The organism is Tolypothrix sp. VBCCA 56010, from assembly GCF_050875635.1.
In the GTDB taxonomy this organism is placed as follows: domain Bacteria; phylum Cyanobacteriota; class Cyanobacteriia; order Cyanobacteriales; family Nostocaceae; genus Hassallia.
This window is the reverse complement of the sequence record NZ_JBPAOH010000030.1, coordinates 1-56,188: the sequence shown is the minus strand read 5'-3', so window position 1 is coordinate 56,188 and position 56,188 is coordinate 1. Positions and strand designations below refer to the sequence as shown.

Genomic DNA, 56,188 nt, shown 5'->3' with positions numbered 1-56,188 from the left:
CCAAGCTTTGCTGCTTCAGCGGGAATAGAAGCATTACTTCCTGACTCGCCTGAATCGTTAGTTGAACTTGCAGTTGTGGTGCCAGGACTCGCAGTAGCGTCGGCATCGGGTGCTTCAGCTTTTTTACCACAGCTGGTGAGCATTAAAACGGCTAACAACGCCAAAGCGATAGTAGATTGACGAGGTTTGAGTAGATTGTTCATGTAGCAAAAATATTCTAGCCAACTGTAACTTGGTCAGTGTTGACATCGGTGGCACCGCTAACCCCGCTTGCGATCGCCACCATTTCATCCAAAATTTCTTGACTGGGGACTTGCCCTTTTAACACAACTGTGCTTCCGGTTTGAGCGACGTATAGCGAATCAATATTATCAAACTGCGAGTCTTCGTCAAAAGCAAGCGCAACTCGTTTTGCTAAACCACTTTGGTCATATTCTCCATTTAATCCCACTCGTTCTAGTGGAATATCTTCCCCAGAATCATCAGCAGCAACTGGTTCCGGATTGACTTGAGCATCATCCGGTTTTTCCATACCAAAAAGTCTTTGTAACCAACCCATAATTAAATGTTCCCCTTTTGATTTACACAGAAAATTATCGTTGAAAATTGGTAATTGGTAATAGGGCATTGGGCAATGGGCATTGGGGAAGAAATTCCCCCTTGTCCCCCTTGTCCCCTTGTCTCCTTGTCTCCTTGTCTCCTTGTCTCCTTGTCTCCCCACTCCCCATTACCTACAGACTTGTTGCAGGGTAGCAGTGAAGTCTGGATAGGAAATAGCGGCTGCTTCTGCGCGTTGAATGGTGGTGGTACCAGTGGCAACTAGAGAGGCGATCGCTAAACTCATAGCAATTCTATGATCTGTATGGCTATCTACATCAGTCCCCACTAAAGAAGTACCGCCTGTAATTTCCATACCATCGGGTAATTCGGTAACTTTTGCACCCATTTTAGATAGTTGCTGTGCCATTACTGCAATGCGATCGCTTTCTTTTACCCGTAACTCTTCAGCATTTTTAATTACTGTTGTACCCTCGGCAAATACTGCCGCCACCGCCAAAACCGGAATTTCATCAATCAATCTGGGTATGAGATCCCCTTCAATCGTACAGCTTCGCAAACGGCTGGAACGCACTCGTAAATCGGCTACTGGTTCCCCAGCAACTTCGCGCTGATTTTCCAGTTGGATATCGGCTCCCATCATCGCCAAAGCTTCTAAAATACCCGTGCGGGTAGGATTAACGCCGACATTTTCCACCACCAAATTAGAATCGGGTACAATTGCCCCAGCCACCAACCAAAAAGCAGCGGAACTGATATCCCCAGGTACAATTACTTTTTGTCCATACAGTTGAGCAGGACCGGTAACAGTAACGCTATTGGTGTCTGGGTCAACGCTAAGTTTTGCACCAAACGCTCTTAACATTCGTTCGCTGTGGTCGCGAGAAAGTGCTGGTTCGGTGACAGTAGTTTCTCCCTCGGTCATCAAACCTGCCAGGAGAACGCAGGATTTAACTTGGGCAGAAGCGATAGGTGATTGATAGTGAATTGGTTTGAGGGCAACTCCTGCAATTGCTAGAGGTGCTAAAGAATTATTTTTGCGTCCCCAAATTTGTGCCCCCATTTGTTGTAAAGGTTTGACAACACGAGACATCGGACGCGATCGCAAAGAATCATCACCGGTTACAGTAAAAAAGCCCCCCGGATGAGAAGCTAAAATTCCTAACATCAATCGCAGTGTCGTACCAGAGTTGCCGGCATTTAACACATCAACTGGTTCTCGCACTCTTCCTAAACCAATACCCTTAACCCGCACTAATTCTGTATTCAGTTCCGAAATTTCTGCACCCATAGCTTGAAAACAGCTAGCAGTGCTGCGGGGATCTTCTCCTAAAAGAAGTCCTTGAATCTCGGTTTCACCTTGAGATAGTGCCCCCAACATCAAAGCACGATGGGAAATAGATTTATCTCCCGGTACTCGGATGCGACCTTGTAAAGATAGTCCCACAGAAGGTCGCTGGATAATTAAGTTTTGAGAAGCGTTTTCTTTAGTTTCTACGGTTATAACTGAAGCCGACATTAGGATAAACTGGCTTTTAACTGCATCGGAAGTTGACAATTTGGCAAAGCTAATGCCGCCGCAGGTTACTTCCTTCTTAGTATCGTATCGCTTTCTGCTGTATGAAACTTACTGAAATCCCAATCAAGATGAATTCAGGAGTCAGAATGTAATTAGGTAGCTTTTTACACCGCTACCTCTGGTAAAGACCGTCTGAAGAAACGCAGGAGTGCAAAAACGCCGTTTATACAGTCCGCGCAGTTTACCACAGAATTTAATTCACAAATTCTGACTTTTGACTCGTAACTCCGCGCCTTTGCTTTCTTTGCTTATCCTAACTTTTAATGGCTATTACCTGAAAGTCTTTACAAGCAAAGCTTCCGTAGGAGCTTTCGCGTCTAAAAGCCTGATTTTTGCTTTTTAAATTGAAATTCTAGCTGTTTTTATCCTGATTTGTCTCAATCCCAAATCAGCAGATTCAGTTAATATTAAGCATGTTTTATTAAATTGCTTACCCTGAAGAAGCTACGCCTAGTATTGATTTCTTTTTGTTCAATAGCTGAAGTGCCCATAACGCTCCCATGCTCACCCATCATCGCAAGCCCGTGTGCTTATCACTCATTTCCACAGACCTCCCTGTTTGGTCTGTTGTTGAAACAGCCGGCACATTGTATCAAAAAGATAGTGACCGGTTCCATTTATTATTGACTGCACCACCCTTAATTAGTTGCGAAGTAACGACTCCCCCAAGTCCAGAAGATACCCCTCACCCAGGACAGCGCAAAGCTTATCCTCCCAGCAGTCCCAGGATCTTATGGATGGAAATTTCACCTTACCGGGTAATTATGACTATGCAAGGTAACGCTCAATTAAGTTACCGTCACTTCTGGGAACAAGGCGTTTATGGTATTACTCGTTATTGGTTGCCTACAGAGTCATTACATCCTCACGAACCCATTCGCTTACGCAATTTTACTCGCCGCCTGACTCTCACCGGACACCCTTTGCCAGAACATTTGCGGGTAGAATACGAATTGTGGGCAGATAAAATCCAACTGGGATGTTATATCCTCAATTTGGAAATTAAGCATTAATTTTGGTAATGGGTAATGGGTAATAGGTAATGGGTAATAAGTAATAGGTAACGTACTTTTCTGATTCTCAATCCCCAATTTCCAATTACCCAATTCCCCAATTCCCCAATTCCCAATTACCCAATTCCCAATTCCCAATTACCCATTCCCAAAATAATTCGGTTCGTTCCCAGGTATCCATTTAATATTGCAACCGATACTCGGTTTTTGTTCGCTGGCAACTGGTTTACCTGCTAACACTGCTTCAATTGCTGCGCGTAAATCTGTACCTGTTACGGGTTTATCATTACTTGGACGGCTATCGTCTAATTGTCCTCGATATACGAGTTTTCGCTCTGCATCAAATATAAAGAAATCAGGTGTGCAAGCTGCTGTATATGCTTTTGCAATTTCCTGGGTTTCGTCATAACATAAGGGAAAATTCAACTGAAGTTCTGTTGCCATTTCTTTGAGAAACTCAGGTGCATCAGCTGGATATTTATTAATATCGTTGGCGCTAATTGCCACAATTGCTAAATCAGTGGGAATGTAATCTTTTCCCAACTGCGCCAATTCTGCTTTTACATGCTTGACAAATGGGCAATGTTGACAAATAAACATTACCAAGAGCGCTTTTTTGTCTGCAAAGGTCGCAAGCGATATTGATTTGCCAGATACCACATCCGGTAGATGAAAATCTGGGGCTTGAGTGCCTAACGGCAACATGGTTGAAGCAGTTAAAGTCATAAATTATTGGATGTCTTTATCTGAAAAACTGCTTTGACTATCAGTTATTTTCAAACATACCATTAAATGGCGCTCTTTACTGGGAGCCAGTCGCGTGTAAAGGTGTCCTTTGCTCTGGCAACTAGCGTGACTGGGTACGATGTCAGAAAAATATTAAAATTTGTGAAGAAAAATAATCTGTTGAGGATGAAGTACCAGATAGAGATATGATAATGAACCGATCAAACGTTTAGGGGCGATCGCGCACTTTGTGTAGTAGGAAAAGAAATATTAAGCTGTTGCCCTGTACGCAGGCATAATTGGTGCAGCTAAACTTTTCTAAAATACTTGGCGCATATTAATTCGACTAGTACAGACTAACGTGGTATGTTAACCAAGCTAGTTTTTTTGACTTTATAGCCAACCAACCATGACATTAGCGGGTAAGGCAACCCAATTTGAGTATAAAGCACTGCACAAGCCTAATCAACTGATTTATGGTTTAGGTCAGACAGCAGTGATTACAGGGTGGACAGTAAAGCAGGCGATCGCTAAACACCTGGACAGTAGCGAGTATGCTGTTATCGGACAGCTATATTCACCCACAAGGGGGATAAACTTACTGATTCGCAATTTGCTTTATAATCCCCATGTTCGCTTTTTAGTTGTTCTCAACGCCACTAAGGAAGACAAAAATGCCGGTGCTGGAGAGTGCTTGCTGGACTTTTTCCGCAACGGCTTTGAAGAGGGTGTGTGTGACACCAATTCTTTGCCCTGCTGGGTAATTCGTTCAGCTATTCCTGGATATATTGATCTTGAAGTTGAAGCTACTGTATTACAACAACTACGAGAATCTGTCAAGTATTGCGAAGCCAAATCTATCACTGAAGCAGTTGATCGAGTTAAATTTTATGCCCAATCCGAAGCGCTTGAAGCGTGGGGTAACAAATTAGAATTTCCACTGTCCACTGTTAAACCGAATATTTTACCAGGACCGCGCTACGGACACCGAATAGAAGGTAAAACAATAGCTGAAACTTGGGTAAAAATAATCCATCGAATTAAAACCACAGGAACAATTAGACCAACTGGCTATGATGGACAATGGCAAGAATTAATTGATTTGATGGCAGTTGTGACTGATGAACCAGAAGACTTTTATTTTCCAGAACCGAATTATTTACCGGTTGACCGCAATTTTCTTGAAGAATACATTTCGCAGATTTTAGATGATGCACCATATCGGGAAGGGTTGAAATATACATACGGTCAACGTTTACGTTCTTGGTTTGGACGTGACCAAATTGAGCAAGTAATTCAAAAGTTGATTGGAGAAATTGATGCTGCTAGTGCAGTAATGAACCTTTGGGACGTGAAAGATCACGACAAAGGTGGAAGTCCATGTCTTAATCACATTTGGCTCAGAGTTGTAGATAATGAATTATCTTTAACTGCGACTCTCAGAAGTAATGATATGTTTGCTGCATGGGTAGCGAATGCAATGGGATTAAGAGCTTTACAACAGCATATTAGAAATGAAATGCAAGAGCGTTCTAAATATGACTTGAAAATGGGACCATTAATCACCATCAGTCAGTCAGCTCATATATATGACGATACTTGGAGTAATGCCGAACAGTTGATTCAAAAACAATATGCGGCTATTTGTCGGAAAATAGATTACAACGACGAGTGCGGAAACTTTTTAATAGAACTCGACCTTGGCAAGATAGTTGTTACACATACAACTCCAGGTAGCGGTGAGATTGTAGGTTGCTATTTTGGTAAAGATCCCTTGAAATTAATCAGAGAAATTTGCACTTATTGCCCTTCTATACGTCCAGATCATGCTGGATATTTGGGAATGGAATTAAACAAGGCAGCTGAGTGTTTGAAAACAAATAAGCAATACGTTCAGGATAGTAAATAATGGTTTCTGATGACCAAAGACCAACATGGGATGAATATTTTCTCATGTTGGCTAAACTTGCAGCTACTCGCTCAACTTGCCTTGCTTTTCCGGTGGGTGCTGTGATTGTTAAAAATAAGCAAGTTGTCGCAACCGGTTATAATGGCTCACCATCAGGTTCGGCTCATTGTACAACTCAAGGATACTGTTATCCGGGGTTAAGTAGTTGCGATGCTAGCAAAACCTTACCATCAAGAGCTGTACACGCTGAAGCGAATGCGATCGCCCAAGCAGCCAAACATGGTATCTCTACAGATGGTGCAAGTATTTACGTCACCTTAGAACCTTGTCTATCTTGCTTGAAGTTAATTATTTCCGCAGGAATTAAAGAAGTTTTTTACGAAACTCCCTTCAACGCTGGAGAAAAAGCTTTAGTAAGAGATTCTTTTGTTGATGAAGGCTTAGTTATTCTCAAGCAGGTAACAGTTTCTGAATCTACAGCAAAAAGAGCAGCCGATTTATTCCTGCTATTTTCTACATCTGTTGTCAGTTCTGACATGTTACAAATTCGATAAAATCAAAGATACCATTATTTTCGCTTTACTATAGCAGTCCTAAATCATTTGTGAAAAATAAGATTCCCGACTTCTTTAAGAAGTCGGGAATCTAGGTATGCGCGATTTTCATAACTCAGATAGGATTGCTATATGTTTAGTAAACTACCTACACCGAAGAATGTTTTGAAACAGTGGAGAAGACAGTAAATAAAATAATTCTTGCCAGCACTGTCTTCTTCCACTTAAGTTTTGAGCTATTCAATATACGGCTTTAATTAAGGTCGATGACTGCGACGAATCTCTGTGATTTGATCTGCTACATCTAGAAGAGATTTTGGCATCTCTGGCCCTGTAAGAATGATATCGACATTGGCAGGGCGTTTTGTCAGAAAGGCTAAAACTTCAATTTCGGGAATTAAGTTAAAGTTAATCGCCAAACTTAACTCATCTAAGACTACGAGAGAATACTTACCTTCAAAAACGACTTTTTGTGTATGTTGCCACAAATCTTGTAATGATTGGATTTCAGTCTCTTCTAAATGTGGTGTATCGATACAACGCGGCAAATCACAGCGAATCCAATCTAAGTTTTGTCCCAACTGTATGGGGTGCTGGTGTCCTTGATTAATACCACCTTTGAGGAATTGCACTACTAACACTGGTGTGCCTTGACCGGCAATTCTCAGGGCTTGAGCCATGACGCTTGTAAAAAAGTTACGATACGAGCTAGTGAAAACTTGTACTAGTCCTTCAACTGGATATGGTAAGTTTAGGGTCGAATTTACGTTTTTGGATTCTAACTGGGCAACCATGATGTGATGTTAAATAAAAGACAAACGATTAAAGCACTTTTGCGCTCGGTTTTTTCGGGAAAATCTGCTTGTACAATCAAGCTATTTTTAATAAAGTGTGGTGTATTTGCCAACTCGATTTATAGTCAATCACTACGTTTGCGCTGAAGTCAAGACTAGTTAAGATTTATATTATTGCTTGTTGTCTGAAAATCATTGTAAAAATGAGAACATATATCTGAAAGTTTAGAGCAATTAAAAAAGCTATAACTAAAGCTGAAAATTACTCAATGTTAGATTGCCTGTTTGTTTGGGCAAAACAGATGATTGTTGGTTGTTAATTTGACGATATGAGGAGTGAGTATTTGTGAGATTTGTGATTTTGGGAGGTTCAGGTTCGGGAAAAAGCACTCAAGCGCAAAGGCTTTGCAGACACTTTGATATTCCGTTGATTTCCACAGGCGAAATTTTCTCTGAGGCGATCGCTAATATAAGCAGTAATAATCGCCACGTGCAGCCATATCTGGAAAAAGGTGAGTTAGTCGCAGATGAAACGACGATCGAGTTTATCCGAACTTGGCTAAACAAAAATGATATCAACAGTGGTTGGGTGTTAGAAGGTTATCCCCGTACAGCTTTCCAAGCTGAAGAATTGGATTTTTTATTGGACGATTTACAGCAAAAGTTAGATTGGGCAATTTATTTACAAGTACCAGAAGCGGTTATGGTTACTCGCTCTAATGGGCGATCGCTTCCGGATGACCAACCCGAAATCGTTCAGCGCCGCGTTGAGTTATTCTACGATCGCACTATGAGCATTTTAGAATATTACGATCGCCGTCGTCGCCTATTAACTATCAACGGCGACCAGTTACCAGAGATGGTAGAGCAAAATATTCTCACTCTTGTGTCAGTTTCTTGAAAGCAACTGGGGAACGCGATAATTGGGAATTGGGCATGGGGCATGGGGCATTGGGCATTGGGCATGGAAAAAATCTCCCATTACCCATTACCCCATTACCCATTCCCCATTCCCCATTCCCCATTCCCCATTTTCAACGCAGGTCTACAGTATTCTAGATAAAAGTTCTGAGGCAACTTAAATGGCTTGGCAGCGTCCAGACGGTCGGCAACCTTACCAACTCCGTCCCATCAGCTTTGATGGCGGATTCACTCGCTTTGCACCCGGTTCGGTGCTGACAAAATGCGGTGACACTCAGGTACTTTGTACAGTTAGTGTGACTGAAGGAGTGCCGAAGTTTTTAAAAGGAACTGGCAAAGGTTGGCTGACTGCGGAGTATCGAATGCTGCCAGGAGCTACGCAGCAACGGCAAGAACGGGAATTAATGAAATTGTCTGGACGGACGCAAGAAATTCAACGTTTGATTGGACGCAGCTTAAGGGCAGCGGTGGATTTGTCGGTGTTGGGAGAACGAACCTTGACTATAGATGCTGATGTGTTGCAAGCAGACGCAGGAACTAGAACAACAGCGATTACAGGCTCATTTGTGGCGTTAGCTCATGCGATTTCTAAATTATTGCAGGAAGGAACGTTAGAGCGATCGCCTTTGGTAAAACAAGTAGCAGCAGTTTCTGTCGGGTTATTGCAAGGAGAGCCATTTTTGGATCTAAACTACCTCGAAGACGTAGCCGCTGATGTGGATTTCAACGTCGTGATGAATCAAGATATGGGGATAATCGAAATTCAGGGAACAGCGGAAGAAAACAGCTTTAGCCGCATCCAGTTAAATCAGCTGCTAGATTTCGCTGAAAAAGGAATTGAACAATTGTTAATCGCTCAACGAGAAGCGATCGCCGATCCAAGCTTGTTTGTTGGGCATTAGGGCATTGGGCACGGGGCATTGGGCACGGGGCATGGGGCATGGAAAGAATTTCTCCCGAATCCAATTTGCAATGCCCAATTCGCAATGCCCAATTCGCAATGCCCAATGCCCATTGCCCCGTCATGATGTTAAGAGTTTCAAAAGGTAAAAAGGAGGATTGTCAAAATTTCGCTATTGTATTGCACAGAAGCCGGCAACGTGAGGATGAAGTCATGAGCAAAAAAGTTGAAGTTTTATCGGATCAAGCGGCGTTAATAGCGCGATCGCTTGAATTGATTTTATCTAAGCTGGAAACTGCTATTCAAGAGCGGGGACGATTTACAATCGCTTTATCTGGGGGTAGCACACCTAAGCCGTTGTATGAAGCGATCGCTAATCAAAAGCTGACATGGGATAAAATTCATGTCTTTTGGGGAGATGAACGTTACGTTGCACCAGATCATCCCGATAGCAACGAATTAATGGCGCGTCGTGCGTGGTTAGATCGCGTTGATATCCCAGCTGCGAATATTCATGCTACGCCGACTTTTGATGGCGATCCAGCGGTGTCAGCAGCAAAGTATGAAAAGCATTTGCAAGAATTTTTTCGGACTTCGCCTGGAGAATTTCCTTCCTTAGATGTAATATTGCTAGGAATGGGTGATGATGGACATACCGCATCTTTGTTTCCGCACACAGAAGCGTTAAAAGTAAGCGATCGCTTGATTACTGTGGGCAACAAAGACGGAAACCCCCGCATAACCTTCACATACCCCTTCATCAATGCTGCTGAATGCGTGATGTTTGTTGTCGCTGGGGCTAATAAACGCCCAGCTTTAGCTCAAGTCTTTGCACCCAATGCTTCAGACTTTACTTATCCATCCCGCTTAATTCAACCCCAAAAAGAACTTTGGTGGCTGCTGGATGCAGCAGCGGCGCAGGAACTAAAACAACAATGAAGAATCACAATTAAGAGCGCAAAACAGAAAAGTAAGTAGGGATAATTCATGAATTAACACGCAGGAAAATTAAGGAACTGGTAAGTTTTTTGCGCTCATTCTTAAGAATAAAGGATGTTTGTGTAACGTCTCTGATAGGAGAAGGATGAAAAATGGCTTTAATTTTATACTTTCATCTTTGACACATCATCCCTCAAAAGCGTAATTGTTATTATCGTTAGCTAGAGTAGCTCCTTTCCCCAACTCGCGAGCGTATTTTTCTTTTGCTTGCTAACACTGTTTTACGATGATCTTGAACAAAGGCTTAAATCGATGATCGTCTGCCCTAACTGCAATCACCCCAACCCGGACGGCGCTGTCCAATGTGAAGCTTGTTATACTCCGTTACCAACGACAAGTAACTGTCCCAGCTGTGGAGCAACTGTACAAGCAGATGCCGCTTTCTGCGGTCAGTGCGGTTTTAACCTCCACCAAAGCGTAGCCGCAGCAGTTGCACCAACCGTCGCGCCAGAAATACCTTTGGAAGTACAGCCGTCAGCTACGCCTGACCCACTGTTAGAACTTTTACGACCAGATCCCTTAGGAGTCGGCGCAACTCCCAATTCTCAGCCTGCTCCCTCACCTTTACCACCAACAGCGGTGGCAACACCCCCAGAAAGCAGCACCCCACCAACACCACCCGAACCGATCGCACCACCACCAGAACCGATCGCACCACCAGAACCGATTACAGCTGCCTCCGAACCGGTCGCACCCGCACCCGAACCGATCGCACCACCACCCGAACCGGTCGCACCACCACCCGAACCGGTCGCACCACCCGCAACTGTTGCCAGAACCCAATTACAACAGGTAACAGCGCGGCTAGTCCACGTCCAAAGCGATAGACAAATTGAATTGCCGCAAAGTCTCTCCGTGATTCATATCGGCAAGCAAAATGACCGCATTCCCCCGGATGTAGATGTATCAGGTTTTGCAAATTCTGAAATAGTTTCACGGATTCATGCAGATATTCGCGTTGAGGGAGACGCTCACTATATCGAAGATGTAGGCAGTTCTAATGGCACTTATATTAACAATTTGCCATTGTTACCAGGAAATCGACACCGCCTGCGACCAGGCGATCGCATTAGCCTGGGTAAAGGAGACATGGTAACATTTTTGTTTCAAATATCTTAGGCTCGCTGATTAATAATATTGGGCACTCTTATACCAAGTCCGGTTAATCACTTATAATTACCGCATAATAGCAAAAATCACCAAAAGCCTCTTTCCCCCTGCTAGAGTGCCCCCTGCAAGAGTGCGGTCTTAATGATAAGTCTTTAGCCGAACATGATATTATACCAATTCTATGTGAGGTTGCACTTTATTTACCCTCAGGCTGGAAGCCTGGGGCTACACGAACAAAGCCCACCTGCGTGGGCTAATTAGACGCATCTTCATATAGAAACGGTATTAGTGCCTAATAAAGCCTTAGAACGCTTACTAAATATTGTGTAAACTGTAACTACGGAAAGAAAAGTACATACGTGAAGTTACTCCAAAACTTTAGGAAAGCTTGTTTAAAAAACAGTATTGCTTCGGAAACCGCTGTTTACAAAGTTGAGTTAGATTGGGCTGGCTATGACAACACTAGATTAAATAAAAAACATTTTATTAATTAGATATGTTTAGAAAGCTTACGTTGGGAACTATGCTGGCATTGTCTTTTGTGCTGCCAGCACACGCTCAGTCTACCAATTGGGTAAATATTGCCAATTCTAAAGACGGAAAAAGTTTTGATATTGATTTAAGTTCAGTTGAACGATTTGATTCCATAGTTGGATATCGTACCAGAATACGCTTGTCACGTCCCGACAGTAATGGTACTGTGCTATCTGCTTATCAACAAATTACAGATTGTGATTCAGGCACATCACAAACAGTAGGGATAGTATCCCTCAACCGACAAAACCGGATTATTTTTAATGAACAGTATGACAATGCTCCTATAGAGCAAATAAAACGAGGAACTCTAGGACACAAAGTCTACAGTTTTTTGTGTCAGGCACAAAATAATAGCGATATTGATTTTCAAAGAGACTTACTGCGAGCTTACACCGTGGACATTCCCAATTCAGTCACAGAACAGGTAAAAGCAGTTATGAACTCAAGGTTTTGATGGCTTTGTATTTATCGTGCTTTTTTCTAAGGCTGCAATTTCAGCGCCAATGTCGCTGATAATTTGCGCGATGCTCCGAAGCGGAGCCTTTACTCCTTGGATCTATATTGACTATTTGCTAGATTTAATTCAAGCAATCAAAAGAGCGATCGCCTGACTATCAATCATGTGATCGCTGTTCTGGGAAATCCTTTCTAGGAAATACCGACAAAATAAAAGCGTCGTGTTTGCAGCACGACGCTTTTTCAAGGTTTTGAATTGACTGTTACTCCACTTGCTGATTAACTCGTCTTTGCATTTCTGCATCCGCTTCTTCATCTGTTGTGCAAAGCACACCAGGACGAGAGCGAATAATGCTTAGATAGTACTGAAAAGCATCTTCATCTTGAGGATTGCATCTTACGTATTCGCGCAGCTCCTTTTCAGTCATCGACTCATAATTATTCACTCGATTAGTACCTCTCCATTCTCAAGTATTTCTATCTGTATTGTCTCGCCAACTAACATGACTATTCGATTAGTGCGACTATCAAGCCTTACTAAGTTGATTGCTTGAAGCAAGTTACTTGCTCTTACGCATCTTTGATAAAGTGCTTTTAACTGTGCCTGTGTTGGCTCCATTGAACCTCCTTCTTCATTCTCGCCATTAAACTCTTGACTTCACACATTTCTGAGCGGGTTTACAATCCCGCTTGCTTGTCCCGGCAAAAACACCTTTCAAGACATTAGGATGGATGAAAGTACACTCTTCGCGGTTAGGCTAATTACCTTAAGGAAAGTGATTCATGCGGGAATCGAGAAAAGATTTTGAACCCTTGCTCAAAAATGAAGCCCCGTCTGCTGTTGACCGTATGGGGCTTACCTGGCTAATTGCAGCGGCGATCGCCACGATTATCTTGTGGCAATTCCCAATAGGCGCTTACATTTTATACCCATTTACCATCCTGGCAACTTGGTTTCACGAAATGAGTCACGGCTTGATGGCGCTGCTTTTGGGAGGACAATTTCGGAAATTAGAAATTTTTGGCGATGGTTCAGGTGTAGCAAGTTATGCCATGTCTTTATCTTTAGCACCGATTGGACCGGCACTAGTAGCAGCCGCAGGACCTATGGGACCACCAATTGCTGGATCGGCTTTAATTTTGGCTTCGCGTAGTTTCAAAACCGCAACGTTAAGTTTAAAAATTTTAGGTGGTTTTTTACTGCTTTCAACATTAATTTGGGTGCGATCGCTTTTTGGATTAATCGCAATTCCCCTACTAGGTTTAATTATTTTAGCGATCGCCTTAAAAGCACCGCGTTGGTTGCAAGGATTTGCAATTCAATTTCTCGGTGTCCAAGCTTGTGTAAGTACTTACCATCAACTTGACTATTTATTTAGCTATAGTGCAGGTCCCTTAGGACTTTCGGATACAGCACAAATACAACAGCGGTTATTTTTACCTTATTGGTTTTGGGGTGGATTAATGGCGATCGCATCCCTCGTCATCTTAGTCCAAAGTCTCCGCATTGCCTATCGTTCGCGGTAATGGGTAAGAAAAACCATAAAAAAGCGATTGCCAGCTTGACTCACCGAATTGCTGAACATGAAGAGAAAATTAGACTCGAAGCGCGAGAAGGATTTTCAAGACGAAGGTTTAATTAAGCATTGGGAAAAAGAAATTCGTGCTTTTGAGAAAGCAATTCAACAAGCGCGTAAAAGATTAGGACAGTAAATTATGCAAATTAGCGATCGCTATGAACTCGTAACTAATTCTACTCTCAATACCTTGATTGCTGAATTAGGCACAGAATGCGCTCAAGTACAAGCCTTAATCAACCAACTACAATTACCAAGTTTAACTGCTAATCAACAAGCAGAAATTCTCGCAGAGCTGCTAGCTGCTGCTGTTCATTTACACACTCACTGTGACGAAGATTTTCAGACGCTAATTGCCAACGAGATAGAAAATTTACCTGATAATTGATAGAGACTTTGCACTCATGCTTATTCAATGGCTTTAGCCAAGGAAGGATAATTTATGGCACCGAGAGAACAAAGTATACTCTTAATCTTTGACCATAAATTTTCCAGCGGTGAAAAATCAATCGCAATGGTATTATTTTGGTGGATAATCATTTATGGAATGTATCGTCGTCGTTGGTTTATAAAAATATAATATTAAATTACAGAGTATTTTATTAACAACAATGAAAAAAGTTATTCTTGTTGGCGCTGGTCCTGCTGGAGTTTTACTGGCACATTATTTATCGCGTCGCAACACTCAATATAAGATAGAAATCTACGAACGTCGCAGTGACTTACAAAAAGTTTCTTTGGCTAACTCTAGAACTATTCCTTATGGCATCAATGAAAGAGGACTAAAAGCTTTGAGGAAAATAAAGGGGTTAGAAGCAGCAGTTAAAGCGACTTGTGTGGAAAATCGTGGCAGCATAATATATCAGAAAAATAAAATATTAGAGAATCGATCTAAAAAAATATATTCATTTAACACTGACCGAACTAGTTTATTAATAGCTCTATTGTCACAATTAACTGAAAAATCCGACAATAAAGTTGAAATTCATTATGATTGCAAATGCACGAGTGTTGATTTTGAAAATAAAACTCTGACCTTTGAGAAAGTTAAAGAAACAGTACCAGAAAATCAGACAGAAAAGTTTACGGTTGATTATGACCTATTGATTGGTGCAGACGGAGCGCGTTCAATAGTGAGAACGCATTTTCTAAATACCGAGTTTTTTGAATTTCAGCAAGAGTATGCTTATACTTGCTACAAAACAGTTTTCTTATTAAGTAACAAAGAAAAAACAAGCAAAAACTTAAAACCAAACTATCTGAATATCTGGAGAATAGAGGAAGGTATTACTTTTGGAATAGTGCCTCAACTAGATGATAAGTTTATTGGGATTTTATTTTTCCCACAAAAGCCAAATAAAATAGTTAATTTATCTACGAAAGAAGAGGTAATGGCATTCTTTCAGCATAATTTGCCAGAGGTTGCGCCGCTAATTTCTGAAGAAGAAGCAGAAGCTTTCCTGAAAAGACCGATAGGAACACAATTAAGAACACGCTGCGATCGCTATCATTATGGTGACAGCGTGCTAATTCTTGGAGATGCTGCTCATGCTGTTTCTTCGAGTCTTGGTCAAGGTTGTAATAATGCTTTTGAAGACGTACTAGTCTTTGATAGTCTTTTAGATGAGTATTCTGATGAATGGGCTACTGCTATAGAGCAGTTTACTATCCGTCGGCGACCAGACGCATACGCCTTGTGGGAACTCGACGCAAATGTTATACCTGCATCTAAAACTTTATTTACTGAATTTATCTTGAGGGAAAGTTTTGCGAAGATGATGAATAAACTATTTCCTCAATTTTTTGTGCCTCCTTTGCGAGAATTATTATCTGCTAGTACAATTCCCTACTCAGATATTCTTAAGTCCTATCAAGGTTGGATATCAAAAGTAAAAAATTATAATAAAAAGTTTTTGAATTAAACAATATTATTAATTATCTTATTGTTATAAATGATATTTGTATAAGATTTGTCTTGCTCCTATACTCTGTATGAAAACGCAATTTGAGGAGGCTCTGCCTCCTGATACATTATTATCACCTATTTTTGATTAACAGAATACTCAACAGAACGGGGATTATCCATCCGCATAGAAGCATCTATGATTTCTAATCCCACTATATTTCCATTTTGGTCGTAATCGAAAATTACCCCTGGTTTTTCTTCATCGCTTTCTTCAATTGGTGCATTACTAAACAAAATTCTTAAAACATCAACTTCAGGGTCATAGGTAATCTTCATAATTATCTTTTTACTAACTATATATATCTATTGGTCAACATGCCCTAATTACCAATAACTGATAACCATCAAACCCAACTTAAGCCTTCAGGTAACTTGAAAGACGAATATTCTAAATGAATCACTCGACGCTGACTAGGGTTTATAGCTTTCAAGGAAGAATGTAAAATCAGCGGACTCATAATTACAGCATCACCAGCCTCAACGTGACAAAAAACTGAATTTTGTTTGTGTTTTATTTGCTCAATCTGACTTGGGCTTAATAAGCCTAGCTGATGAGATTTGGGAATTACTCTTAAAGCACCATTAGTTTTATCAGCAGCATCTAAATGCAAGCGTAAAGTAACTATATTTTGCATGACTTCTATAGGGGGTTGCACATGAACAACTCCCTCCTTGATTGACCAAGGTTCAAAACCAGCAATCTGAACTTTTTCTTTGACAGCGATAGTTTTATCTTGATGCCAAGATACACTCCAATTAGTATTACAGGTTTTATTAAAATAGATAGCCCGTACTAATTTGGGACTGTTATCAAAATACTTGGTTAGACTGTCCTGGATATTTGTCGAATAAGCCAAATCATAGATAGCAGGAATTTTGAATTGCAGATGCCTACTTCCGTGAGATGATTCAAATTGAATATTGTTAGTGATTTCATTTCTCAAATACTCTACTTCTTCTAATGAAAGAAGCTGACGTTTTATAGTGTATCCATTTTCGTAATAATCGTTGTAATTCATTATTTCTCAACTGCTATATCCTCCACTCTCCCACTCCCCCACTCTCCCACTCCTCCACTCCCCCACTCCCCTCACTCTTTCCTTTCTGCGATTCTCAACTTAGCAGAGCGCGATCGCACATTATTGGCAATTTCATCTTCTTGAGCAGTAATTGGCTTTTTTGTCAATACCCTTAACAACGGTGAATTTCTTAAACCGTGTTTCACCAGACGGTCTTCCAAACTGTGAAAACTGATAATGGCGATTCTGCCACCGGGTAAAAGCGCTTCTGGGGCTTTTTCGAGAAACGTTTCTAAAGACTTTAACTCATCGTTAACGACAATGCGTAAAGCTTGAAACACGCGAGTAGCTGGGTGAATTCTCCCATAACGGTATTTCGGGGGGACAGAATAAGCGATCGCCTCAGCTAATTCCGTTGTCGTCTGAAACGGACGTTTTTCGACAATTCGTCTGGCAATGCGTCGCGAAAGTCGTTCTTCACCGTATGTAAAGAAAATATTTGCTAACTCTGTTTCATCCCAATCATTAATCACATCAGCAGCCGTTAACGATTGTCCTCGATCCATCCGCATATCCAAAGGAGCGCTAGAGCGAAAACTAAAACCCCGTGACGCTGTATCGAGATGGTGAGAGCTAACGCCCAAATCGGCGATAATACCAGAGTAAGTGCTTGGAGGAAATTTATAAGCAGCAAAATTGCTCTTGATGAATTGTATGCGAGCCTCCTTTGGAGGAGCTACGCTAACGCCAAACTCTCCTAATTGCTTTTTTGCGGCAATCAAAGCATCATCATCTCGATCCATTGCCGTCAATTGTACATCTGGTGCAGCTTCTAAGATTAACCGACTGTGACCGCCACCGCCTACAGTAGCATCTAAATAATGTCCACCAGGATGCACCGCTAAACCCTCAACTACCTCTCGACTCAAAACCGGAATATGTGAGAAAGTTGCTTCGTCTTCTGTATCAAATTGTGTTTCCGAATCGCTTTTCATTGAACTTATTTAAAAAGAGTTCCGAATGATAGGAATAACACAGATAAACACAGTTTAGAGCAATCAAAAAAGCCTTCCGGAGCGTATAGCACCACATAGGTATTATGTAGGTTAGGCATCTTGCCTAAGTGCGATCGCACAAACTAACTAGCCCAACCTTAAAAAACATTAAATGTAGGGTGCGTTATGGCTAACGCACCCTACGCGGGTCTTATGTTTAATTTGGTTGACTTACTTATCAGCCCGTGCTACATAGGTTACAATCAGGCAGAAATCGCCCATAACTCTAGTTGTCAAAGTGTGAACGCAATTGTGCATCTGTATTTATACCAGCTGCTGCTAAGTCTGGATTTGCAGATCGATAGTGATTAGCATCAAACAAATTTACACTCATATTTCATCCACCCAATGGTATATGTTTTAGCCCAAAGTATCATAAGAAAAATTTCTGAGTATTTTTTATTACGTAAAAATTAAAAAATAGTATTATTACTTAGAAACTAAATCCCGATGGAAAAATAGCAGTATTGTTACTGAGGTAAAATTAAAGTAATTCCTTAATTTTTGAGATAAAAAACTAATTAGCCATCAAAAATTCCAATCGTGGCTAAGTAGCAAATTTATGATAGATAGTAAAAATACTTAAATAAATTGCGGTAAGATAAATAAAGCAAGTATTTAGAAGTAGAACATCATTCTCAGGCGATCGCACAAACATTGCTTGTTTAGGCAAAACCTTCTTTCGCGGTCGTCTGTCAATATAATTAAACTAATGAGATAAAAGTTAAACACCTTCAAAAATCCGCAGTTTACACCTGTGGCGTTTTGATGTGTTTATGACATTCACAATGTCATGTCAAGAAAGTCTAAATTGACGGTTAACTGCACAAGTGTTCCAAAGGGGATATTAACTAATGGCAAGAATTGAAACCCGCACAGAACCGATGGTGCTAAACATGGGACCTCACCATCCCTCAATGCACGGGGTTATGCGGTTAATTGTCACCCTAGATGGCGAAGATGTCATCGACTGTGAACCGGTCATCGGCTATCTACACCGGGGGATGGAAAAAATTGCCGAGAACCGCACTAATATAATGTACGTCCCCTACGTCAGTCGGTGGGACTATGCAGCGGGAATGTTTAACGAAGCTGTCACCGTCAACGCACCGGAAAAACTAGCCAATGTTGCCGTTCCCAAACGCGCTAGCTACATCCGCGTTATCATGCTGGAATTGAATCGCATTGCCAACCATTTGCTGTGGTTTGGTCCATTCTTGGCTGACGTTGGCGCACAAACTCCGTTTTTCTATCAATTCCGCGAAAGAGAGTTGATTTACGATCTGTGGGAAGCTGCCACAGGTTATCGGATGGTAAATCACAACTACTTCCGGATTGGTGGTGTCGCGGCTGATTTACCCTACGGTTGGATAGATAAATGCTTGGATTTTTGCGACTATTTTATCCCGAAAGTTGACGAATACGAGCGCTTAGTTACCGATAACCCGATTTTCCGGCGTCGTGTTGAAGGTGTTGGTACTATTACTCGCGATGAAGCAATTAACTGGGGACTATCTGGTCCGATGTTACGCGCATCTGGGGTAAAGTGGGATTTACGGAAAGTTGACCACTACGAATGTTACGACGATTTCGACTGGGATGTGCATTGGGAAACTGCGGGTGATTGCTTCGCTCGATACGTCGTGCGGATGCGAGAAATGCGCGAATCGGTGAAAATTATTCGTCAAGCGATCGCCAAACTTCCTGGTGGACCTTTTGAGAACTTAGAAGCCAAGCGCATGGCTGCTGGTAAAAAATCCGAGTGGGATGCTTTTGATTACCAGTATATTGGCAAGAAAATTTCCCCCACCTTCAAAATTCCCAAAGGAGAAATTTACTCCCGCGTCGAAAGCGGCAAAGGTGAACTGGGAATTTATCTCATAGGCGATGATAACGTCTTCCCTTGGCGGTGGAAAATTCGCGCTGCTGATTTCAACAACGTGCAAATTATACCTCATTTATTGCGCGGTGTGAAGTTAGCAGATATTGTCGTAATTCTCGGCAGTATTGACATCATCATGGGGTCAGTAGATAGATAAGCCTTTCTCGTTCCTAGGCTCAAGCCTGGGAACACAATTATGTAGGGTGCTGCCTCGGAACTTTTAAAAAAAGTGCAATATTTCAACTTTACCCAATTATTGTAATTATATTAGTTCCTAAAGAAATGTGATTTTCAACACGCACAAAGTTATTATTTGATAATAATTAAAAACAGTGTTTCTGACGGAGATTTTGGGAAAATAATATTTTTATATTTGATTTATATTTTTGCCTTGTAGCTATTGTAAATTATTAATTTTTTATTTTAAATTTGCCAAAACAGTTAACTGGTAATATGATTGGAGAAAAAATTAATCGCTATTGTCAGGTAGGGATTTATTTAGATAGAGGTCTGATAAGTTACCATATAAATTCAAGAATATTTACTGAGCAGTCATTTGGAACCTGTGGAAATTCATTCACATTTCAGATTTGACCCTAGTTCAAATAGGCATCATGACAGGGGTTTACAACGAGTACTCGATCGCCTTTGTCAAACAATCGAGCGGGATGCATTAGTTAGACAAACAACGAACCAACTCCGAGAGTTACTTCAGGTTGATCGGGTGGTTTTGTATTATTTTTACGAAAAGTGGTCCGGACAAGTAACTTTTGAATCTTTGAGCGATCGCTCATTATCAATTTTAGGTTCAACCGGACCTGATGATTGTTTTAACAATGAATATGCTGATATGTATTTAGCAGGAAGAGTCAGAGCGATCGCTGATATAGAATTAGAACCAATCCAGCCTTGTCACCGAGATTTTCTTCGTCATTTACAAGTTCGCGCTAACCTAGTTGTACCAGTTTTGATTCCTAGAGGTTTATGGGGATTGCTAATAGCTCATCACTGTCAAGCACCTCGCTCTTGGTTAGCATCAGATATTGAACTGATGCAACAAAAAGCACAAACTCTCGCCACCGCTTCTTGTATTCTAGAAAGTTAAATGGGGCATTAGGCATTGGGCATTGGGCATTGGGCATTGGGCATTGGGCATTGGGCATTGGGCATTGGCAACTATCTCGAGGAATAAACCATGTATAGTGTAGAGTTTTGATACCAGTAATATTTAGGGTAAAAATTATTTTTTGTAATCCATATTGTTGTACTCGAAAGTGGTTTTTTGATAAAATATTTTGGATGATTGCCATTTTCCCATTCTCTTGGCTTTAAGTCATCAGGCAGCTTATTTTTGAAGTCGTCATATTTAACTAAATTTTGATTTTTAATCAGCATTTGAAAATACTCTTTTGACACATTGACAGCAATTCGCGCCTGTGGGTCAGGAGTATCACCAATAATCTCATACTGTAAATTTGCATAAGTGTTAGGCAAAGGCTCACCCAGCCACTTACCAATTTCTTGTACAGGTGGAGATTGTGCGGTTTTGTAACTGTAATTGTTACCAAAGTTTAAGCATCCAGCAAGCAAAATTAAGCAGATTAATAAGTAAATGGGCATAAATAAACGCGCTTATTAGTAGTAAGGGCTTCAGCCCTTCTCATTCTTGATATGAGCGGTAAACCGCTCACTACGTACTTCGTAAAAAACGCGAAAATAAAAACATGTTAAATTACTTTACAGGTTTTTGTTTTCAGCTATTGGGGTAGGATTGATTTGCGATCGCACGCATACAGGAAGCAAAACCATGAAATTTGGTTACACAGTTATTTGGGTAGACGACGTAATTAAAACCGTCGAGTTTTATGAAAAAGCCTTTGGTTTAGTTCGTCGCACTCTCCGGGAAATTGGTGAGTCTGTCTGGGCAGAATTAGAAACCGGTAGCACGACGCTTGCTTTCTCCTCAAGCAACGAAGCGCAGAAGTTATTTCCGGGTGGCTGTCATCCCAACAATTCTGCCCAACCTCCAGCTTCAATTCAACTATCATTCGTCACCCCTGACGTTGGTACTGCTTATATGAGAGCGATCGGTGTCGGTGCAAAAGGATTAGATGCACCAAAACCCCAGCCTGGAGGACACACAATCGCTCGCGTGCGCGATCCAAATGGCGTGCTTGTATCTTTGGTTAGTGGGTAATGGGGAATGGGGAATAGGGCATGGGGCATGGGGCATAAGGCATGGGGCATGGAAAGAATTTCTTATTCCCAATTCCCAGTGCCCGATGCCCATTGCCCATTGCCAAATTCCCAATTTCCAATTCCCAATTACCTATTACCCATTACCAATCCCCAATTCTCAATGACTAATTTGAATTCTCGCTTTTGGGCTGAGTTTTGCTACCTGATTTTGGGCACGCGGTTTGCCAATGGTGAGGGCGTAATTAAGTGCTAACAACCTCAACCACAATGCAGGATTGCGGGTTTCTAGCCAAGGCTGGATTCGCTTGAGGAAGCGGGGAAACCATCGAATGAGTAAAGCGCTATTTAAAGCGTAACGACCAAAGTTCAAGTAGTTACTTAGCCACCGCATTAAATCTTTTGGTCCTGCAAGTTGCCAAATCCACAGCAACAATGCCGGATTTGTGCGAGCTGCTTTTAGTGCTAAACGGTTAAAGGTGAACCAATCGCATCTATCTTTAATGAAATTATCTGCCACTTCAAGGGGTTCGTCTGCTAATAGCCCAAAGAAGGTATTTAGCATCGAGTTAATCCGTTGGGGTGGTAAAAATTTTCCTGTGGGAACCATCATTCCTTTGGAAAATAGCCAAGTTACGGAAACGTTACTTTGGTAAGCGCTAATTTGGTTCAGGTGTCGGAAACTGAGCAAGTCATGCTTGAGGGCTACATCTAAAAGAGTTGTTAAGCGTTCTAAGTTGCGAACTAAAGAACCAAAGCCGGTAAAAACAAGGGGAGATTGCAGAGAAGCGGCGTCACCGATCGCTAATAATCGATCGAAAGCAACTTTGCGATCGCCATTTCTCACACTAAAATATCCCGGTATATATCCAAATGTCGGTTTTTTCCACACCAGCTTATCCATATCGCAGCGTCGATACTCTGGCAAAATCGTGAAGAAGTCCTCGTACATTTCCAGCAGCGAACCGGGATTTTGCCGATTTACTTCGTGGTAGTGAAATAAATAAATCGTCAATTCTTCACCGGCTCCGGGAAATAATTCCCAAATCAACTGTCTTCCCCGCGAAATATCTCCGTGGCTGTTGAGAACGTCGCCATACTGCGAATCCCACGCCCCTGGCTCAAATCCACCATCAATTACTGCTCCCACCGTTGGACAAACACTGTCAAAAGCCCGACCGCCATTTAATTGCCAAGCGATCGGCGAAGCAGTTCCCATCGCATCCACCAGCACTCGCCCACTAACTTGCTTTTCAGTTTGACTGGGTAAATCCTTGACATTAATTACTACTTGTGTATTACTAATATCTGCCCGGATAAACTCTGTCTCATCCCAGATTTCACCGCCAGCGGCTTTGAGCTTTTGTCCGCATAATTGCAGCCATTTATCGGAATCCAAGGCTACATTTAGCACAGTGGGAGTGTGCAGTATAGGCGATCGCAATTTCTCCGGATTATTACCATCAAAAAACTTATTAAATCCGTCTTTGTACTCTCGTGCAATGATAGATTCCACCTCAGCGGGAGTCACCAAACCCAGATTAATCAAGCTTTGAATTTCATCACGGGAAATATTCCATTCCCGATTCATCCTTCCAAAAGGCAATCTCTCCACTAACAACACCTTATACCCCAATTGCGCCATCACCGCCGCATGAATCGCCCCTAAAGCGCCGCCGATGTAGATCAAATCGTAGGTAGGAGAGGAGGAGGGGGAGAGGGGGAAAGAATTACTATTTTTCTCCTTGTCCCCTTGTCCCCTTGTCTCCCTGTCCCCAAGTCTGTCCTCAAAGATTACCTGACGCGGTTGCTTGGGATTACGCACACCTTCGCGCCATCGTTGTTCCCACCAGTAAGCGCGTTGCAGGTCATATTCACCTTTGGGCATTTTCTGGAAATACTTGACGGTGAGAGGATAATAAGGCGCTAGCGCTTCAAAAATTGATTGTTTGGATAAATCAATTGGTGGCGGTTCCGGGTAATGGTGGGGAAAGCGGCTTCTGATTTGATTAGTCAGGCTTTGTAAGATTTTCCTTTCATGAGGGAAAGGCTTATCTCCCCAACGGAAAGCTTTTAAATACGTGGTTCGCTGTACCGACCAGACAAATACAGAAATTTCTGTAAATAATTTTTCGGTAATTGTCACCTCATCAGTTGTAGTATGTGGAATCTTTAAACGGAAACCTGAGGGGGTGAGTACTTTTTCCCCAGTATCTAGTTCAAAATCTGCTTGCAACCACTCGCGTACAGCCGTTGTATCCGGAGTGGGAATTTCTAAATAAAGTATTTGTTTCATTTTTCTGACATTTCCGATGAATCTACTCATTAAGACAGATTTAAGAAAGGAAGCAATTAAGGTAAACTCCGCCCTATCGGTCGAATAAATATTCAGTGAAGAAACTTTAATAGTTTGTCAAATTCGTTCTTCATTTTGTAATTATCTGTAAACGCACGCCATGAATTATCCCATCCCACACAGTCCCCAAGAAATTGTTAATTTACGACAAAACCCCGTTGATGAAGAATTAGTTGCAGCTGCGATCGCCGGAGTAATTAAAATTGTCCGCTCTCAAGGTCAATCTTTGGAAGAATTAACAGCTCAGGTGTTAGCAGATGACCAAATGCTGGATAAGCAACAACGACGCTGGTTGAGTCAAGTAGTCGCCCAAGCTTGGGAAACTATCTCATAAAAGATAGCGCTTGCCGATTTCTTCACCGATCTTAAAGATTTTAGTAGTTAGGCTGCCCCTTGTGTAAGCCTTTTCCCAAATTGCCGCTTAACCTATGTGGGTATGGGAGTGTTAAATGTTTGTCTGGGATTGGCAATTTGGCTACTGTAAAGTTGGAATGAGGGTAATGGGTAATTGGTAATGGGTAATTGGTAATGGGTAATTGGTGATTGGGCAATGGGCATCGGGCATCGGTAATAATTCTTTCCCATTACCATTCCCCATGCCCCATGCCCCATGCCCCATTCCCCATTACCCTCAACTAGAAGCATTCAGCGCTACTTCAGCTTGTGAATGCAATAACAAACCATATTCCAACCCTTCCACCACCGCATGATAGGAAGCCTCCAAAATGTTGGTAGAAACTCCTACAGTTGTCCAGCGTTGATGACTATTGCGCGATTCCACCAAAACGCGGGTTTTCGCTGCTGTACCCGTATGTCCGTTAAGAATCCGCACTTTGTAATCTGTCAATTCAAAAGCGGCAATTTGCGGATAGAAGTTGACCAAAGCTTTGCGTAACGCTGCATCCAAAGCCGCAACCGGTCCGTTACCTTCCGCAGCTTCGAGAATATCCTTATCGTTGACAGTTACTTTCACAGTCGCTAAAGCACTGGTACTTTCTTTTCCTTCCACTAAGTCACAGTGTACTTGAAACCCTTTAATTTCAAAAAATAAAGGACGTTTTTCCAAACCTTCGCGCATCAGCAACTCAAAACTTGCCTCCGCTGCTTCAAATTGATATCCTTCACTCTCCAAATCTTTCAAGCGTTGGAGAATTTCCCGTGCTTGTGGATTTTGCTTATCTAGTTCAATCCCAAAACTGCGGGCTTTTGCCAAAACGTTACTCAGTCCAGCTTGTTCGGAAATGACAATGCGGCGACGATTACCAATTTGTTCTGGCTGAATGTGTTCATAAGTTAAGGGATTGCGTTCTACCGCTGAAACATGGATACCACCTTTATGGGCAAATGCCGATCGCCCGACAAAAGGGGCATGTTCATCAGGTGCAAGATTGACAACTTCGCTGACAAAGCGACTAGCTTCTGTTAGCTTAGATAGCTGGTTTTCTTGTATACAGCTATAACCTAGCTTGAGTTGCAAATTCGGAATCAAAGAACACAAATTAGCATTACCGCAGCGTTCACCATAACCGTTAATTGTACCTTGCACCATCCTTGCCCCTGCCATAACAGCAGCTAAGGCGTTAGCAACTGCCGTATCTGAATCATTATGAGTGTGAATGCCAATTTGGGGAATTGGGAATTGGTAATTGGGGAGGCAGTGCCTCCGCAACGCACTGCCTCCCCCATGCCCCATGACGGCAGGTGCTACAACGTTTGTGACCTCCGCAACGCACTGCCTCCCCCATGCCCTATTCGCCATTACCACATCTTGAACAATTTGGCTAATTTCGTGTGGTAAAGTTCCGCCATTAGTATCGCAGAGGACGAGCCATTCAGCACCAGCCGTAGCTGCTGCCTCTAATGTCTGTAAAGCGTATTCCCGATTGTGTTTGTAGCCATCAAACCAGTGTTCCGCATCGTATATAACGCGACGACCAGAAGCGCGAAGATACTCAATCGTGTCGCGAATCATCGCTAAATTTTCTGCTAAACTTGTCTTCAGACCTTCTGTGACGTGTAAATCCCAAGACTTACCAAAAATTGTCACCCAGCGAGTACCAGCAGCAAGAATGGCTTGCAACATTGGCTCATCTGCCGCATTGGTGTTCGGTCTTCTGGTCGAGCAAAATGCAACAATTTCTGCTACTTTTAGCGGATCTTCTTGTAATTGCCAGAAAAACTGTACATCCTTTGGATTTGCTCCGGGCCATCCTCCTTCAATAAAGGGTACACCAAGCCGATCCAACCTGCGAGCAATGCGTAGTTTATCTTCTATAGACACTGATAGCCCTTCGCGTTGAGTGCCATCCCGTAGCGTGGTGTCATAGATCCAAAGTGGGGGTGAGGGATTTTCGGTCATAAAAGTACAATAGAGACAACTTTCAAAGCGATGTGCCAATATACAACAAAAAGCCAGTTCGGAAATTTGAGCAATGCCTAAGGTACTAGCTCAAGGTAAAACAATTGAGTGCGAGAAGAAAGCAAACTTACGCAAAGTTTTGCTGCACAATGGTATTGACCTCTACAATGGCGGCGCATCATTCATAAACTGTCGGGGTATTGGCAGTTGTGGTACTTGTGCCGTCAAAGTAGAACCAGAAGTGTCAGCGGCTAATTGGCGTGACAATGCGAGGCGATCGCTTCCTCCCCATTCTCCTACATCAAACCTACTTAAGCTCATCCCACCCCGCGCGTGGAGTGGGATGAGAGCGGGCATGGGGAATGGGGCATGGGGCATGGGAAAGAATGCCAATGCCCAATGCGATAGGGCCCCAAGTCGGCGGGCGACGGTTCATCCCACCCCGCGCGTGGAGTGGGCTTTCCCGCCGGCTTTCTGTAAGAAAAGCCAAACTCAGGTTTTAGGGGATGTGAAAGTAACAAAATTTGATGGGTTTTGGGGACAAGGTTCTCAAATAGTGTGGACAGCAGAAGGTTAAAAAGGAGATAAAAACATGGGTAGATGGACACCGCTAATTCTTATGGCTGGAGGCTTGGCAATTTTGCTAGGTACATTGTTAGGTATAAACTTTCCTATGGGTGGACAAAATGCAAGCGCTCCACCTGTCAGGGGTAGATCCGAAGTCTTACCTGCCAATCTTAATGTTAATAGCAGTGGCACGAGAAATCAGGGCGAAAATCGCAACAGCGTTGCTCAGAATAACTCTCAAGAGTCAACTAGCGAAAATAATCAAGAGCAAACCGATAACACTCCAGACCCAACCCCTGATAATTCTCAATCACCCGACCAATCAACTGATACAAATTCCGGCGGACCAGTTCGCGCTTTATGGTAGGAACTACAAGGCGCGATTTGGGAATTGGGAATTGGTAATTGGGCATGGGGCATTGGGGATTGGGCATTGGGCATTGGGAATTGGTAATTGGTAATTGGTAATTGAGAATTGGTAATTGGTAACGTATTTTTTCCCATTACCCATTCCCCATGCCCCATGACGGCAGGTGCTCCACTTGGGGAGACCCCAAGACCGCACTGCCTCCCCCATGCCCCATGCCCCATTACCCATTACCCATTCCCCATTCCCCATTCCCCGTGTTTGTTCAGAGTTATGAGTTGTTAGTATCTAAGAACTAATAACTAATGATTAATAACTAATGAATAATGACGTTTTAATTATCGGTGGCGGCGTTATTGGTTTAGCGATCGCCATTGAACTAAAATTGCGAAGTTGCAATGTTACCGTACTTTGCCGCGACTTTAAAGCTGCCGCCACCCACGCAGCTGCCGGGATGTTAGCACCAGATGCCGAAAACATCTCAGGTGAGGCGATGCAGTCTTTGTGTAGGCGATCGCGTCGTTTATATCCCGACTGGACACGCAAACTAGAAGACCTTACAGGCTTAAATACTGGTTACTCATCTTGCGGCATTTTAGCACCGATTTATGGGGAAGGGGGACTCCTTGGAGACAAGGAGACAAGGAGACAAGGGGGACGACTTGGGGGACAAGGAGGACGACTTGGGGGACAAGGGGGACGACTTGGAGGACAAGGAGGACGACTTGGGGAATTTTCACCTTATCTTCCCCACTCCCTACTCCCTAATCCCTACTCCCCCTCCTCCCAGGCTTACTGGTTAGATAAAGAAGCAATTCATCAATATCAGCCGGGATTGGCAGATGAAGTAGTTGGTGGCTGGTGGTATCCTGAAGATGGGCAAGTAGATAATAGAGCTTTAGCGCGGGTATTGTGGACAGCAGCAGAGTCCCTCGGCGTTGAACTCAAAGAAGGCGTTACAGTTGAAGCTATTGAACAGCAGCAAGGGCAAGTTTTAGGCGTACAAACTAACGCTCTTGCGATTCGTGCTGAACAGTATGTTTTAGCCGGGGGTGCTTGGTCGAATGAATTGTTACCCTTACCCGTGCGTCCGAAAAAAGGGCAAATGCTGAGTTTGCGATCGCCAGAATTTACTTCAGAATTGCCTTTAAAACGGATTTTGTATGGACAAGATATTTACATCGTACCAAGGCGCGACAGACGGATTATTTTAGGCGCAACTAGCGAAGATGTTGGCTTCACTCCTCACAACACCCCAGCTAGCATATCATACTTGCTACAAGCAGCTATCCGCCTATATCCGCAATTACAAGATTATCCGATTGAGGAATTATGGTGGGGATTTCGCCCTGCTACCCCCGATGAATTACCTATTCTTGGCACTAGTCACTGTAAAAATTTAACTTTAGCTATTGGTCATTACCGTAATGGTATTCTGCTCGCGCCGATAACAGCGACATTGATAGCCGATTTAATTTGCGAACAAAAATCAGATTCCCTACTAACTCATTTCAACTATTCGCGATTTCTCGCTAAGTCATCTACTACCATGCTTACTCATTCTGCGAATTCTTGTGCTGTGGGAGATATAAACGGGAAAACCGCGTTACCGAATATGGGCGGGGAAACCCCGCCCCTACGGGATTCACCTTTGATAATTGCTGGCAAAACTTTTCAATCTCGGTTGATGACGGGAACTGGTAAATATCGCAGCGTTGAGGAAATGCAACAAAGTATCATCGCTAGCGGTTGCCAAATTGTGACTGTCGCGGTGCGACGAGTACAAACTAAAGCACCGGGACATGAAAATTTAGCGGAAGCACTCGATTGGACAAAAATCTGGATGTTGCCGAATACCGCAGGTTGTCAAACCGCAGAAGAGGCGATTCGCGTTGCCCGTTTGGGACGGGAAATGGCAAAGCTATTAGGACAGGAAGATAATAATTTTGTCAAGTTGGAAGTGATACCCGATGCGAAATATTTACTTCCAGATCCAATCGGGACGCTGCAAGCGGCAGAACAACTGGTGAAAGAAGGTTTTGCTGTATTGCCTTATATCAATGCTGACCCAATGTTAGCGAAACGTTTGGAAGAAGTCGGTTGTGCAACTGTAATGCCTTTAGCATCGCCGATTGGATCTGGACAAGGACTGAAAACAACGGCGAATATTCAGATCATTATTGAAAATGCTGGTGTGCCGGTGGTGGTGGATGCGGGAATTGGATCGCCGTCAGAGGCAGCGCAGGCGATGGAAATGGGCGCAGATGCTTTGTTGATTAATAGCGCGATCGCTTTATCTCAAAACCCCGCAGCAATGGCGCAGGCGATGAATATGGCTACATACGCCGGTCGTCTGGCATACCTTGCCGGCAGAATGCCCATTAAAAATTATGCCAGCGCTAGTTCACCCCTTCAGGGGACAATCACTAGCTAGGGACGCTTGGGTTGGGGCGAGTCCGCAGCTCGCTTTTAGGTGGCACAAGCGTTCGTTTAATAGATCCAAGGGTATCCCACGACAACCTTCATGATGAAGGAATCGTCTCACATAAGGCGCTGGGTTATTGCAGGGGAGAGACAAATTAATTTCCCCACAAGAATGCAAAACTCATAAGTATAAGAGAAATAAGAATTATTAAGAAATGTAAAGATTTATGTCGAAAGTGAAAAGTAAAATCTTCAGCTTCTGTAACATTAAATAAACAAACACAAAGTAGGAATCAATTCATGCCGTACACAACAGAAGAAGGCGGTCGTCTGAATAATTTTGCCCGTGAACCAAAGGTATATCAAGCGGAACCTCTCAACGACGGACAAAAGCGCAACTATATTTTTCTGGGAATTGCCGCTACAGTTTTGGTTGGGGGCTTGATTTTCGTAGCCTTCTCTGTTTCTGGTGTGGCTTGATAAACGGTTTTTTGATTTTTTCCTTTGCGTGTTGAAGCTCATTTAATTGAGCGATCGCCTACATTTTGAGCTTGCATAAATGAAGTTGCAAGCGGACTCTACACAAAACTTAATTTTTACACTTTTTCGGGTTCCCAATTTTTGAGGAACCTAATTTTTTCGGGAAAGAGTACTTGACATAAAGACAAAATCATGGATTTAACAAGAGCGATCGCTCTTGTAAGGAAATATCTTCAGCGAAATCAAGTATTAGCGAAGATAAACTTTCTTGCGGAAGCTTTGAGAAATTCAGCTAACAAATAGCTTCGAGTGTAGTTTGTTGTTGTAGCAGTCGCAGCAATTGCTTGATTTACTCGATACCCTTGGGAAGTGCAGCACAAAGGAAAAGTCTTTTTGAATAGCATCGTGCAGGTAATATTTTTCTTCTTCGATCGCAGCTTTTAAGTAACTCGGAAAGAAAAATTCAATTGGCTTGAAGAAATATAAATTATTTGTAGGGTGTGTTGTGCAAGAGCGCAACTTCCTGTCAAGAATTCAAGGTGCGATCTTCCGTTCGGCATAACACAACGGCAATATTGCAGGAGGAATATCCACACTGCAACAAGCCGGACCCTACACTACATTTAAATTTCTTAACTTTACATTTGTTAAATTACATACTTGCTAACAAAAGTCTAAATACAATACGTCGGGTTTTTCAGTTGTCGGGAGGATGCTACTTTAACCTCTTACCAGTGCTAACATTATCTATAATTCATAGCTGAGAATTTATTGAATGCGTAAATTAGAGTAAATTTCCTATTAGCTAAGTATATTTTTATACTTTATTTTAGTTTTGATTGGAGAGAAGACATCGGTAATAATTCTTTCCCTCTTTCCCAATCATAAGCAGGTGCTACAACGCTTGGAACCCCACGCCAGTCGCCGAGGGCGTTCGTGACCTCCCAACGGGAGAGCGACTACGAATAGACGGTACAGGCAACCGCGCCCGTGGACTCACCGCACAGCGCTGGCGATCGCAACGCACTGCCTCCCCTTTTCCCCTCTTCAAATTCCCTAATCCCCAGTCCCCAATCCCTAATCCCTAGTTCCCGATTTATCCTGAACAGAGTCACAACCGCTTGAAAATCATAGTCATAGCTAGACTTTTAGGCTGCTTGCATAGACTCCACCCCGTAAGGAGTGGACAGTGCTAAAAACGGTCTTTGCCGCAAGGAACTGTCTGTGATGTAAACTGTGTTTTGGCTATGACGCCTCGATGAGCGTGAATGATACTGCACACACCAATAATTCAGCCTGGAATCGGCAAGTATATCACCGTCTGAAACTTGCCCTTAGTCTTCGCTTGCGACGACAAATCTTTTTGGCAGTATGTGATGATTTAAACCTGAGAAATCAGGTTGCAGCTCGTTTGCATTCAACTTTGGCTTATCCGGTTGGACAAGTACTGTATCAGCCATTAGATTGGCAAGAAAGCAGCACACCAGCTTATCCGCGATTAGTGACATTACGGTTGAATTTGAGCGACCCCAATTTGATCGCGCAAATAAATCAATGGTTAACTAATTATCCACCGCCACTTGTTGGAGCGTCAAAAGACTCACCGGGACGACCTTTGCCAATTCCGGCATTTCAAATTGTCGGAGTAGAGCAGTTAACCAGGCAACCAGTAGCAACACAACGTTTATTTTTACATTATCTGCGCTTAACCGAGCAGCATTTATCTCTCCAAGAATCGAATCGATTCTTAGAATCGAGTTTGTTATTGTGGGTACCGCGTCCTTGGTTACACGCTATCCAGCAGTCAGCACCGCAATTTTGGCGTTGTCGTACTGGTGTATTTATGTTTGCCGGCGAACCCACCCCGACGACGCAAAACCAAACTTCTCCAGAACGTTTATCGAGTTCGAGAAATTTGGATTTAGTCAGTTTTGAGGATGCGATTGTAGAAGAATCAGTTACGCAAAGAGAAATCACAGAAGCTGCTGACAACAATTTAAATTTCCCGGAAGATTTCGATTTTCAGACAGAAACCCCAGTTAGTCGCGGACATAAACCACCAGAAGTTCCTCAACCAAAATCGGAATTATTCATTGCTGCGACCCCCAAGGAAGAGACAGCTACATCCAGCCAAAGTGATATTTCATTGCCGCCGAGTTTGCCTCATGTTAGCAAAGAGTTAAGCGAGTTAGTACTGGCAACAATTAATCATGAAATCGCTCAAGAAGATGATACTTTGCAACCGCAGCAAATGCTTTTGGAAATTGAGGAATTACACTCACGACCAGAAGCGAATGAGGAACTAGCAGCAGCTTATCATCGCTTAGGAAATTTATATCGGATTCGCATTGAGCAAGGACAGTCAACGTTAGAAAACTTGATGGTAGCAATTGTTGCTTATCAGGAGGCTATTACTCATGACGAAACTTCACCCCAAGTACCAGATATATTAAATGACTTAGGTACACTTTATTGGATGCTGTACCGCACACCTCCCAATTCTGAGGAGGGACAAGCTTATATAGAACAGGGAATTAAATTTTATCAGTTAGCTTTAAACATGATTGCGCCCCAAACACACCCGGATACTTATGCGCGGGTGCAAAATAATTTGGGGACAGCTTATGGTGATTTAGCTCGTTTTTCTAATCCCTCAGAAAGTTGGATGCAAGCGGTTTCAGCTTACAACGAGGCTTTGCGCTATCGTACAGCAGAAATGGAGCCGTTGAAGTATGCTGCTTGTCAGAATAATTTAGGTACTGCTTATTGGCATTTGGCGCAATATAATCAACCAGTATTGCATTTGAAGAAGGCGATCGCATCTTACAACGAAGCGTTAGCTCTTTACAGCAGCGACAACGAACCGCTTAAATATGGGATGATTCAAAATAACATCGGCACTGCTAACTGGAATCTAGCACAATATGAAAATCCGGCGGAAAATTTGCAACAGGCGATCGATGCCTACTCTGAAGCTTTAAAATATCGTACACCCGCTAACGTTCCCACAGCAGCTGCTGCTACCCAAAATAATCTTGGTACCGCTTATTGGCATTTGGCAAATTTATCTCAAACTACAAGAGACGCACGGCACAAGTTTCTTAAACTTTGCATCACTGCATACGAAGAAGCCCTTGCGCTTGCTCATTCACTGAATGGTGTACCTCTCAGTTTTGATATCTTTGCTGCTCACAATAACTTAGGACTAGCACATTATCAACTAGCAACAGACCAGTATTTTGATTGCGACAAAGCAACTCGTTCTCAACAGCTAGAAGCAGCGTTAGATAATCATTTGCAAGCTTTAAATGGCTTGAGCAAACAACCAGAAGCTTATCAAACAACCTTCAATTATGTGGTAAAAACAGTTCGTGCATTCCACAATGAATTAGGAATACAAGGACAAAATCTTGCCTTATCTAAAGTTCCAGGTCAGTTGTTGCCAGAAATTTTATCAAAGTTGTAAATTGGTAATTGGTAATTGGGCATGGGGCATTGGGCATTGGGCATTGGGCAATGGGCATTGGGCATTGGGCATTGAGAATCGGATAAATTCTTCCTTGTCTCCTTGTCTCCTTGTCTCCTTGCCCGATGCCCGATGCCCGATGCCCCATTCCCCATTACCCACTACCAGTTTCCCATTCTTCATTACTATCTGAATTGATAGCAGAAAATAGTGATGAATAATCAGCAGTAGCTAATGACATTTTCATCGCCATTTGCAAAATTTCCCGCACACCTTCGATACTGCTGACATTCAAACCGACTGATTTTGCTTCATCGATAAATAAATCTGTGTCTTTAAGTAGATGCTTTGTCGGAAAATTCGGATTGGCATAATTGCCATCTAGCATCCGTTGCAGCTTTTCGTCAAATGTTGGCGCGTATAGAGGACTGTCTCGCAGTATTTGCATAAACAAGTCCACATCGACACCGTAACGCTGAACGAAACCGAGACTCACAGCAAAGCTGGTAGTTAAAGAAGCAATTAGTTGATTTAGCGCTAATTTGAGTGCAGAAGCACATCCCACCGAACCTACATGTATAGGTTCTGAACCAAAATGTTGCAATAACTGTAAATAGCGTTGATATTGATCGCGGTAAGCGCCTACCATGACAATTAGTTTGCCATCTGTTGCTTCGGGGATGCTACCTAAAACTGGTGCTTCTAAATACTCACCACCTGCGTTAACTACCGAATCTCTAATCTCTTTGCTTTCAGAAGGAGTAATTGTCCCCATTTGAATGACGGTGCGCCCAGCCAGAGTTCGCCAAGAAGTATCCGAAAGCAGTACACTATAAATTGCTCCGGCGTTAGTCAGCATGAGAATTACACAATCAGCAGCGCGAATTGCGTGCCGGGGATGCGCTGCAATTTCAGCGCCAGCTGCTTGTAATGGTGCTAATTTTTCTGGGGTGCGGTTGTAGGCGATTAGCTGTATATTTGCTGCTAATAACCTTTGAGCCATAGGTAGCCCCATTAATCCAGTTCCCAGAAATGCCACCTTCATTATTATTCTTCCTTTCGCACACGCGATCGCTTTTCAATAAAACCGAAAGCTAATAGCTATTAGCTATTAGCTGATTTCCCGATAAGCTTGAAGATACTCAAGCTTCAGTTAAGATGATTAGCCACCAGCAGCAAAAGTAGCCATAATCAAAACTGAAAGTAAAATACCGGGGGTAAGTAGTGTCACTAGCATTAACAGGTCATGAGTAGACATAATTTTTACTTGTTGAATGTTTTTGTCTTAACTGCAATCACTGTTATGGTAGACTATCTATCCAAAAGGCTGTATTAATATAGTTTTAACTTTTTAGATTTATTAGGGAATTGGGCATTGGGAATTGGGAACGTGGTAATTGGGCATAGGTAATAGAAAAAAATTGTCCCCCTTGTCTCCCTTGTCTCCTTGTCTCCTTGTCTCCTTGTCTCCTTGTCTCCCTTGTCCCTAGTCCCCATTCCCCAGTCCCTTCAATGGTTGAGAAATTTCTGCTTGTGTGAGTCCTTTACTTTGAACTAAGACACCAAAGCCACCCAATCCCATAGGATCTAAAAGCTGGTGTAGTGCATCCCGTCGTTGCAGCATCTGGGAAATTGGTTGCTGTTGATAAGAGAGGTTGGCGATGCGTAAACCTAACCCCAAAGCCATCAAAAACAATCCCTGCTGGGTAAAACCGACTTTTTGCAAACCAGAGCGATCGCCCGATTTTTCCAAAGCGGTAAAATCAACATGAGCCGTGATGTCTTGTCGTCCAATGTTTATATAAGGGTTGTTATGGTGTCGATGCTGATAGTAACACTGTAAAGTTCCTTGCGATCGCCTGGGGTTATAGTAACGATTGGCAGGATAGCCATAATCTATTGTTAACAGATACCCGCGCTTCAATCGGTCTGCCACTATACTCAGCCAGTCTACTGCCGCTAAATTAATTTCACTGCGGTAGCCATCTGCATAAGCACTTTGGGCAAAATCTATTCCTAATAAATCAAAATATTCAGCTATCTTCGGTGATGAAACTTCGCCAATTACCTCGACAAATGGGGAAGTGGGGGATGAGGGGGATGAGGGAGACAAGGGGGATGAGGGAGACAAGGGGGATGAGGGAGATGAAAAAGAAATTCCCCCAAGTCGTCCTCCACGCCCGGCGTCTTTGTCACCTTGTCCTCCTTGTCCTCCTTGTCCTCCTTGTCCCCTTGTCTCCTTGTCTCCTTGTCCCCTTGTCTCCTTGTCGTCCCCCGATCCCCGCGTTGTTACATAAATTTCTCGCAGTTGCCCTGCTTCTAAGGTAAACTGATGCACTGGCAAGGCATCCACTAATTCGTTAGAAAAAAAGCAGCCAGTGATTGATAATGGCGGTATATCCTCTAAATTGCACCAGCGTAAAGGAAAATCTTGCAAGCGTTGCTGTTGTTCTTGTCTTAAGGCAAGAGACTTCTCTACAATTACATACTCTAATGAGGCAAAAAAGTCAGCAAGTTCCCGTCTTGGCGCTTTGCGTCGTTCGCGTAGCGTCTCCGACAGGAGATGGGAAACTTGCTGACCCGAAGGGTCAAGGTATTGCTGTTGTAAATAGTTAAGAATATCTGCTGCTAACAATCCTTGACCTGCTCCCATTTCTACTAGAGTAAATGGTTTTGGTCGCCCTAAAATCTCCCACATCTGAACAAATTGTTCAGCTAGCAATTCGCCAAAGTCACTACCAAGGTGAACGGAGGTGAAAAAATCACCTTGTTTTCCCAGGTTCACTGCTTTGGTGGAATAATAGCCGTGTTCTGGATGATACAGCGCTATGTCCATATATTCGGCAAAAGTAATTCGCCGATGGGGACTTGAGGCAATGCGCGAGCTGATAATTTCACACAACGCTGGATTAGAATCCATAGTGGGGTTTGGGGATTAATTGAGCGATGAATCGCTCACTACGTAGTATCTATTTTTTCTTGGGATAAAAATTCGGGAGTTCAACAGATGCTAATGACTTTCGCTTTTTGGGTGGACGCTGGGGATAAACCACCGGTGAGGGGGAGTTGGTATCAGCGGTGTAATCTGTCAATGGTTCTTGGGAAAAATTATTTGCCTGTAATTCCAATGGGTTAAATGGTGTCACTTCTGACCAGTAATCTTCTGGTTCTTCAGCCGTAGTTTCGGTAAGGGGTAAACTTGATGACATTGGTGATGCATCCCGAAGCGGAGAATGTCTTTCTACAAAGGCATTCTGAGGATTTATTGTTTTTTCATCGTTTGAAATTGGTGTGGCGATCGCTTCCCATATCGGCGGAATCGGCTGAGTTTTTTCTGTATCTTTTTTATCAGCTGGTTTTGCCGCGAAAAACATTTGGATGACATCATCCAGCTGCTCGTCTATATTATTTGATGAAGGTGTGGTGTGGGGTGCGATTGGTTCATCATCAATTGAGCGCGATTCTTTTTCGGTGTTTACGTCGATGGTTGCTGGTTGTGAAGTTGAGAATTCCCAGGTAGATGAAGTAGAATCAGATCGTTCGCTTGTGTCTGAGCGTGATAATAAAGATTCTCCCCACGGATAATTTAGCTCGTTAGTCAAAGAATCTATCTGTGCCGACCAAGGTTTAATCGGCTCGGCGTTAGAGAATGAAGACGAAGCCTGTTTAGAGTTTCTTGGTTGGCAAATGTTGATGTCGTCTGACTTATTGGCGCTATCATCATTTGAATCATAGCTGGGGACAGGACTTTCCAAACACTTTTCCAAAGCTGCTTTAAATTGCAGAGTTTGGCGCTGTTGTCGCATTAACCGACTGCGTAACTCTCGACAAGTAGTTTCTGATTGTAATATCTGGTGAGACTGTTCGTTGTAGCTAGTTTGAATTTTGGCACATTCCCGCTCTAACTGGGCAAGCCGTTGTTGGCTAATTTCTAGCTGTGATTTATAATTTTCGATTAAACTTTCCTGACGTTGAACAGTTTGGACGGCAGTTTCTAACTGTTGGAATAAAGACTTTATTTGCTCGCCTGCTGCGGATAGTTCCTGAGTTTGTTGCCCAAGCATCGATTCGGCAACGCTTGAGCGCTTTTTTTGCCACTGCAATGCTTTTTCTGACTCAGATAAGTCAGCTTTTAACACCTCCACCTGTTCATACAAGTTGGTGTTAGCCCTCCGCAATTCTTCATTCAATTCCAGCAGCTTCTTGAATTCGTCATCAATCAGTGCTTGTTTTTCGCTGTCCGGTTCTGCCACCCAATCTTGCGAGGAAGCGGGTATTCTCGACTCCGACGCACTACTAGCTTGGGCTTCGGGTAACTTGTCTTCTGCTGGCATCAAAAGTGGCAATTTCATCATTGCCATGTTGTTATTGGGCAAAACTGAATAAAAGGGACAATTCCCCGGATCTGATTGTGGCGAATTTGTCAAATTTTCTGATTCAATAAAAGTCCCGTTATCTATGTTGTCCGCTTGATTCATTACTCTCCACCACCCAGCAGCTTCAAACTGTTCAGCACTAACACAGTATAATTACTCATGTATACTGTCTGATCCAAGTTTACTTTAGAAGACAAGTGCAGCTCTCCCAAACACTCCTTCATTTGTCATCAATCTATGTTATTTATTTTCCCGTATGAGGGCGCTGATGACGTTATAACATTTTGAATTAGAGATAGGAAATTATTAATGATTGCAGCTTGTGAAGATAGGCAGAATACCTGTTCAGTGCGGCAATTAAACAAAATCCTATTATTAAGAATATTTAAGTAGAGACGTTCTTTGTTACATATTGTAGAGACGTTCCGGTGGAACGTCTCTACGTCAGGGTAGCCAGCTGGGGTGAAATCCGGTTAAGGGAAGTGGTTCTGGTTTGATTTCGGCAGTTGTTCCGGCATCGGTGATAGGTAACAGAGGCATTAACCATAAACTACTAGTGGCGATCGCTTCTCCGTCATCGCTTCTCAAAGTGTTTCCCGGTGATGGGGGAATGTTCGGATCTTCAGGCACTACTTGGTCAAATAACAATCCTAAACCATCCGGTGCTAAACTCATTTCGACATTTCGTTGATCGGGGGGTAACACGAACAGTGGTTTCTGTTGCGCCGTTTTTAGGTCAATTGCAACTAAATATGGCTGTTCTTGATATACTTCTCCTCCTTGTAATAGCTGTGTTACCAAGCAATATAAAGTGGGTGAGGCAGTATCAAACTGACACTGAACAATTGAACCTGTAGTTTTTAACAGCAGTTTGTTGACACCTTGATTTGTGACTAAAAACAAATCTCGCGTGTAATCTGTATTAAACTTGACCATTGCCGCTTGAGAACCGTCTTTAGAAAAAGCTTGCACCAAGCCAAATTGTGGGAAAAAAGCTAGGGGTTTACTACCATCTGTTTTTAAAGGTAAAATCGCTGTTCCCTCTCCTTGGGCAACTGCTACAGATTGACTATCTGGGGTAATCGTAAAATCCCCTCCTGGCGGACTTTGCACGCGCTTCAGGTTTGGTTTTTCTCCTGGTTTAGTGTTTGCTGGCATAAACCACAGCCCAAAGTCACCAGGACTAGCTTTATTTCCTCGCTGAATGGCAATTGTTTGTCCATCCTGAGATATGTCAAATTTTAAGTTTTGAAAGTCTTTATTATCTAATATTAGGTCAACTTTTCCTGCTGGTTCAGCTTGTTTTTTCGGTTGTAAAGAAATGCCTGTAGTTACTGTATATAGCTGCGCCGAAAGTAAGTCTTGACTTGATGATGTGCGAGCAGAAAATATAATTTTGTCTCCTTCTGGAAATGGCTTATAGTCCATCACTACCAAATCTTTGGGAGTCAGTATTTTGTTTTGGTCTTGAGTCAAATTATAAAGAACTAATCGTCCCTTTTCTTCTTTGTCTGCTCCTATATAAAGCATAATGCGATCGCGTGTGCGAAAGTTACCTACAAAAGGTGCGTTCGTCCGTTTTTTTCCTTCTTTTTCCGCAAACTTATCTTTTGCACCTTGTAACTGCACTTTATAAGTTGTGCCATAAGGCGCTGGTGTCAAAAGCGTATAAAACATTTTCCGCCCTGCCCAACTAAATTTACCTCCTACTAGGGGAGGGTCAATTTTCAAGTTTTGCTCAACGCTTTTTGTGTCCATTGGGCGACTAAAAGAAAGGGCAAAACGGTTATATTCTGCCCCAATTTTTTGATTCTCCCAATTGGAATTAGTTAAAGATAAATCTTTTGTCTCAGTTTCTTGATGTTGCCAGGTAAAGTCTCGCACACGAGATGTTACCACGTCTCCTTGCAATATCATTACTCCTATCACGAAACAGAGTAGGAGCATTAGCGCGATCGCCGCACGATCTAGGGGTTGGATAGAGGCTTTAAAATTGGTCATTGGATAGTGGATAGTGGGTAGTGGATAGTGGGTAGTGGAATTTGGATAGTGGAATTTGGATAGTGGATAGTAAATAGTCGATAGTGGATAGTGGAATTTGGATAGTAATTAGCAACTAACAACTAACAACTCACAACTCACAACTAACAACTCACAATTCACAACTAACCACTCACAACTAACCACCAACAAATAACAATTAACCACTAACAACCAACAAATAACTAATAACTATATGGATCTTTTGGTTGGGGAATTTTTTTAATGGAACTGGCAGCGATGGTGAGCTGGCGTTTGCCGGACAGAGTTTCTGTTGCCATTTGTCCTTCTACTTCTAGCCAGGTATCAGGTGTGTATTGTTCGCTATTTGGAGTTAATTTTACGGGTAATCCTACAGGATAAGCGTCTGCGGCACAGCAAGTTAGAACAAATTTACCTAAGAACAAATAATCTTTTTGTAAATTTGGCGGGTGAATCACAAATCCCTGCACTTTGGCTTTTTGTCCTGAATATTTATCTGGTTCTGGATAAACATTAAGTTCGCGTACCCAGTCTACAAGCGATCGCTTCTCTGGAGGAGTGGAAGCACGAAATGCTTGGGGTTTGATGCGGGCTGTTCCCAAGAAATCAGTAACATCTCGTTGCAGTGCTTTGTCACTAGCAAAGACTCGCGGTGTAAAAATTAATCCGAGAATTGCCGCTGTTAATACCAAAGCACTACCCCAAGCAGGGGGAAATAAATTTACATGTTCGGCACTGGGTATAATATCACGCCGTCGTCGCCGCCACAGTTCTTGCGCTCTGAAAAAAGCGACAATTAGCAAGCTGATACCGCTGGCGATCGCTAACCAAAAATAATTCGGATGAATTAACAAATTTAGCTTGCCAGTCAGCCAGTATTTCAACAATAAAATTCCCCAAGCTGCAATTGCTATAACATCCAGCCAAGGAAGTAACAAATTTGGTTTTTTAGGTTTTCGATTTGGGGTGGTCATTGGTAATGGGTTAGTAGTTAGTGGTTAGTTGTTAATTGTTAGTTGGAGCGGTAGAGACGTGACAATAAAACGTCTGTACAAAAAAAGCGTTGGAGCGTTGTGAGTTCTTAGTTGCTAATTACTATCTACGCTCCCACGCTTCTACTATCCACGCTCCACTATCAACTATCAACTATCAACCAACAACTATCAAATTTATTAAATTACGTGCAAGTTGATGAAAAGCGTAAGTAAAAATGTCAATAGTCCTGCCAAGCCAAATAAGTAAAATACAGTTCGTGGCTTGAAAATTGTCAACATTAAACCAACGCCTTTAATGTCAATCATTGGACCATATACCAGGAATGCTAATAAAGAACCACTGGTAAATGTGGAGGCAAAAGACAGGGCAAAGAATGAATCGACTGTGGAACAAATTGACACAACAGCCGCTAATATCAGCATGGTAGCGATCGAGCTAACAGGACCCGCACCGAGACTGAGTATTAAGTCACGGGGGGCTAACACTTGAATTGCTGCGGCGATCGCACTGCCGATAACCATCACTGCGCCTAATTCTCGCAATTCTTGGACGGTATTATCTAGCAATAGCCGCAGTTTATCTTTTAGCGGTTTTAAGGGTGTAGAAGTTGGCTCAGTCGTCTGCATTAAATTACTATCTATCTTAATGCTTGAACCGGCTTTTCCTCCTAAAAAATAAGTCCCTGACTGTAATAAACCAGATGCTGTTGCTTCTTTGGCTGCCTGGGAACGATGAGTTCGCCGTTTGGGTTCTGGTTTGCGTGGTGGGTTAAACTTCAGATAACGAGCGATCGCGCTATTCAAAATCGGACTCAAATCCTTTTGAAAACTAAAGACAAACCCGATTATCGTGGCGATTAATAGCGAAAACACCACTCGTAACACCACTATCTCTGGCTGATCGCGAAACGCCGTCCAAGTTGCCCAAATCACAATCGGGTTAACAGTTGGTGCTGCCAGCAAAAAACCAATTGCCACGGGTGTAGGTACTCCTTGCATCAGCAATCGCCGCGCTACCGGCACGTTGCCGCACTCACACACCGGAAACAAAAAGCCGATCAAACTCCCAGCAAACGCACCCAGCAGCGGATTTTTTGGCATTGCCGCCACCAATTTGCGCTCATCGACAAACAATAACAGCAAACTGGAGAACAATACCCCTAGCAGTAAAAACGGTATCGCTTCTACTAGCAGACTAAGAAATAGGGTGAAACCATTGTTCAGTTGATTCATGTGTGTCGCCGATCAAAGCGGTGTGAGTTGAAGTGGTGATCCCCAGCCATTTTATCGAAATGGGGATCAAAAACAGATAGAAATCATTAAACATTACTAAAAAAAAAGTTGCGTAATCGGGCATAGGGCAATGGGCATCGGGCATGGTTGAGGAGGGGGAGGCAGTGCGGTGAGACCAGCCCCCGACGGGCGCGGTCTCCCTGATCGATGGGGGACTGGCTCTCCCGTTGGGTCTTGGGGTTTCACGCCACTCCCGCGACTGTCGGGAAACCCGCCCACGGGGGTGGCTCCCCAAGTGGAGCATCTGCCTATGATTGGGAAAAGGGAAAAGGGGGAAAGGGGAAGAAAAATATAATACACGTATTTAAATAACTCTTTATTTCCATAGCTTTTACCTTTTCCCTTTACCCTTTTCCCCTCTTAAAAAAGCCCATTGCCCATTAAACAATTGCCCTATACCCATTACCCATTGCCCAATGCTCCATTACCTACCTAAGTGAGTTTATTTACTTTTGTTATAGTTGTGCTAGATTGCTTGAGTTTCAAAATGGTTCCCATTCTCGGCGTAACTACCTAAAAAACATCATTTTTTATAATGCATCTTTAAACACTTACAGTAATTTGGCTAGATTGAGTGTTAGCTTAGACGTATTTTCATCAAAAATTTACAGTTTTTAAACAGAAGGGCGATTTTTGGCTATAGGCGATCGCCTGACTAGTCAAAATTGAGTGAACTATAGATTATAAAGTAAAAATTAAGAATCAGTCAAAGAATTTAAGGCAGACGAGCGCAGATTCTGTGGGAGCGCAAATTACACATATTATTGTAGAAACGTTCGGTCCAAAACGTCTCTACGACGATTACGGTTGTGGGCATTGGTGGATTTTGGGGTGCGATCGCACTAACGGCGGGTTCCGCATCGCCTCAACAACCAACAATACATCAAATGTAGTAAAATCACACCCGAAAATTACGGTTGCCCTTCCATTGTTCTGTTTGCAGCTTGTTACATTAAAGAAGTGTGAAGCAAACGCAAACATAATTTTTTATTTATAACTCTTAACTATTATACTATAAGAATTATTTTTTTTAACAACAATAATAATCGCTTTTCCAGCGAATAATTAAAATTTATCTGCTAAAAAAGCAGGAATTTTTGCCGCGAATAAATCGATGAAAAAAAAGATTCTTCTATTAGCAATTCTTGCTGTTTTATCTTTTATTATGACTACATTTGCACCCTCACTTTCCAGCGTTCATAAAATAAATCAACTCTATATTTTTGGCGATAGCCTTTCGGATACTGGGAATATATACCGCGCTACCGGGGGTGTCTATCCTTCTAGTCCTCCCTATTTTCAAGGACGTTATTCTAATGGTTTAATCTGGGTAGAATATCTTGCCTCTGGGCTGAAGTTAACTCCCAAACAAAGCACTAACTTTGCTTTTGGTGGTGCAACGACGGGAAGCAGCGGGATGAATGGAATACCGGGATTGTTAGCGCAAGTTAATAATTTTACTTCATCTCATCCGGATATAAATCCTAATGCGCTTTATGTTCTCTGGGCTGGTGCTAATGATTATCTTTATGGTAGTAGCAATTCAACGATGCCAATCGAGAATTTATCTAGAGCAATTGAGTTACTCTCTACAGCAGGTGCGAAAAAAATTCTCGTTGCTAATATACCTGATTTAGGAAAGCTTCCAGCCACACGTTACACAGCAAACTCTAATAGCCTTAGTGAAAGCGCGATCGCTCACAATCAAAGTTTGGCTAAATCCTTTGAGGTGCTGAACGATAAGTTAGGTCATGATACCCAAATTATCGAACTTGACACGAATTCTTTATACCGCGAAGCAATTACCGAGCCAGCCAAATTTGGTTTCACAAATGTAACCAACGCTTGTCTAAATAATGTTGCTGTCTGCGATAATCCAGACAAGTTTTTATTCTGGGATGGCATTCATCCAACAACTGCCGCTCATCGGATATTGGCAGAAGCAGCTTTAAAAGCACTTAAAAATTAGCTTGATAATATCAGCGCTGTTGATGTTCAATAGACCCGAAGTATCTCTAGAGATGGAAGGGCAAGCTATCTTGGGGTAGAAGTTATAACCAACTATAATATATACCCTTTTATTAAGTGCAACTAAAACCTTGTTTTCAAACCTTAATCATTTTACAAAGATTTAAACAGGTATCAATGAAAATGCAAAATCAGACAAAAACGATTCAAAAAATTGTTGGCGGCTTTTTAGGAGTTGCTAGCGCTAGTGTCTTCATTATACCAGCGCTGGCACAAGCAAACACTTCCAAACAGTCTATTATCGCCCAGATGAGTTCTCCTGGTGGCACTATGTCTGCTCCTACTACAAATTCTAGTCCAAATTCTAATCCTTCAACTAGAAATTCTAGTCCTTCAACTACTAGTCTCGACACAGAATTTATCACCAAAGCGGCGCAAAGTGACATGACTGAAATCCAGACAAGTCAACTAGCATTGCAAAAGTCTAAAAACAAATCTGTGAGAGACTATGCCCAGATGATGATTAAACACCATACCGAATCGAGCAAAGAACTCAAGCCGATCGCACAGTCCAAAAATGTTACGCTGCCAACTACTATTGGTCCAGAAAACACAGCTTTGTTAACAAGCTTGAAAAAGGTAAGTGGTTCACAGTTTGACCAAGCTTACATGCAAGGACAAGTTCAAGCTCATACTAAAACTGACGCTGAGTATCAAAAATATCTCAACCAAGGACAAGATCCACAGTTAAAGGCTTTTGCAAGTAAGATTGAGCCGGTAGTTGCCCAACACTTGCAAATGGCTCAAAAGATGGTAGCCAGTCGTTAAATCGCACGCTTTGTCAACTTAAAAAACAAGATCCCCAACTTCTTAGAGAAGTCGGGGATCTGTGGTTTGATATCTGACTTAAGCCGCATACTACAACAAGAGCGCCGAAAATAATAAACACCTCAAGGAATTACGACACATGGGTGACGGCAGTCATAAAGCATTAAACTGACTCTCCTAGCAATCTGACAGCAAAACCTTGTCCAGTTGCATTGCGATAGAGGGGTCCATCTAGAGTCCACAATTCGGCTCCTAAAGTTTCTGCCAGTGCTAGATAAGCTGCATCGTAAGCACTCTGGCGACGTAAGCTTAAGGCAATCTCAATAACTCTCGTTCCTGAAACAATTGGGTGATAGGTAATTGGCAAATGTGAGAGGAAATTCCAAGCTGCTGTTAATTCATTTTCAAAGAAAGTTGCAGCTACAACTGAGCGCGTTAGGGAATTAGCTACCTCGTAAAGTGCTAAATCTGGTGCGTGCAGAGGAACACCCCGCTCTATCCAATCTGTAAACTGTATTAGAACTTGTTCGCCACGAGGATCGTTATTAACCAAAACTACCAGTAGGTTAGCGTCTACTACAATTGCCAAGCTAAAAAATTCCTCGTTGCTCTAACTCTTGCCGACTCTCTCGCGCTAATTTAACTGCATCTACTGGTGGCATCTTTCTGGCAATTTCACGCAGTCGCAGTAGTGCCTCACGGGGGTGAATGAATGGATTTACCTGAGCCAGACTGTTATGCAGTAAAGTTTGAGCCAAGGTTTCTGGAGGCACATTAAGTCTTATCGCCTCAGTTTGCAGGCGATCGCGATCCTCAGGAGAAAGTTGAATAGTCAGAAATTTGGACTCACTCATACTTCTAATCTACATCATGGCAAGGCATTGTTTGCCCAATTTTACGGAAAAGCGGGTAATAGTGATGTAGATTATCAGTAATTTCCCCCTCCTGATCAGAGGTATACTGATGGGCAACAGCACGCTTCCGAGATTTTTCGCAGTTGTAGCGCTTTCTTTTTCCTGCCTTTCATTGTCTGTGCTGCCGATAAGCAAAGGATGGACGCAAAATGTCAGCAACACTGAGATTAATTCTTATATTGAGAAGTTGGGGAATGATGCTGAATCTGAAAAAGCCTCTAAAGCCTTGCAGAAACGTGGCTTAAAAGCTGTTCCCGATTTAGTTAAAGCGTTGCAAAACAAGAACCCAAAAGTTCGCAAATCTGCTGCCTATGTCTTGGGAAGCATTGGGAAAGAAGCAGCATCGGCTGTTCCCGCACTTGCTGAAGCTTTGAAGAATGATAAAGAGGCAAATGTTCGCTACTTTGCTGCCTCTGCTTTGGGAAGGATTGGAAAAGAAGCAGCATCGGCTGTTCCCGCACTTGCTGAAGCTTTGAAGAATGATAAAGAGGCAAATGTTCGCTACTTTGCTGCCTCTGCTTTGGGAAGGATTGGAAAAGAAGCAGCATCGGCTGTTCCCGCACTTGCTGAAGCTTTGAAGAATGATAAAGAGGCACAAGTTCGCTCATCTGCTGCCTATGCCTTGGGAAGGATTGGGAAAGAAGCAGCATCGGCTGTTCCCGCACTTGCTGAAGCTTTGAAGAATGATAAAGAGGCAGAAGTTCGCTTATCTGCTGCTGATGCCTTGGGAAACATTGGTGAAAAAGCAGTATCGGCTGTTCCCGCACTTGCTGAAGCTTTGAAGAATGATAAAGAGGCACAAGTTCGCTACTTTGCTGCTGATGCTTTGGGAAGCATTGGAGAAAAAGCAGCATCGGCTGTTCCCGCACTTATTCAAGCTTTGAAAGATAATGATGTTGATCCTTACGGTGATAAGGTTAAAGATTCTGCTATTTCTGGTTTGGGACGTATCGCTGAAAGCTATCAAGATAATGCCAGTAAACTATCCAGCACAGATTTAGACAAAGCTATATCTAACTTGGAAAAAGCTTTAAAAGCTGCGGATGACCTCAAAGATAATTTTACAGACCAAGATAAAGCACCTTTACGCCGATCGCTCTATTTCCTGAAAAAAGAAAAAGACTCTCGCTTCTTTGATAGAACCTTAGAATGGATGGTTAAACATCCTTGGGTAACAGGTGCGCTAATTTACATTATCTTTGTCCCCTCTCTCTGGTTCGCACTGCTGCGCTTGCGTCCTTTGTGGCTTTTACACATCGACAACGCCCTGAAACCATTCTCCAGCTTTAAATTACCTGATATCCTGGGTGGGGGAACTTTACCCATCCGCACTTTACTATTTATAGAATTTTTTAATTATCGCCCCAGAGTGCTTGATGCTTGGGTTACTGCACACATCGACTCGGCTAAAGAGGGATTTGGTAAGAAGAAAACCGTAAGCGATCGCTTTGTTCACGTCCCCATTCCGGTTATTCTAGATAACAATAACCTCGCTCACCTCACCGGAAAAGATTTACAACCAACTTTCGATAAAAAACGCGCAACTTTACTACTTTGGGGGGAAGGTGGCGCAGGTAAAACTAGTTTGGCTTGTCAGTTGGCAGTGTGGGCAATGTCTGACGATGCAAATCAACGCATCAGTCAACATAAAATGCTGCCAGTTTTAATTGAACAAGAATTAGACTTTGATGTGGCAGCAGGCAAACAACCTTTAACAGAAGCTATTTGCGGACAACTTCAAGCTTTAATTGGGGAAGCAGAACCGATTCCTGAAGAATTACTCGCGCATCTGCTGCGGCAACGGCGTATTCTAGTAATTGTGGATCACTTGTCGGAAATGAGCGAAGCCACACGCAAGCAAATTCGCCCAGGAGATCCAGATTTTACAGCGAATGCCTTAATTGTCACTTCCCGACTTGAAGAAAAGCTGGACGAAATACCGAAAACGACAATTAAACCGTTGCGGGTTGCAGGCGATCGCCTTTCATCTTTTATGGAAGCATACTTAACGCAGCGAGGCAAGCGTAATTTATTCGACGATCCAGAGTATTTTGATGCATGTCGTCGTCTTTCTTTAATGGTAGGGCAACGCAACATCACTGTATTGCTGGCAAAACTTTACGCAGAACAGATGATTGCCACAAAAGAAGGTACAGCGATTGATTTACCGAATAATATACCCGATTTGATGTTGGCGTACCTCAACGAACTCAACCGAGGTGCAGCCGAAAACGAACCAGATAATCGTACCGTACAACGAGATGCGAAAGCGATCGCCTGGGAATGTCTCAAGCAAACTTTGCGTCCCACAACTGCCATACTTAATGATGTTTTAGCTGCACTTGATGCTCATGATAACCCCGAAGCACGTCTGGAACATCTAAAAAAACGCTTGCACCTAATTGACATTATCGGTTCCGAAGAAAATAAAATTCGCTTTGCCCTCGATCCGCTAGCAGAATATCTCGCCGGCTTATACCTGCTAGACTCTTACGGAAACGATAAAACCTCCTGGCACAATTTTCTCACTCAAGCCGAAGCGACATCAGATATTGAATTAATCAAAGGTTTCCTGTTAGCACTACAAGATTGTTATTTAGCAAAAGGTGCAGAAGCACAAATTCCAGACTTCGTAGCAAAAAAACTTGCAACCCTAACAGGTTTAGTTCCGCAAGCAACTAGACAAACTCAACTTGTAGCTAAAGCTGTTAGTTGTTAGTGGTTAGTTGTTAGTTGTTAGTGGTTGGTTGTTAGTGGTTAGTTGTTAGTGGTTGGTTGTTAGTGGTTAGTTGTTAGTGGTTAGTTTTTAGCGGTTGTCCCCCTGTCCCCTTGTCCCCCCTGTCCCCCTGTCCCCCTGTCCCCTTGTCCCCCTTATCCCCCTTGTCCCCCTTGTCTCCCTATCCCCTTGTCTCCCTTGTCTCCCTTGTCCCCCCACTCCCCCACTCCCCACCTCCCCACCTCCCCACCTCCCCAGACAGAGGCGAAAATGTTAGCCTATTGGTTAGCTTTGAGGCTTTAAGTCTCTGTACAAACCAGGGTTTCAAGTGGAACAGCAATTCAGTTCGCAAATATTACCACCAATATTGTCTGAGGGAAGCGATCGCGATCTCGGTATAGAATCGACTCTCCAAGAACTGCCACTATACAACTTCGGCGTGGAAATTAGCTGTACTGGCACAGAAGTTGCTGAATATTTTGAAAAATATCCGTTGCTACCTGGAGCAATTTTGTTAGATCAAGGTAAATTCATTGGTATGATTTCCCGACGCCGGCTGCTGGAATTTTTGATTCGTCCCCACGGACAAGAGTTATTTTTTACAGAGCCGCTAAGTGTTCTCTACAGCTATGCTCGTACAGGGATTTTGCTACTTCCTGATAGTACGCCGATTTTGAGCGCGATGCAAATCGCATTAAGGCGATCGCCTGAACTTTTGGCTGAACCAGTCATCGTCAAAACAGCACCTGATACCTACAGATTATTAGATATACAAGAATTGGGCATTGCCTCTTGGCAAATTCGGGGAATAGAAACTCAGGTGCGCTATGAACGCAGCCAAGCGCAAATGATTCAAAATGATAAAATGGCGAGTTTGGGACGTTTGGTAGATGGGGTAGCACATGAAATTTTAGATCCCGTAGGTTTTATTTGGGGTAACTTAACTTATGTTTCAAATTACAGCCAAGGTTTGCTCAAATTGATACAAGCTTACGACAAAGAGTTACCATTAGCTTCTACAGAAATAATCGATATTAAAGAAGATATTGAATTTGATTTTTTAGAACAAGATTTATCAAAAGCGCTGAAGAGTATCCGCACCGGTGCAGAAAGATTAAAAAAACTTGTTACCAGCTTGCAAAATTTTTGTCACATCGACGAACTTTATCCAAAACCAGCAGATTTACACGCTTGCATAAATAGTATTTTATTGTTAATTAACAGCCGAATTAAAGGAGAAATTGAAATTGTCAAACATTATGGAAATTTGCCCCCAGTGTATTGCTTTGTGGGGCAATTGAGCCAGGTATTGATGAATATTTTGAGTCAAGCTGTTGATGCATTGCTTGATGAAGCTGTACGACAGCAGTTCAATCCAAATACAAATCACAAACCAAAAATTGAAATTACTACAGAAGTTATTTCACAGTCAGCGACGAAACCTGACGCACCAGATTCTCGCTGGGTTTCCATTCGCATCGCTGATAATGGTCCGGGAATACCTCCGGCGTTGCAACAGCAAATTATTGAGTCTTTTTCTGTGGAAAAACGCGCTGATAAAGAAACTAGTTTAGCAGTTAGTTATCAAATTATCACAGCAAGACATGGAGGTAAATTTAATTTAAATTCCCAATTTGGCATTGGTACGGAATTTGAAATCCTTCTACCTTTAGTTTGAATTTCATAGTGAGCGCTAAAGCGCTCTCTTAATTAAAATTAAATTCCCAACTGAGGTCAGTAAAAAATTTGAAATCCTTTTACTTTTTGAGGAATTTTTCGTAGTTAGCGATCGCTAAGAAAGCGCTGTTAGCGCTTACTACGATAGCAACTTTTCACCACGTTGGTAAATTTCACGCGCATAATCAGTCCAAGCACCTTGTCCCCAATAACGAAAGCAGCTTGTTTGCAACAATAAGTTATGTAACAATGCGTTGCGGTAATGAGAATCTCTGGTTAGGCTGGAATCCACTTTTTGATGAAATAAACTGCTAAGTTGATTCATCGGACTAAGAACATTTTCATATCCACTTACCCAACTGATATGATTAGTCCAAGAAGCTCCATCCATGTGAAAATTTGAGTTATTTTGCTTGATTTCTTGAATTGCTTTTTCTACTTCTCCCGGTTGAATATTCTCGGATGAAACTCGCTGCCAAATTTGATGTTGTCCTATCGGTTGACAAGTTGGATAATCTTCACTTTTGCAACCAGCAGCTTCAATTAATTCTAAATATTCTGTTCCTGTCACACCAACAACACCTGTTTTACCGATTTGATGCCAAGCTTGTTTAAAAGCGCTAGGAAATTCATTCATCATCACCCCGCCATTTTCACCATCACCTATTTGACTAACTATTGGCGGGATATTTACACTACCCAATTGTTGTTTAGATAATGTTTTAGCTTCGTAGTAAGGTTGCATTTGACCAACTAATTTAGTATCGGAACCTTGAGTTTTAATTAAAGCGGTGATACTAATTGTTTCGCCTTGAGAATTGCGAGCCACAAGACGATGTGGTAAATGTTTGTAAGTTAGAGATTGACCGTCAAGAGTTTCTACAGAATGTTCTTGAACTAATAGCCAACGATAGCCGCATTCTTTCAGCGCTTTGACAAATTCAAAGAGAGTATCGGGATGATTTGGTAGGTGCATTTCTGGAGGTGAAAAGCCTTTGACTCGCGCCAATGCTTCCCAACCAAAAATCGCGGCAAAGTGATGTTGCCATGCTAAAATATGCAGTTTAATATCTGGGATAGGTGTAGAAGGAACTACAGCATGGCTCCACATTGTACCGAGCCATTCTACATAAGGTTGATAAGTGCGATCGCATGTTATCCGCTTCAAATTATTTAAAATATCCTCGCGTCCCATTTGTCGCAATCCCCACAACAAATTGCCAGAATAATCTAGCATGACGCGAGGATTGCAACCTTGGCTGACAAGTTCGGGTATAAAATCGCCCATGCGACTGTAACAATAAGCAAAAGGCGCTGCATTATGATTATCTCCTTCATTGGGATGTTCAAACATATATTGCAGATTGCTGATGAATCCGCCATCATGTCCTGCGGGGATGGTTGGCTGATGCATGTGGAGGGCGATCGCAAAAGTTGCGGTTACATCTTCCATCCGTAAATTGCTTGTTGGTAAAAATACAGGCGCATCACGGTTGACTACATCAAGCACCTCTGCTTCCCAACCAGAAATATTGGGCAAACCATCAATGATTTCCGGCAAAGTCGTGAGTAGGTTTGTTGGGGAAGGCATTTCTGGTTAGTTCCTTTCAGGAGATATATCTTATTATCCAACCGATGTAACAGCCTTCCCTCTTTAGTTGAGATATCTTTTTGTATTACACTCCAGATTTGACAGCAGCTATATCCCCCAGAAAATCGTAGAGTCCCATGTGTTCGCTATATGCTTTGTTCATAGCGGGTGTGGTTTTGCGGTCTTCGTCGTGTTTGAGTTCAGCCGCAACAGCAATCCAGTTTGTGGGAATCACACCTGCTTGGGTGAGACGCATTACTGATGCTAACTCTGCGGCTGGACTCCATGTACCGGAAGCGTCAATCACCGCGTAGACATCATAGCCGGCTGCGACCGCAGCAAGTGCGGGAAAAACAAGGCAAACATCGGTTGTGATTGCTGCCATAATTAATTTTTGGCGATTTGTGGCTTCAACTGCTGCACGACAGCGGGGATCGTTCCACAAGTTGATCGGAGAACGATCTAGAATTTCATGGTCGGGAAAAAGTTCTTTAATCTCTGGAATTGTTGGTCCGTTGGGTCCTTTGGCGGAACTGGTGAATAAAACCGTTGGTAAGTTGAATACTTTTGCTGTTTTCGCCAGAGCGATCGCGTTATTCTTCAAAATCTGCTGATCCATACTATGCACGCCGAGAAACAGACCCGCTTGATGGTCAATTAGCAGCATTGCACTATTTTCTGGAGTGAGTTGCTCGTAAAAAGCGCCTTTACCCATTGTTAAATTATTCATTGTTTTTCTTGTTGTCAGTTTTTTATTACAGAGTCTGCATTTTTATAAGTCAACGATACACACTTCACATTTTTGCCTGTGTAAAGTACAGCATTGAGCATAGCGATCGCTTTCTACTTCTGTCTCGCCGATTCTTGCTAATAACATCACATTCTTGTTATTTTTTGCGAATTTCTTTTGGCGTTACTCCCAAAATCCTTTTAAAATGGCGGCTGAGGTGGCTTTGGTGGGCGAAGCCAACTTGAAAGGCGACTTCAGAAATACTCAGTTTATTTTGTTTTTTTAATAACTGCTTTGCTCGTTCCACACGCTGCTGAATTACATATTGATGGGGAGTTACGCCCATCGACTGCTTAAATAAACGGGCAAAATAATATACACTCATTTGTAAATGCGAGGCGATCGCTTCTAAAGATAAATCCTCTGTAAGATTGTCGTTAATGTATGCGATCGCCTGCTGCAACTTATATTTAGAAAGACCATTTGTATATTCTTTTATAAGTTGCTCTTTGGTACAATAATTCCGCAACAGCTGAACTGATAGCGCTGTAGTCAACGAATCAGCATAAAGACGACTACCCAAGCCATTTGATTTTAGTTCTGATTGAAACAACCGCCCAATTTGATAAATGACGGGATCGCACATGCCAATGTATGATTTAAGTTCTATGCGATCGCCATCGATAGATTCATGAGCAATCTGAGCAATGCGTGCAGGCTCCACAGAAAACAAGATAAAGTCCGTTTCTTGCTGCCATAAATCCTTATGCGGTGCAGTTGCGGGAACAATCACCAACTCAGCGTTGGCAATTTGTTCACCCTGCAAATTACGAATTCCAATTACATGCTGTGCATGGCAATGTTCAAGAGTTTCCCAAGCCGGCTGCTGGTGATATTGTACAAGAATCCCATCCCAACCAAATTGGTGACTTGAAAGCAAAGGTAGGCGAGGGAGAACCTGTAAAGCATCGTTTTCTTGAGAGTAATCAACTGCTAAGAATTTCGCTTCTGGCATCGCTGTCACCTCTGTTGGGCTATGGGTATTTTAGCGGTAAGCAGTGCAAAAAAGGTTTCCCCACTTGCACCACACCGCCCTCAGACTAAAATGGGGCTACACCATGTTGGTTGCCATTGCCATCAAAGACGACGGAGCGCAACTTTACCGTATTTCAAGACAGAAACAAATCGCTGAAACGATGACGTGTCCACATCAATCTCTGCATTAGTCCTACTCGTCTTTGATAAAGCTGATGTCTTCTCGCTACTTGCTGCGGTGGAGTTGCCAGCTTTAAAATAAACTCCAGCAACCAAGGTGCAAGACGCTGACACCAAACAGCCAAATGACTTTGCCAACCAACTAAAATTTCTGGTGAATTTTTTGACAATCCGGTGACGAGTACTTGCGCTACTTCCTCAGGAGTCATGGGGATCGTCCAGCGAAATAATCGCATGTCGCGCACCATGTCTGTGTCTGTCAGAGAAGGCAATAAGGCTTTTACTTCAATATTGTATTGCGCGAGTTCTTGGCGCAGTGCCTGGGTAAATCCTAAAATGGCAAATTTGGTAGCTGAATAAGTCGCCATCGTCGGTGCAGCAATTTTCCCCATCAAGCTGGAGACATTAATGATTGTCCCTTGTCTTTGGCTTGCCATGCGTCGCGCTACCAAATGAGTTAGGGTGTAGGTTCCCAATAAATTCAGAGAAATTTCTTCTTGAACCTGCGGTAGTTTAGCTTGCAGAAATGAGTTTTGGTAAGCTATGCCGGCACAATTAACTAGCAAATGAATCGGACCGTGATTTCGCCAAACTTGAGCAACGGCAATATTTACAGCAGTCGGTTTGGTTAAGTCTATCGGTACGATGACCGCGCTGACACCGATTGTCTCAATTTCTTTTGCTACTTCAGCTAATTTGGCGCGATCGCGTGCCATGAGTATAACTCGCTGGGTGCCTTGTTGCGCTAATTGTAGTGCGATCGCCCGCCCAATACCACGGGAAGCCCCTGTAATTAGAGCTACCTTTCCTTGTATATTCATCGGTTTTTCATCTCCAAATTTTTGGTCTTACGGCGTTTCTTGTCAAGAAATATAATCAAAACTCCGAAGTTTCTTGACAGGTAAGACGAATAATCAATAGTTCTTAGAAACGAGATAAATCAGGCGCTAATTTGTTGTCATACCTCATAATTGCCATTCAAGCCAGAATTTACTCGCTTTTATTCCTAAGGATGGATATAGCTCATAGGTTACATTTCTCCTAAATACGAGCATTCACCAAAATCGTTGCTTTACACACCTTAACAACTAAATCAAGTAGCTGCAATATTTTTTAATAAGCATTTCTTAATAGTTTTTTACAAACTGTATATATACAGAATGATTTGGGAGATAAGTTTTTATTAATACTTCCTGTCAATATAGCGATCCCCTGACAAGCAGTGTAAAATTAATCGACTACATCAAAGAACTCGGCTATCTTTCCCAGGAAAAAAGCCATAATTAATACATATATTAGATATAAAAAAGATATATATAGCAGTGGTAGGGTGTGTTATGCCTGAGGGTACGGCACCGTTTTTACGATATATTGCGGTGCGCTGCTATATAAACCCTAGACAAGTCTAGACATTTATTTCTTACTTCATAGGGAGCATGGGAGCGGCTATCCCTCAGTAAGCTTTCACGCTTTAGCCAAACGTGATAGATTAATTGCTGCGTTCAAATCCCTGTCCATCAAATGTCCGCAACTTTGGCAGTTGTAAGTTCTTTCTTTGAGGAGCATATCTTGGATATGCCCACAATTGGAACAGGTTTTACTTGATGGAAACCAACGGTCAGCAATGATTATCTCACAACCGAACTTTTTCGCTTTATATTCCAACTGGCGTTTAAACTCATGGAAACCACAATCAGCAATTACTTGAGCTAATTTGTGATTTGATAGCATCCCAGAAACGTTTAAATCTTCTACTACTATTTTGGCGTGGTTTTTGCATAAGAAAGTAGTGATTTGGTGAAGAGTGTTTTTTCTGAGATTAGCTATCCTTAAATGATGTTTTGCGAGTTGTGTTTTGGCTTTGTTTCTGTTATTGGAACCTTTAACTTTACGAGCGAATTTACGTGACAATCTATGAAGTTTTTCAAGATGTGTCTTGTAATGTTTCGGGTTAGGAAAAACTACACCAGTGCTGAGAGTGCACAATTCATTAAACTCAACGAGGTTGTCACCAACCCCGTTGGTCTTCAAAACCGTGCGTGAAAGTTTCCCTTCACACGGCTCCTCAATGATTTGGTGCTTGTCACGCATA

At 42.5% G+C, this 56,188-nt stretch carries 59 protein-coding genes (1 of these 59 cut by a window edge); 26 read left to right on the top strand and 33 right to left on the bottom strand.

The window, feature by feature from the left end; genetic code table 11:
* The 3 genes from AABK37_RS13100 to aroA all read right to left on the bottom strand — a co-directional run.
* Positions 1 to 203: the 5' portion of a sunset domain-containing protein gene (locus tag AABK37_RS13100; protein ID WP_432551999.1), read on the bottom strand. 181 nt of this gene lie to the left of the window's left edge; only the first 203 of its 384 coding nucleotides appear in the window; its start codon is at positions 201 to 203; its stop codon lies beyond the left edge, outside the window.
* Between the two features lie 14 nt (positions 204 to 217).
* Positions 218 to 559, bottom strand: a complete 342-nt coding sequence (locus AABK37_RS13095; protein WP_432552012.1) for a BON domain-containing protein — start codon at positions 557 to 559, stop codon at positions 218 to 220.
* 168 nt (positions 560 to 727) lie between these two features.
* On the bottom strand, positions 728 to 2,077 hold the full coding sequence (gene aroA, locus AABK37_RS13090) for a 3-phosphoshikimate 1-carboxyvinyltransferase (protein WP_432551998.1): 1,350 nt from the start codon (positions 2,075 to 2,077) through the stop codon (positions 728 to 730).
* Positions 2,078 to 2,637: 560 nt separating this feature from the next.
* Here aroA and AABK37_RS13085 point away from each other — a divergent pair.
* Positions 2,638 to 3,150, top strand: coding sequence for a hypothetical protein (locus AABK37_RS13085; protein WP_039747413.1), 513 nt, complete (start codon positions 2,638 to 2,640; stop codon positions 3,148 to 3,150).
* Between the two features lie 138 nt (positions 3,151 to 3,288).
* On the opposite strand, the gene AABK37_RS13080 is transcribed toward AABK37_RS13085, so the two are convergent.
* Entirely contained in the window at positions 3,289 to 3,876 is a 588-nt protein-coding gene (locus tag AABK37_RS13080) for a thioredoxin family protein (RefSeq protein ID WP_432551997.1), read from the bottom strand.
* 409 nt (positions 3,877 to 4,285) lie between these two features.
* Here AABK37_RS13080 and AABK37_RS13075 point away from each other — a divergent pair, with 409 nt between their 5' ends.
* The gene (locus tag AABK37_RS13075) at positions 4,286 to 5,785 is read left to right on the top strand and encodes a thymidylate synthase (protein ID WP_432551996.1); all 1,500 of its coding nucleotides are present in this window, start codon (positions 4,286 to 4,288) and stop codon (positions 5,783 to 5,785) included.
* Positions 5,785 to 6,339: a deoxycytidylate deaminase gene (locus AABK37_RS13070; RefSeq protein ID WP_432551995.1), complete on the top strand. Its 555-nt coding sequence runs from the start codon at positions 5,785 to 5,787 to the stop codon at positions 6,337 to 6,339. Before AABK37_RS13075 ends, AABK37_RS13070 begins: the two co-directional genes overlap by 1 nt.
* Before the next feature lie 257 nt (positions 6,340 to 6,596).
* Here AABK37_RS13070 and AABK37_RS13065 read toward each other — a convergent pair whose 3' ends face one another.
* Positions 6,597 to 7,133: a P-loop NTPase family protein gene (locus AABK37_RS13065; RefSeq protein WP_432551994.1), complete on the bottom strand. Its 537-nt coding sequence runs from the start codon at positions 7,131 to 7,133 to the stop codon at positions 6,597 to 6,599.
* 346 nt (positions 7,134 to 7,479) lie between these two features.
* Between AABK37_RS13065 and AABK37_RS13060 the strand changes: the two genes are divergently transcribed.
* Positions 7,480 to 8,034, top strand: coding sequence for a nucleoside monophosphate kinase (locus tag AABK37_RS13060; RefSeq protein WP_432551993.1), 555 nt, complete (start codon positions 7,480 to 7,482; stop codon positions 8,032 to 8,034).
* On the opposite strand, the gene AABK37_RS13055 is transcribed toward AABK37_RS13060, so the two are convergent.
* The gene (locus tag AABK37_RS13055; protein ID WP_432551992.1) at positions 8,012 to 8,158 is read right to left on the bottom strand and encodes a hypothetical protein; all 147 of its coding nucleotides are present in this window, start codon (positions 8,156 to 8,158) and stop codon (positions 8,012 to 8,014) included. The two genes, AABK37_RS13060 and AABK37_RS13055, sit on opposite strands and share 23 nt — an antisense overlap.
* 57 nt (positions 8,159 to 8,215) lie before the next feature.
* Here AABK37_RS13055 and rph point away from each other — a divergent pair, with 57 nt between their 5' ends.
* The 4 genes from rph to AABK37_RS13035 all read left to right on the top strand — a co-directional run bounded on the left by rph (position 8,216) and on the right by AABK37_RS13035 (position 12,055).
* The gene (gene rph, locus AABK37_RS13050; protein WP_432551991.1) at positions 8,216 to 8,956 is read left to right on the top strand and encodes a ribonuclease PH; all 741 of its coding nucleotides are present in this window, start codon (positions 8,216 to 8,218) and stop codon (positions 8,954 to 8,956) included.
* Positions 8,957 to 9,168: 212 nt separating this feature from the next.
* A complete protein-coding gene (gene pgl / locus AABK37_RS13045; protein ID WP_432552011.1) occupies positions 9,169 to 9,894 on the top strand; it encodes a 6-phosphogluconolactonase in 726 nt (241 codons plus the stop codon).
* 312 nt (positions 9,895 to 10,206) lie between these two features.
* The gene (locus AABK37_RS13040) at positions 10,207 to 11,073 is read left to right on the top strand and encodes an FHA domain-containing protein (RefSeq protein WP_432551990.1); all 867 of its coding nucleotides are present in this window, start codon (positions 10,207 to 10,209) and stop codon (positions 11,071 to 11,073) included.
* Positions 11,074 to 11,560: 487 nt separating this feature from the next.
* Complete coding sequence (locus tag AABK37_RS13035) at positions 11,561 to 12,055, top strand: hypothetical protein (RefSeq protein WP_432551989.1); 495 nt, start codon at positions 11,561 to 11,563, stop codon at positions 12,053 to 12,055.
* 129 nt (positions 12,056 to 12,184) lie between these two features.
* On the opposite strand, the gene AABK37_RS13030 is transcribed toward AABK37_RS13035, so the two are convergent.
* Genes AABK37_RS13030 through AABK37_RS13020 form a run of 3 tightly spaced genes read right to left on the bottom strand, consistent with a single transcriptional unit; the run spans position 12,185 to position 12,676 of the window.
* Positions 12,185 to 12,361 (bottom strand): hypothetical protein, encoded by a 177-nt coding sequence (locus tag AABK37_RS13030; RefSeq protein WP_432551988.1) that lies wholly within the window; start codon positions 12,359 to 12,361, stop codon positions 12,185 to 12,187.
* Positions 12,321 to 12,485, bottom strand: coding sequence for a DUF6887 family protein (locus AABK37_RS13025; RefSeq protein ID WP_432551987.1), 165 nt, complete (start codon positions 12,483 to 12,485; stop codon positions 12,321 to 12,323). The genes AABK37_RS13030 and AABK37_RS13025 overlap by 41 nt, the downstream gene beginning before the upstream one ends.
* A 14-nt stretch (positions 12,486 to 12,499) precedes the next feature.
* Positions 12,500 to 12,676 (bottom strand): DUF6888 family protein, encoded by a 177-nt coding sequence (locus AABK37_RS13020; protein ID WP_432551986.1) that lies wholly within the window; start codon positions 12,674 to 12,676, stop codon positions 12,500 to 12,502.
* 164 nt (positions 12,677 to 12,840) lie between these two features.
* Between AABK37_RS13020 and AABK37_RS13015 the strand changes: the two genes are divergently transcribed.
* From AABK37_RS13015 to AABK37_RS13000, 4 genes are all read left to right on the top strand, one after another.
* Positions 12,841 to 13,584, top strand: a complete 744-nt coding sequence (locus AABK37_RS13015) for a M50 family metallopeptidase (protein ID WP_432551985.1) — start codon at positions 12,841 to 12,843, stop codon at positions 13,582 to 13,584.
* Positions 13,585 to 13,641: 57 nt separating this feature from the next.
* Positions 13,642 to 13,770: a hypothetical protein gene (locus AABK37_RS13010; RefSeq protein ID WP_432551984.1), complete on the top strand. Its 129-nt coding sequence runs from the start codon at positions 13,642 to 13,644 to the stop codon at positions 13,768 to 13,770.
* A gap of 3 nt (positions 13,771 to 13,773) precedes the next feature.
* Positions 13,774 to 14,022: a hypothetical protein gene (locus AABK37_RS13005; RefSeq protein ID WP_432551983.1), complete on the top strand. Its 249-nt coding sequence runs from the start codon at positions 13,774 to 13,776 to the stop codon at positions 14,020 to 14,022.
* A gap of 223 nt (positions 14,023 to 14,245) precedes the next feature.
* On the top strand, positions 14,246 to 15,556 hold the full coding sequence (locus AABK37_RS13000) for an FAD-dependent oxidoreductase (protein WP_432551982.1): 1,311 nt from the start codon (positions 14,246 to 14,248) through the stop codon (positions 15,554 to 15,556).
* Between the two features lie 119 nt (positions 15,557 to 15,675).
* Here AABK37_RS13000 and AABK37_RS12995 read toward each other — a convergent pair whose 3' ends face one another.
* The 3 genes from AABK37_RS12995 to rsmH form a co-directional block, all read right to left on the bottom strand.
* Positions 15,676 to 15,876, bottom strand: a complete 201-nt coding sequence (locus tag AABK37_RS12995) for a DUF2283 domain-containing protein (protein ID WP_432551981.1) — start codon at positions 15,874 to 15,876, stop codon at positions 15,676 to 15,678.
* Between the two features lie 68 nt (positions 15,877 to 15,944).
* Positions 15,945 to 16,619, bottom strand: a complete 675-nt coding sequence (locus tag AABK37_RS12990) for a phytanoyl-CoA dioxygenase family protein (protein ID WP_432551980.1) — start codon at positions 16,617 to 16,619, stop codon at positions 15,945 to 15,947.
* Between the two features lie 71 nt (positions 16,620 to 16,690).
* The gene (gene rsmH / locus AABK37_RS12985; RefSeq protein WP_432551979.1) at positions 16,691 to 17,614 is read right to left on the bottom strand and encodes a 16S rRNA (cytosine(1402)-N(4))-methyltransferase RsmH; all 924 of its coding nucleotides are present in this window, start codon (positions 17,612 to 17,614) and stop codon (positions 16,691 to 16,693) included.
* A gap of 914 nt (positions 17,615 to 18,528) precedes the next feature.
* On the opposite strand from rsmH, the gene AABK37_RS12980 reads away from it, so the two are divergent.
* Complete coding sequence (locus AABK37_RS12980) at positions 18,529 to 19,713, top strand: NAD(P)H-quinone oxidoreductase subunit H (protein WP_432551978.1); 1,185 nt, start codon at positions 18,529 to 18,531, stop codon at positions 19,711 to 19,713.
* Positions 19,714 to 20,121: 408 nt separating this feature from the next.
* Positions 20,122 to 20,661, top strand: coding sequence for a GAF domain-containing protein (locus AABK37_RS12975; protein ID WP_432551977.1), 540 nt, complete (start codon positions 20,122 to 20,124; stop codon positions 20,659 to 20,661).
* 71 nt (positions 20,662 to 20,732) lie between these two features.
* Here AABK37_RS12975 and AABK37_RS12970 read toward each other — a convergent pair whose 3' ends face one another.
* Positions 20,733 to 21,176, bottom strand: coding sequence for a hypothetical protein (locus AABK37_RS12970; RefSeq protein WP_432551976.1), 444 nt, complete (start codon positions 21,174 to 21,176; stop codon positions 20,733 to 20,735).
* 187 nt (positions 21,177 to 21,363) lie between these two features.
* Here AABK37_RS12970 and AABK37_RS12965 point away from each other — a divergent pair, with 187 nt between their 5' ends.
* Positions 21,364 to 21,753, top strand: coding sequence for a VOC family protein (locus AABK37_RS12965; RefSeq protein ID WP_432551975.1), 390 nt, complete (start codon positions 21,364 to 21,366; stop codon positions 21,751 to 21,753).
* 159 nt (positions 21,754 to 21,912) lie between these two features.
* Here the strand turns inward: AABK37_RS12965 and AABK37_RS12960 are convergent, their stop codons facing one another.
* The gene (locus AABK37_RS12960; RefSeq protein WP_432551974.1) at positions 21,913 to 24,048 is read right to left on the bottom strand and encodes an NAD(P)/FAD-dependent oxidoreductase; all 2,136 of its coding nucleotides are present in this window, start codon (positions 24,046 to 24,048) and stop codon (positions 21,913 to 21,915) included.
* A 160-nt stretch (positions 24,049 to 24,208) separates the two neighbouring features.
* Here AABK37_RS12960 and AABK37_RS12955 point away from each other — a divergent pair, with 160 nt between their 5' ends.
* Positions 24,209 to 24,442, top strand: a complete 234-nt coding sequence (locus AABK37_RS12955; protein ID WP_089127557.1) for a hypothetical protein — start codon at positions 24,209 to 24,211, stop codon at positions 24,440 to 24,442.
* 92 nt (positions 24,443 to 24,534) lie between these two features.
* On the opposite strand, the gene AABK37_RS12950 is transcribed toward AABK37_RS12955, so the two are convergent.
* Complete coding sequence (locus AABK37_RS12950) at positions 24,535 to 24,720, bottom strand: hypothetical protein (RefSeq protein ID WP_432551973.1); 186 nt, start codon at positions 24,718 to 24,720, stop codon at positions 24,535 to 24,537.
* A 19-nt stretch (positions 24,721 to 24,739) separates the two neighbouring features.
* Positions 24,740 to 26,467 (bottom strand): citramalate synthase, encoded by a 1,728-nt coding sequence (gene cimA / locus AABK37_RS12945; RefSeq protein WP_432551972.1) that lies wholly within the window; start codon positions 26,465 to 26,467, stop codon positions 24,740 to 24,742.
* A gap of 73 nt (positions 26,468 to 26,540) precedes the next feature.
* Here cimA and AABK37_RS12940 point away from each other — a divergent pair, with 73 nt between their 5' ends.
* The gene (locus tag AABK37_RS12940; RefSeq protein WP_432551971.1) at positions 26,541 to 27,044 is read left to right on the top strand and encodes a 2Fe-2S iron-sulfur cluster-binding protein; all 504 of its coding nucleotides are present in this window, start codon (positions 26,541 to 26,543) and stop codon (positions 27,042 to 27,044) included.
* A 15-nt stretch (positions 27,045 to 27,059) separates the two neighbouring features.
* Complete coding sequence (locus AABK37_RS12935; RefSeq protein ID WP_039747394.1) at positions 27,060 to 27,401, top strand: hypothetical protein; 342 nt, start codon at positions 27,060 to 27,062, stop codon at positions 27,399 to 27,401.
* Positions 27,402 to 27,404: 3 nt separating this feature from the next.
* Here the strand turns inward: AABK37_RS12935 and AABK37_RS12930 are convergent, their stop codons facing one another.
* Complete coding sequence (locus AABK37_RS12930) at positions 27,405 to 27,653, bottom strand: hypothetical protein (protein WP_432551970.1); 249 nt, start codon at positions 27,651 to 27,653, stop codon at positions 27,405 to 27,407.
* A gap of 67 nt (positions 27,654 to 27,720) precedes the next feature.
* Here AABK37_RS12930 and thiO point away from each other — a divergent pair, with 67 nt between their 5' ends.
* The 3 genes from thiO to AABK37_RS12915 all read left to right on the top strand — a co-directional run bounded on the left by thiO (position 27,721) and on the right by AABK37_RS12915 (position 33,771).
* Positions 27,721 to 29,835, top strand: coding sequence for a glycine oxidase ThiO (gene thiO / locus AABK37_RS12925; protein WP_432551969.1), 2,115 nt, complete (start codon positions 27,721 to 27,723; stop codon positions 29,833 to 29,835).
* Between the two features lie 290 nt (positions 29,836 to 30,125).
* Positions 30,126 to 30,305 carry a photosystem II assembly protein Psb34 gene (gene psb34 / locus AABK37_RS12920; RefSeq protein WP_432551968.1) on the top strand — a complete coding sequence of 60 codons (180 nt, stop codon included), beginning with the start codon at positions 30,126 to 30,128 and terminating at the stop codon, positions 30,303 to 30,305.
* A gap of 1,258 nt (positions 30,306 to 31,563) precedes the next feature.
* Complete coding sequence (locus AABK37_RS12915) at positions 31,564 to 33,771, top strand: tetratricopeptide repeat protein (RefSeq protein WP_432551967.1); 2,208 nt, start codon at positions 31,564 to 31,566, stop codon at positions 33,769 to 33,771.
* Here AABK37_RS12915 and AABK37_RS12910 read toward each other — a convergent pair.
* The 8 genes from AABK37_RS12910 to AABK37_RS12875 form a co-directional block, all read right to left on the bottom strand.
* Entirely contained in the window at positions 33,738 to 33,926 is a 189-nt protein-coding gene (locus AABK37_RS12910; protein WP_432551966.1) for a hypothetical protein, read from the bottom strand. The genes AABK37_RS12915 and AABK37_RS12910 overlap by 34 nt on opposite strands.
* Positions 33,926 to 34,816, bottom strand: a complete 891-nt coding sequence (locus AABK37_RS12905; protein ID WP_432551965.1) for an NAD(P)-dependent oxidoreductase — start codon at positions 34,814 to 34,816, stop codon at positions 33,926 to 33,928. Before AABK37_RS12905 ends, AABK37_RS12910 begins: the two co-directional genes overlap by 1 nt.
* A gap of 287 nt (positions 34,817 to 35,103) precedes the next feature.
* Positions 35,104 to 35,268: a hypothetical protein gene (locus AABK37_RS12900; RefSeq protein ID WP_432551964.1), complete on the bottom strand. Its 165-nt coding sequence runs from the start codon at positions 35,266 to 35,268 to the stop codon at positions 35,104 to 35,106.
* Positions 35,258 to 36,691 carry a class I SAM-dependent methyltransferase gene (locus tag AABK37_RS12895; protein ID WP_432551963.1) on the bottom strand — a complete coding sequence of 478 codons (1,434 nt, stop codon included), beginning with the start codon at positions 36,689 to 36,691 and terminating at the stop codon, positions 35,258 to 35,260. The genes AABK37_RS12900 and AABK37_RS12895 overlap by 11 nt, the downstream gene beginning before the upstream one ends.
* A gap of 49 nt (positions 36,692 to 36,740) precedes the next feature.
* Positions 36,741 to 38,249, bottom strand: coding sequence for a hypothetical protein (locus AABK37_RS12890; protein WP_432551962.1), 1,509 nt, complete (start codon positions 38,247 to 38,249; stop codon positions 36,741 to 36,743).
* A 342-nt stretch (positions 38,250 to 38,591) separates the two neighbouring features.
* On the bottom strand, positions 38,592 to 40,148 hold the full coding sequence (locus tag AABK37_RS12885; RefSeq protein ID WP_432551961.1) for a hypothetical protein: 1,557 nt from the start codon (positions 40,146 to 40,148) through the stop codon (positions 38,592 to 38,594).
* Between the two features lie 224 nt (positions 40,149 to 40,372).
* Positions 40,373 to 41,143: a TIGR03943 family putative permease subunit gene (locus tag AABK37_RS12880; RefSeq protein WP_432551960.1), complete on the bottom strand. Its 771-nt coding sequence runs from the start codon at positions 41,141 to 41,143 to the stop codon at positions 40,373 to 40,375.
* Between the two features lie 198 nt (positions 41,144 to 41,341).
* On the bottom strand, positions 41,342 to 42,397 hold the full coding sequence (locus AABK37_RS12875; RefSeq protein WP_432551959.1) for a permease: 1,056 nt from the start codon (positions 42,395 to 42,397) through the stop codon (positions 41,342 to 41,344).
* 799 nt (positions 42,398 to 43,196) lie between these two features.
* On the opposite strand from AABK37_RS12875, the gene AABK37_RS12870 reads away from it, so the two are divergent.
* The 3 genes from AABK37_RS12870 (at position 43,197) to AABK37_RS12860 (ending at position 45,253) form a co-directional block, all read left to right on the top strand.
* Complete coding sequence (locus AABK37_RS12870) at positions 43,197 to 43,454, top strand: hypothetical protein (RefSeq protein WP_432551958.1); 258 nt, start codon at positions 43,197 to 43,199, stop codon at positions 43,452 to 43,454.
* Between the two features lie 117 nt (positions 43,455 to 43,571).
* On the top strand, positions 43,572 to 44,426 hold the full coding sequence (locus tag AABK37_RS12865) for an SGNH/GDSL hydrolase family protein (protein ID WP_432551957.1): 855 nt from the start codon (positions 43,572 to 43,574) through the stop codon (positions 44,424 to 44,426).
* A gap of 176 nt (positions 44,427 to 44,602) precedes the next feature.
* On the top strand, positions 44,603 to 45,253 hold the full coding sequence (locus AABK37_RS12860) for a DUF4142 domain-containing protein (protein ID WP_432551956.1): 651 nt from the start codon (positions 44,603 to 44,605) through the stop codon (positions 45,251 to 45,253).
* A 163-nt stretch (positions 45,254 to 45,416) separates the two neighbouring features.
* Here AABK37_RS12860 and AABK37_RS12855 read toward each other — a convergent pair whose 3' ends face one another.
* Complete coding sequence (locus AABK37_RS12855) at positions 45,417 to 45,842, bottom strand: type II toxin-antitoxin system VapC family toxin (protein ID WP_432551955.1); 426 nt, start codon at positions 45,840 to 45,842, stop codon at positions 45,417 to 45,419.
* Between the two features lies 1 nt (position 45,843).
* The gene (locus tag AABK37_RS12850) at positions 45,844 to 46,107 is read right to left on the bottom strand and encodes a hypothetical protein (protein WP_432551954.1); all 264 of its coding nucleotides are present in this window, start codon (positions 46,105 to 46,107) and stop codon (positions 45,844 to 45,846) included.
* 109 nt (positions 46,108 to 46,216) lie between these two features.
* Here AABK37_RS12850 and AABK37_RS12845 point away from each other — a divergent pair, with 109 nt between their 5' ends.
* Positions 46,217 to 48,886: a HEAT repeat domain-containing protein gene (locus AABK37_RS12845; RefSeq protein WP_432551953.1), complete on the top strand. Its 2,670-nt coding sequence runs from the start codon at positions 46,217 to 46,219 to the stop codon at positions 48,884 to 48,886.
* A gap of 87 nt (positions 48,887 to 48,973) precedes the next feature.
* On the opposite strand, the gene AABK37_RS12840 is transcribed toward AABK37_RS12845, so the two are convergent.
* Positions 48,974 to 49,117, bottom strand: a complete 144-nt coding sequence (locus tag AABK37_RS12840; RefSeq protein WP_432551952.1) for a hypothetical protein — start codon at positions 49,115 to 49,117, stop codon at positions 48,974 to 48,976.
* 94 nt (positions 49,118 to 49,211) lie between these two features.
* Between AABK37_RS12840 and AABK37_RS12835 the strand changes: the two genes are divergently transcribed.
* The gene (locus tag AABK37_RS12835) at positions 49,212 to 50,561 is read left to right on the top strand and encodes a sensor histidine kinase (protein WP_432551951.1); all 1,350 of its coding nucleotides are present in this window, start codon (positions 49,212 to 49,214) and stop codon (positions 50,559 to 50,561) included.
* Positions 50,562 to 50,699: 138 nt separating this feature from the next.
* On the opposite strand, the gene AABK37_RS12830 is transcribed toward AABK37_RS12835, so the two are convergent.
* The 5 genes from AABK37_RS12830 to AABK37_RS12810 form a co-directional block, all read right to left on the bottom strand.
* The gene (locus AABK37_RS12830; protein WP_432551950.1) at positions 50,700 to 52,151 is read right to left on the bottom strand and encodes a glycosyl hydrolase family 57; all 1,452 of its coding nucleotides are present in this window, start codon (positions 52,149 to 52,151) and stop codon (positions 50,700 to 50,702) included.
* A gap of 85 nt (positions 52,152 to 52,236) precedes the next feature.
* Positions 52,237 to 52,881 (bottom strand): hydrolase, encoded by a 645-nt coding sequence (locus AABK37_RS12825; RefSeq protein WP_432551949.1) that lies wholly within the window; start codon positions 52,879 to 52,881, stop codon positions 52,237 to 52,239.
* A gap of 157 nt (positions 52,882 to 53,038) precedes the next feature.
* Positions 53,039 to 53,896, bottom strand: coding sequence for an AraC family transcriptional regulator (locus AABK37_RS12820; protein WP_432551948.1), 858 nt, complete (start codon positions 53,894 to 53,896; stop codon positions 53,039 to 53,041).
* Positions 53,897 to 54,050: 154 nt separating this feature from the next.
* Positions 54,051 to 54,917 (bottom strand): SDR family NAD(P)-dependent oxidoreductase, encoded by an 867-nt coding sequence (locus AABK37_RS12815; RefSeq protein WP_432551947.1) that lies wholly within the window; start codon positions 54,915 to 54,917, stop codon positions 54,051 to 54,053.
* A 643-nt stretch (positions 54,918 to 55,560) separates the two neighbouring features.
* Positions 55,561 to 56,188 (bottom strand): RNA-guided endonuclease InsQ/TnpB family protein (locus AABK37_RS12810; RefSeq protein ID WP_432551946.1); only part of this gene is annotated, 628 nt, incomplete at its 5' end.

What these genes read in the sequence shown, in the direction of transcription:
- AABK37_RS12955 (WP_089127557.1), top strand. Translation starts at nt 24,209, where the DNA reads ATGAATTATCCCATCCCACACAGTCCCCAAGAAATTGTTAATTTACGA.
- AABK37_RS13095 (WP_432552012.1), bottom strand. Translation starts at nt 559, where the DNA reads ATGGGTTGGTTACAAAGACTTTTTGGTATGGAAAAACCGGATGATGCT.
- psb34 (WP_432551968.1), top strand. Translation starts at nt 30,126, where the DNA reads ATGCCGTACACAACAGAAGAAGGCGGTCGTCTGAATAATTTTGCCCGT.
- AABK37_RS12905 (WP_432551965.1), bottom strand. Translation starts at nt 34,816, where the DNA reads ATGAAGGTGGCATTTCTGGGAACTGGATTAATGGGGCTACCTATGGCT.
- AABK37_RS12970 (WP_432551976.1), bottom strand. Translation starts at nt 21,176, where the DNA reads ATGCCCATTTACTTATTAATCTGCTTAATTTTGCTTGCTGGATGCTTA.
- AABK37_RS12850 (WP_432551954.1), bottom strand. Translation starts at nt 46,107, where the DNA reads ATGAGTGAGTCCAAATTTCTGACTATTCAACTTTCTCCTGAGGATCGC.
- AABK37_RS13025 (WP_432551987.1), bottom strand. Translation starts at nt 12,485, where the DNA reads ATGACTGAAAAGGAGCTGCGCGAATACGTAAGATGCAATCCTCAAGAT.
- AABK37_RS12980 (WP_432551978.1), top strand. Translation starts at nt 18,529, where the DNA reads ATGGCAAGAATTGAAACCCGCACAGAACCGATGGTGCTAAACATGGGA.
- AABK37_RS13030 (WP_432551988.1), bottom strand. Translation starts at nt 12,361, where the DNA reads ATGCAGAAATGCAAAGACGAGTTAATCAGCAAGTGGAGTAACAGTCAA.
- AABK37_RS12865 (WP_432551957.1), top strand. Translation starts at nt 43,572, where the DNA reads ATGAAAAAAAAGATTCTTCTATTAGCAATTCTTGCTGTTTTATCTTTT.
- AABK37_RS12820 (WP_432551948.1), bottom strand. Translation starts at nt 53,896, where the DNA reads ATGCCAGAAGCGAAATTCTTAGCAGTTGATTACTCTCAAGAAAACGAT.
- AABK37_RS12880 (WP_432551960.1), bottom strand. Translation starts at nt 41,143, where the DNA reads ATGACCACCCCAAATCGAAAACCTAAAAAACCAAATTTGTTACTTCCT.
- AABK37_RS12885 (WP_432551961.1), bottom strand. Translation starts at nt 40,148, where the DNA reads ATGACCAATTTTAAAGCCTCTATCCAACCCCTAGATCGTGCGGCGATC.
- AABK37_RS12825 (WP_432551949.1), bottom strand. Translation starts at nt 52,881, where the DNA reads ATGAATAATTTAACAATGGGTAAAGGCGCTTTTTACGAGCAACTCACT.
- AABK37_RS12990 (WP_432551980.1), bottom strand. Translation starts at nt 16,619, where the DNA reads ATGAATTACAACGATTATTACGAAAATGGATACACTATAAAACGTCAG.
- AABK37_RS12935 (WP_039747394.1), top strand. Translation starts at nt 27,060, where the DNA reads ATGGGTAGATGGACACCGCTAATTCTTATGGCTGGAGGCTTGGCAATT.
- AABK37_RS12995 (WP_432551981.1), bottom strand. Translation starts at nt 15,876, where the DNA reads ATGAAGATTACCTATGACCCTGAAGTTGATGTTTTAAGAATTTTGTTT.
- thiO (WP_432551969.1), top strand. Translation starts at nt 27,721, where the DNA reads ATGAATAATGACGTTTTAATTATCGGTGGCGGCGTTATTGGTTTAGCG.
- cimA (WP_432551972.1), bottom strand. Translation starts at nt 26,467, where the DNA reads ATGACCGAAAATCCCTCACCCCCACTTTGGATCTATGACACCACGCTA.
- AABK37_RS13055 (WP_432551992.1), bottom strand. Translation starts at nt 8,158, where the DNA reads ATGGGGAATGGGGAATGGGGAATGGGTAATGGGGTAATGGGTAATGGG.
- AABK37_RS12895 (WP_432551963.1), bottom strand. Translation starts at nt 36,691, where the DNA reads ATGGATTCTAATCCAGCGTTGTGTGAAATTATCAGCTCGCGCATTGCC.
- AABK37_RS13035 (WP_432551989.1), top strand. Translation starts at nt 11,561, where the DNA reads ATGTTTAGAAAGCTTACGTTGGGAACTATGCTGGCATTGTCTTTTGTG.
- AABK37_RS13015 (WP_432551985.1), top strand. Translation starts at nt 12,841, where the DNA reads ATGCGGGAATCGAGAAAAGATTTTGAACCCTTGCTCAAAAATGAAGCC.
- AABK37_RS12965 (WP_432551975.1), top strand. Translation starts at nt 21,364, where the DNA reads ATGAAATTTGGTTACACAGTTATTTGGGTAGACGACGTAATTAAAACC.
- AABK37_RS12890 (WP_432551962.1), bottom strand. Translation starts at nt 38,249, where the DNA reads ATGAATCAAGCGGACAACATAGATAACGGGACTTTTATTGAATCAGAA.
- AABK37_RS12930 (WP_432551970.1), bottom strand. Translation starts at nt 27,653, where the DNA reads ATGGGGAATGGGGAATGGGTAATGGGTAATGGGGCATGGGGCATGGGG.
- aroA (WP_432551998.1), bottom strand. Translation starts at nt 2,077, where the DNA reads ATGTCGGCTTCAGTTATAACCGTAGAAACTAAAGAAAACGCTTCTCAA.
- AABK37_RS13070 (WP_432551995.1), top strand. Translation starts at nt 5,785, where the DNA reads ATGGTTTCTGATGACCAAAGACCAACATGGGATGAATATTTTCTCATG.
- AABK37_RS13000 (WP_432551982.1), top strand. Translation starts at nt 14,246, where the DNA reads ATGAAAAAAGTTATTCTTGTTGGCGCTGGTCCTGCTGGAGTTTTACTG.
- AABK37_RS13010 (WP_432551984.1), top strand. Translation starts at nt 13,642, where the DNA reads ATGAAGAGAAAATTAGACTCGAAGCGCGAGAAGGATTTTCAAGACGAA.
- rsmH (WP_432551979.1), bottom strand. Translation starts at nt 17,614, where the DNA reads ATGAAAAGCGATTCGGAAACACAATTTGATACAGAAGACGAAGCAACT.
- AABK37_RS12830 (WP_432551950.1), bottom strand. Translation starts at nt 52,151, where the DNA reads ATGCCTTCCCCAACAAACCTACTCACGACTTTGCCGGAAATCATTGAT.
- AABK37_RS13065 (WP_432551994.1), bottom strand. Translation starts at nt 7,133, where the DNA reads ATGGTTGCCCAGTTAGAATCCAAAAACGTAAATTCGACCCTAAACTTA.
- AABK37_RS12915 (WP_432551967.1), top strand. Translation starts at nt 31,564, where the DNA reads ATGAGCGTGAATGATACTGCACACACCAATAATTCAGCCTGGAATCGG.
- AABK37_RS12910 (WP_432551966.1), bottom strand. Translation starts at nt 33,926, where the DNA reads ATGGGGAATGGGGCATCGGGCATCGGGCATCGGGCAAGGAGACAAGGA.
- AABK37_RS13040 (WP_432551990.1), top strand. Translation starts at nt 10,207, where the DNA reads ATGATCGTCTGCCCTAACTGCAATCACCCCAACCCGGACGGCGCTGTC.
- AABK37_RS13005 (WP_432551983.1), top strand. Translation starts at nt 13,774, where the DNA reads ATGCAAATTAGCGATCGCTATGAACTCGTAACTAATTCTACTCTCAAT.
- AABK37_RS12900 (WP_432551964.1), bottom strand. Translation starts at nt 35,268, where the DNA reads ATGGGGACTAGGGACAAGGGAGACAAGGAGACAAGGAGACAAGGAGAC.
- AABK37_RS12960 (WP_432551974.1), bottom strand. Translation starts at nt 24,048, where the DNA reads ATGAAACAAATACTTTATTTAGAAATTCCCACTCCGGATACAACGGCT.
- AABK37_RS13020 (WP_432551986.1), bottom strand. Translation starts at nt 12,676, where the DNA reads ATGGAGCCAACACAGGCACAGTTAAAAGCACTTTATCAAAGATGCGTA.
- AABK37_RS13075 (WP_432551996.1), top strand. Translation starts at nt 4,286, where the DNA reads ATGACATTAGCGGGTAAGGCAACCCAATTTGAGTATAAAGCACTGCAC.
- AABK37_RS12950 (WP_432551973.1), bottom strand. Translation starts at nt 24,720, where the DNA reads ATGGGGCATGGGGCATGGGGAATGGTAATGGGAAAGAATTATTACCGA.
- AABK37_RS12845 (WP_432551953.1), top strand. Translation starts at nt 46,217, where the DNA reads ATGGGCAACAGCACGCTTCCGAGATTTTTCGCAGTTGTAGCGCTTTCT.
- AABK37_RS13085 (WP_039747413.1), top strand. Translation starts at nt 2,638, where the DNA reads ATGCTCACCCATCATCGCAAGCCCGTGTGCTTATCACTCATTTCCACA.
- AABK37_RS13080 (WP_432551997.1), bottom strand. Translation starts at nt 3,876, where the DNA reads ATGACTTTAACTGCTTCAACCATGTTGCCGTTAGGCACTCAAGCCCCA.
- AABK37_RS12875 (WP_432551959.1), bottom strand. Translation starts at nt 42,397, where the DNA reads ATGAATCAACTGAACAATGGTTTCACCCTATTTCTTAGTCTGCTAGTA.
- AABK37_RS12860 (WP_432551956.1), top strand. Translation starts at nt 44,603, where the DNA reads ATGAAAATGCAAAATCAGACAAAAACGATTCAAAAAATTGTTGGCGGC.
- rph (WP_432551991.1), top strand. Translation starts at nt 8,216, where the DNA reads ATGGCTTGGCAGCGTCCAGACGGTCGGCAACCTTACCAACTCCGTCCC.
- AABK37_RS12940 (WP_432551971.1), top strand. Translation starts at nt 26,541, where the DNA reads ATGCCTAAGGTACTAGCTCAAGGTAAAACAATTGAGTGCGAGAAGAAA.
- pgl (WP_432552011.1), top strand. Translation starts at nt 9,169, where the DNA reads ATGAGCAAAAAAGTTGAAGTTTTATCGGATCAAGCGGCGTTAATAGCG.
- AABK37_RS12815 (WP_432551947.1), bottom strand. Translation starts at nt 54,917, where the DNA reads ATGAATATACAAGGAAAGGTAGCTCTAATTACAGGGGCTTCCCGTGGT.